This is a genomic window from Sporosarcina sp. Y1011, from assembly GCF_057669885.1.
Genome location: NZ_JBYHFP010000003.1, coordinates 173,014 through 230,684, shown reverse-complemented (window position 1 = coordinate 230,684; position 57,671 = coordinate 173,014). Strand labels below are relative to the sequence as shown.

Genomic DNA, 57,671 nt, shown 5'->3' with positions numbered 1-57,671 from the left:
TCGTTATAGAAGCAATTGGGGATATGAATGTACTGGCATCCGCGCTCCATTTAAAAGGCGGTGTAATTGACAGTTTAATTCGGGATAACATTGTGGTTACAACTGAACAATTAAAAGATATTCAACTATCGGCATTACTGGACGAAGGTTGAATAACGGTCTAGGAGGATCCGAAAGGAGGTTGGACGGATGAAGAAAATACATTGGAGATTTACCTTAATCCTGCTCCTAGTTGGATTCATGTCTGCCGTCCAATTCAATTCGTTGAAAAGTCCTGAAGAAAGGGATACGAGGGATATTTGGGCAATCCGTCAAGACTTGGCAACTGAAAAGCAATTTCATTCTGAACTGCTGTCTGAAATTCGTGAATTGGACCAAACGATTATTACATACAAATCGTTGAACGATGAAAATACTGGGACAGCCTTAACCCAAACAGTGGACAAGCTCTATCGTCAAGCGGGCGTCACGGACATTCAAGGTCCTGGCGTTGTTATCAAGGTGAAGCCTTCACCGGAAAGTGTGGCATTTGGGATTCCGATAACGGGGATATCACCTGATTTGCTAACACGTTTTGTCAATGAGCTAAATAGGTTTAATGGGCTTACTTATGAAATAGATGGTAAGCGGTTTACGATATTGAGTTCAATCAGGGATATTAACGGCATGACAACTGTAAATGGACTAAATGTATCTACCCCCCCGTTTACCATTAAAATCATTTCCCCGACGTTTACGGAAAGTGAAAAGTTGTATAATTATTTATTGGCTTCGACCATTCATGATGACTTTTATATCGACGATTTAATCCTCGAGGTAGGGAAACCCGAAATGGATCTTGAGATACGAGGCTATCCAGACAGATTTGATAATCAATTTTTAGAAGAATTGCCGAAAGGGGAATGACTCATGTGGTTACCTATACTCGGTCTCATAATTGGAATTTCGCTTGGACTCTTGTCAGACATTCAAATTCCACAAATATATGATAATTATTTATCAATTGCAGTACTTGCCGCTTTAGATACGTTATTTGGAGGCATTAGGGCGCATTTACAGCAAGTATACGATGACAAGGTGTTCGTATCGGGATTCTTCTTTAACATCGCTCTAGCGGCAGCACTGGCATTTCTAGGAGTGCACCTTGGAGTCGATCTGTACCTGGCAGCAATCTTTGCCTTCGGGGTCAGGTTATTCCAAAATATCGCCGTCATTAGAAGAATTTTACTTGTAAAGTGGACAGAACGAGGTAAGATTTCAAATACTAATGTATTGTAATGAAAGGGTTTGAACAAAGTATGTCGAAAATATTTAGACAATACGCTCCTGATACAATAGAATGGGAGTTAAGAGTTGATATGGGAGGTGCCAGCAATTGAGCCAATCAGAACTATATGTATCACTTGATATAGGTTCTTCATCGGTTAAAGTATTAATCGGAGAAGTAGATGGTGGATCCCTACATGTTATCGGAGTTGGTAATGTACAATCCGCGGGAATCCGAAAAGGAACAATTATCGATATAGATGCAACCGTTCAGACTATCCGAAAAGCTGTAGAACAGGCTGAAAGAATGATAGGAATGCAAATTCGTGAAGTCATACTTGGTATACCTGCAAATGGCGTACTATTACAGGATGTCAAAGGCGTTGTTGCAGTTAACTCGGAAAATCGTGAAATCACTGACGATGATCTGGATCGAGTCATGAAATCAGCACAAGTTATGTCTGTTCCACCTGAACGAGAAATTGTTAATATTATTCCAAAACAATTCATTGTTGACGATTATGATGAAATAACGGATCCACGTGGAATGATAGGTGTACGTTTGGAAATGGACGGCACGCTAATTACTACATCAAAAACATTGGTTCATAATATATTACGCTGTGTAGAACGTGCAGGACTTGTGATACGCGAAATTTACCTACAACCGCTTGCGGCTGGTACATTCGCATTAACGGATGATGAAAAAAACCATGGTACTGCTTACATTGATATTGGCGGCGGGTCTACGACAGTTTCGATTTTCGGTCAAAACAGATTCATGTCGACAGCTGTTATCCCTGTGGGTGGGGATCATATTACAAAGGATTTATCAATTATTTTAAAAACCCCAACCGAACAAGCAAGAAAAATTAAACACCAGTATGGACATGCATTCTCTGATGATGCATCTGATGATGAGTTGTTTGAAGTACCTGTGATCGGTGCTGATTCAAAAGATCAATACAGTCAACGATACATATCAGAAATCATCGGTGTACGGCTTGAGGAACTTTTCGATCTCATCCTTGAAGAACTGTATCGGATGGGTGTACGGGATCTACCCGGTGGTGTCGTGTTGACCGGTGGAATAACGAAAATGGATGGTTTACTTCAACTTGCCAGACATGTGCTGAAAACGAGAGTTCGAATTCATACACCTGAATATATCGGTGTTAGAGAACCGATGTATACGACAGCGGTTGGTCTTATCCGTTATGCGCATATGCAAGATTCTTATTTTGGCCATGTGCCAGATTCACCGACAGTAGAATCCGAAAGTCATTCGGCGGCTCCTGTTAATAAGAAAAAGTCGGCAGAACGCAGCAAGGAGAAGAAACCAGGATTAATGGATAAGGCTAAAAGAGTTTTCGATAATTTCTTCGAATAAGGGTATTAAATAATTGTATGTAATGGATTAGGAGGAGAAACGATGCTGGAATTTGACACAAATGTTGACGCGTTAGCCGTCATTAAAGTAATTGGTGTAGGTGGCGGTGGGAACAATGCTGTAAATAGAATGATTGAACATGGGGTACAGGGAGTCGAATTTATTGCAGTAAACACAGATGCGCAAGCTTTGAATCTTTCTACTGCAGAAGTGAAGTTGCAAATTGGTGGTAAACTGACACGCGGACTTGGAGCGGGTGCAAATCCAGAAGTTGGTAAAAAAGCCGCTGAAGAAAGTAAAGAGCAGCTGGAAGAGGCATTGCGTGGAGCGGATATGGTCTTTGTCACTGCAGGTATGGGTGGAGGAACCGGAACGGGTGCTGCTCCGGTCATCGCACAAATCGCGAAGGATCTTGGTGCACTGACGGTCGGAGTCGTAACAAGACCATTTACATTTGAAGGTCGCAAACGCCAGACACAGGCAATCGGTGGTATTACGGCAATGAAAGAATCTGTCGATACGCTAATAGTCATTCCAAATGATAAGTTACTAGAAATCGTAGACAAAAATACACCTATGTTGGAAGCTTTCCGCGAGGCTGATAATGTACTTCGTCAAGGGGTACAAGGTATTTCTGATTTGATCGCTGTACCTGGACTTATTAACTTGGACTTTGCGGATGTTAAAACAATTATGTCCAATAAAGGTTCTGCTCTAATGGGAATCGGTATGTCAACGGGAGAAAATCGTGCGTCAGAAGCTGCGAAAAAGGCTATCTCGAGTCCTCTACTTGAAACATCGATTGACGGTGCCAAAGGCGTACTTATGAATATCACAGGTGGCTCTAACCTGAGTTTGTTCGAAGTGCAGGAAGCTGCAGATATCGTAGCTTCAGCATCAGATGAAGATGTGAATATGATTTTCGGATCGGTCATCAATGATAACTTGAAAGACGAGATTATTGTTACAGTCATTGCAACTGGATTTACCGAAGAGCAACTAACGGTATCACGTCCGTCTAGAAGCGCTGGTTTCGGTGCAGGACGTCCACAGGCACGTGAACAACAACAACAACAACCTCCTGTACAACAACCGCCAACGCGGGAACGCAGGGAGGAAGCGCCACAGTTCCAACAACAGGAACCTCCACGCCAACCTCAAAATAATCATCAAGATGACGCGCTCGATATTCCCACTTTCTTACGTAATCGACGCAGATAATAATGAGAAATTAAAAGCTTACCAAAAATGCAATTGCATTTTTTGGTAAGCTTTTTTGTGTGGAAATCTATAAACAATCCACAACTATTGGTTGTACAATATATGACGTTGGTGAAAGAAAATCCCCATCTCCACAAAGCAGGAGAAAGGGATAAAATTTCACTTACGTCATTTTTTTATTAATATAAATTGAACTAAAGAATCCTACTACACGCTGATTTCCGTTCCGAGCGGACGCGTCTATCTGGAACGGAAAGCAACGAGATATTTGGAAACCTATATAATAAAGGACTGCCGTAAAAAATCAGTTTTACTGACTTTCTGGAAAGTCCGGCGACAAATAAAAAAATCAATTATAGGCGGCTGAAATTCCTCACCAACGTTATTTGACAAAGAACCCAGTTATTCAGTAAACAACCATATGTACAGAAAACCGAAATCGAATTCTGTCGATTTCTTTTTTTTCCTTTACCCTCGTTCCGACAAACATTTCATGGCATAGATGATATCGTTGTTTTCAGGGAGGGCGGTTTATGTACGGAGAACTCATTGTCGGAGTGAATATGCTGTTCAATTATGCTATCCTTTCATTCGCTAACAAGGCAGGAAACGTCCAAGCCGCTCGCAGAAGACTAGTGTTAGCCGCTTTTGTAGGTGCTTTGGCTGTCACCATCTTGCCATCTTCAATCGTCACTTTAATTTTTTCCTTTATTTGTATGACTTTCTGTGCATTTGGAAGAAACTTTGGTATTTGGAAAAAGTCCTCGGTTATGGTTTTAATCGGTGCAGTATTTGCAGGTGGTTTACTTACCGCTTTTCACTATCGCATCAACATGTTCAGTTCTTCAATAAACGTTCTAACTTATGCGATTGTGGCATATGTCTCCCTATACTTCATGAAAAAGAAGTGGCTAGATGTCAGAACTGCTCGCCATGTATCGGAGCTTCGTAAGTCTTCCATGTTGAACATATGGAATGCAAATATTGAAATTGATGTGTTCATCGATTCAGGGAACGGTTGTACTGAGCCGTTGTCCGGAGCTCCAGTTCACTTTGTATCATTTAAAGTGCTTGAAAGACATATTCCGAAAGATCTACTAGAACCGCTTCTTGCTTGGGATCCACAAAGTACACCCTCAATGTCTGCATTTCCGAAAGCTTATCAAAAACAAATACGGTTAATTCGTTTGGTCACTCTTCAGGGACAGTCCTGGGCTGTCGGTTTCAGGTTCGATAGATGGGTGCTTGGTGATGGAGATACAATGCAACCAGGTTATATAGTCGTGACTAAAAATGACCGCCGTTATCCTGATGGTGCTGAGGCTATTTTGCACGTATCCGCAATGGATATATTAAATGGGGAAAGGGGAACTGCTTATGCTACATGAACTAAAGAAGTGGATGTCGGTTATTGCCAGTTTTTTTAAAAAGAAAAATGGCACATACTATATTGGAGGACACGAATCTCTTCCAAAGCCATTAACACGGGAAGAAGAAGCTGAAACAATCAAAGCATTCATGGAAGGCGATATGAATGCGCGTGATAGGCTTATAGAAAAAAACCTTCGCCTTGTTGTCTACATCGCACGTCGCTTTGATAACACCAATACACATATCGAGGATCTTATCAGCATCGGTGCTATCGGACTTATAAAAGCGATTGAAACATTTAAAACTGACAAAAATATCAAATTGGCTACTTACGCATCCCGTTGTATTGAAAACGAAATTCTAATGCATCTCCGTAAAACGAATAAGACGCGGTCAGAAATATCTTTTGATGAGCCGCTCAATTCAGATGCGGACGGAAATGAATTGCTATTGTCGGATATACTCGGCACAGATGAGCACATTATCATTGATGACGTAGAAAAGAAAATAGAACGCCAACACATGATTGAGGCGATTACGAGCCTTGACGAACGGGAGCGCTATATTATGGAATGCCGATTTGGCTTGACAGGACAATTGGAAATGACACAAAAAGAAGTTGCAGAACTGCTTGGGATTTCACAATCTTATATTTCCCGACTTGAAAAGAAAATAATCTCGGAATTACGTGAAAGTTTAAATCAACCCATTGCATAATGGTTGAAATTGGCGAAGCGGATTCCCGCATATTCTGGACAACTGCGGACAGACTATCTTGTACAGTCATCTACAGAATGCGGAGGAAAAGCGAATGGTACGTACTAGAGTAGAAATTTGTGGAATTGATACGTCCGAATTGCCATTACTAACAAATGATGTGATGAAAGCAACGTTTGTCAGGCTTCAAAGTGGAGATCATTCAGCAAGAGAAGAACTTGTTATTGGTAATTTGCGTCTTGTCCTTAGCTTAGTTCAGAGGTTCGCGTACAGGGGAGAACAGGCGGATGATTTATTTCAAGTCGGCTGCATTGGCTTACTTAAATCGATTGACAATTTTGATTTGAAACATAACGTCAGATTTTCAACTTACGCAGTCCCAATGATTATCGGAGAAATAAAGAGACATTTGCGTGACCATCATTCAATACGGGTATCTAGATCATTACGAGACATTGCGTATAAGGCCATCAGAGCCAAAGAACAATTCATTAACGACAATCAAAGAGAACCGCGAATTTCAGATTTGTCAGATGCAACAGGGATTCCTGCGGACGATATATTATTTGCACTGGACGCAATTCAAGATCCCATGTCACTTCATGAACCTATGAATGGAGACAGTGGGGATCCGGTGTTCATGATGGATCAGATACAAGACAAAACCGTTTCAGAAGAGCGATGGTTGACATATGTATCTGTAAAAGAAACGGTATCATCAATGGATGAAAGGCAGCAATCCATCCTATCCAAACGATTTTATTTGGGACAGACGCAGACGGAAATTGCAAAAGAATTGGGCATTTCTCAAGCGCAAATATCAAGATTAGAGAAGAGTGCAGTTAAAACGATACGAGAAGGAATGGAACAGAATTGATAATAGTAACGCAATGCAGCGATTGCATTGCGTTATTTTTTTGTTCGTGTGCATATATTCAATCATAGGAGGGGTTTTATGAAGTTTTCAGAAATGCAAAAAAAAGAAGTTATTGATGCAACTAAGGGTTCGTTCCTAGGTTTTGTTCAAGATGCCACAATTGATATTGTTACGGGAAAAGTCGAAACATTGCTTGTCGGAGGTGGAGATCGAAGCAGTTTTTTTGATGGAAAAGACAAAGATACCAAAAGTGTCAATCTAAAAGACATTACAACAATAGGAAAAGATATCGTACTTGTAGGTAAAAAGGTATCAGAAAAATGATTTATAATTGATATGTACGGGCTAGGTTGGTACAATGAAATGAAAGATATATGAAAAGTAGTGATAATTATGGAAAACCTTCAAAGTCGGATAGAAGAAATTGAACAAATTATACAAATTACGTGTGATCGAGCAGGTCGAAAAAGATCGGAAATAACGGTCGTTGCCGTCACAAAGGAAGTTTCGGTAGCAAGAACCTCTGAAATTTTGGAAACAGGTATTCAACATCTGGGTGAAAATCGTCCCGAAGTTCTTCTTGAGAAGCAGGAAACAATTCAAAAAGATGCGATATGGCATTTTATTGGTAATGTTCAAAGTCGAAAAGTAAAAGATATCATAAACAAGATTGATTACTTACATTCAGTAGACAGACTTAGTTTACTAAAAGAGATTCAAAAGCGTGCAAACCATACAATCGAGTGTTTTATTCAAGTGAATGTCTCTGGTGAAACAACTAAATCTGGTGTCATGCCAGATGAGCTTGAAAGCTTCATTGATGAAGCTGCGGCTTTTGATAAAATCCGAATTATAGGCCTTATGACAATGGCTCCATTCACTGAGGATATGAATGCAATCCGTACAGTTTTCCGTTCATTAAGGGAACTTAGAGACAGCATCTCAGTTAAAGAACTGACACATGCACCTTGTACTCAACTATCAATGGGAATGTCGAACGATTTCACAGTCGCTATTGAAGAAGGGGCAACCCATGTTAGAATCGGTACCGCACTAGTCGGAGCAGAAAGCGGGGGAGAAACATGAGCATCAAAAATAGATTTGAGAAGTGGTTTTATCTGGAAGATGAAGAAGGCGACGTTAAAGAACAACCGAGTCGTGAAGAACAGCGACCAGTACAAGAGCAACCTCGCAGAGTACCTGCCCGAAAACAAACAACCGGAGAACCACAGCAATCTGCTACGGTCGTCAGCTTGCAAAGTCTCCAGAAGTCTTCAAAAGTCGTTCTTATCGAACCACGTGTTTATGCAGAAGCCCAAGATATATCCGAACACTTGAAAAATAAACGCGCTGTTGTAGTGAATTTACAGCGAATCGAACGGGACCAGGGAATTCGAATTGTCGATTTCTTGAGCGGTACAGTTTATGCAATAGGCGGAGACATTCAACGGATTGGGACGGATATTTTCCTATGCGTTCCTGAAAATGTAGAAGTTGATGGCGCAATATCCGATTATTTTGAAAGATAGAAATTGAATGAGGTGTACGGAATAGAATGGCAGAGATCATAACATTACTTTATAGAGGTATAGCATGGCTAATTCAAATTTACTCAATACTACTTATTATATATATCCTTATGTCTTGGGTACCAGCTTCACGTGAAACTAAGTTTGGTAAAATGCTTGAAAAGATTGCAGAGCCTTATTTAGGTTTTTTCAGAAAGTTCATTCCATCACTAGGTATGATTGATATTTCACCAATCGTAGGTTTATTCGCTTTGAGCTTAATCTCAAAGGGGATTTTTGAAGTATATAAAATGATTATGTTATCCTCACTTATGTGAGGATTTTTCTATAAGGAGAGAAACAAATGGAAACAATATTACAACACTTTAGAAAAGACGAACAACCTTTCATCGAAACGGCAATAGGCTGGATTCGTGAAGTGGAGGATACGTATTCACCTAAATTAACAGGATTCTTAGATCCAAGGCAGCTACGTATTGTTGAATCGCTCGCGGGAAGTTCTAGTTTAGTTGTCGGATCGAGTGGCGCATTTCCTGATGCGGAACGTAGAAGAGTTCTTATTTACCCTGATTATTTTGTACCGGAAATGGATGATTATCGTATCGCCATGTTCAATGTCAAATACGCTTCAAAGTTTCTGTCCCTAGATCATAAGGATATTCTTGGTTCGATGATGTCATTAGGCATTGATCGTTCGAAGTTTGGAGACATTCGAGTGGATAATGATGAGGTACAGTTTGCGGTTGTGGACGAGTTAAATGATTATATGACTGCGAACTTTATATCGATTGGAAAAGCGAAAGTGACGGTTGAAGAAAGTCATAATTCTGAAGATTGGATAGACACGACAGATACATGGACAGAGGAAATGTATATTGTCAGCTCCTTAAGACTCGATGTTGTAACGGCGGCTCTTTTGAATGTTGCACGCCCGAAAGCTGCTTCACTTATACATAGTGGAAAAGTGAAAGTGAACTGGGCTATACGTGATCAACCCACTTTTGAACTACAAGAATCGGATATGATATCAATTAGAGGTTCAGGTCGTTTTAAAGTGATTGCAATTGAAGGAAGAACCCGCAAAGATAAAATCAGACTCGTCGTTGGGAAGTTAGAATGAATTATTCTTCATCAACGGGCAGTATGCCTCCTACTTTAAGACTTAACCATCACGCGGCGTTCGTAATCTGAGTTCTTTTACAATCTATGGAATGAAGAATCTCCATTAATTGAAGTTTCACTTTATCAGACAATAGTTTTAAAAAAGAACTGTCATCTGATGTTCCAACATGTATAATAGAGAATGAATACGTTAAAAGGGAGATGCTTTAAATGGCTTTATCACCACTTGATATACATAATAAAGAGTTTGCAAGCAAGTTCCGTGGATATAATGAAGATGAGGTAAACGAATTCCTGGAACAAATCATGAAAGACTATGAAAACGTTCTTGCGGAAAACAAAACATTACAAGCCAGTTTACAACAATCAACGGAACAAGTTTCCCACTTTAACACAATTGAACAAACGCTTCATAAGTCAATTCTTATCGCCCAAGAAGCTGCGGAGGATGTACGACGTAACTCAATGAAAGAATCGAAATTGATAATCAAAGAAGCTGAAAAAAATGCGGATCGAATCGTTAATGAAGCACTTTCACGTGCACGCCAGATTTCTGTGGAAGTAGAAGATCTTAAAAAACAATCGAAGGTTTTCCGTGCGCGGTTTAAAATGCTTATTGAAGCGCAACTTGACCTTATCCAGTCAGATGACTGGGATGTTTTGCTTGAATATGAAATCGACGCAGAACGCTTAGAAATGGTTGCTGACCTAGATTCGTAAGTAAACTTGACTTTGGTCTTAATGCACACATATAATTATATGCATATATTTAGAACAGGCGTTGAAAGAGAAAGTACTTTCCAAAATTGTGTACAGCGAGCCGGGGATGGTGGAAGCCCGGTCAACAAATTGGGAATGAAGATCACTCTTGAGCCGGATTACGGAATGATTTACGTAATCCCGGACACACCCCGTTATGGTGTCTGAGTGGTAGCAAATTCGTTTGCTGCAAGTAGGGTGGTAACGCGAGATTAATTCTTCGTCCCTTTTTAGGGGTGGGGATTTTTTTTGTTGCTCGGAAAATCTACGAAAGTCGTTGGCTGAACTTGGATTCTGGGTAATTTGCGTTTTTTAAATGTGCGAACTGATTACGCTTTTCAATTTTAAAGGAGGAAAACAATATGGAATATAAAGATACACTTCTTATGCCAAAAACAGAGTTCCCAATGCGAGGAAACTTACCTAACAAAGAGCCTTTAATGCAAGAGAAATGGGCAGAGTTGGACATCTATAAAAAAGTACAACAACGAACTGAGGGTCGCCCGTTTTTTGTTTTACATGACGGTCCTCCATATGCAAATGGCGATCTCCATATGGGCCACGCTTTGAACAAAGTGTTGAAGGATATGATTGTCCGCCACAAGTCAATGTCAGGATTCCATGCTCCATACGTTCCAGGTTGGGATACACATGGACTACCGATTGAGCAGGCATTAGTTAACAAAGGTGTAAAGAGAAAAGAAATGTCTGTAGCTGAATTCCGCAAGATGTGTGAAGAATATGCACTTAGTCAGATTGACAGCCAACGTAGCCAGTTTAAACGGATTGGTGTAAGGGGCGATTGGGATAACCCATATATCACGCTGAAGCCATCATTTGAAGCGCGTCAAATTCAGGTTTTTGGAGAAATGGCAAAAAAAGGTTATATCTATAAAGGACTAAAACCGGTTTACTGGTCTCCTTCGAGTGAATCTGCACTAGCTGAAGCAGAAATCGAATACCAAGACAAGAAATCTCCATCTATTTATGTTAGTTTCCCTGTTAAAGATGGACTTGGTGTGATTGATGAAGATGTTAATTTCTTAATCTGGACGACGACTCCGTGGACGATTCCTGCAAACTTGGGAATTTCTGTCCATCCTGAATTTATATACGTCATTGTTAAAACAGGAGAAGGGAAATTCCTAATCGCTAAAGACTTACTTACATTTGTAGCTGAAGAGCTCGGATGGGAAGATTATGCGGTTGAACGTGAACTAAAAGGTACTGAGCTAGACCGTGTCATTGCCAAACACCCATTGTATGATCGCGACTCACTTATCATGCTCGGTGAACACGTCACAGCTGAAGCTGGTACGGGGTGTGTCCATACAGCACCGGGTCACGGGGAAGATGACTTCTATGTTTCTAAGTCATACGGAATTGATGCGCTTTCACCAATTGATGACCGTGGCGTTATGACGGATGAGGCACCTGGCTTTGAAGGGCTCTTTTATGAAGATGCAAACAAAGCAGTTACTGAAGCGCTCAAAGAAGTGGGCTCACTTCAAAAGTTATCATTTATCACTCACTCGTATCCACATGACTGGCGTACGAAAAAACCGGTTATTTACCGAGCGACTTCACAATGGTTTGCTTCAATCGAATCGTTCCGTTCAGAACTGCTTGATGCGATAAAAAACACGAAATTCACGCCATCATGGGGTGAAACAAGACTATTTAACATGGTTCGCGACCGCGGCGACTGGTGTATTTCACGTCAGCGTGTATGGGGAGTACCAATTCCAGTATTTTATGCTGAAAATGGAGAACCAATCATTACGGATGAAACAATTGCCAACGTTTCGGAACTGTTCCGTGAAAACGGGTCAAACATTTGGTTCGAACGTGATGCTAAAGATTTACTTCCAGAAGGTTTCACACACGTTGGAAGTCCGAACGGTCTTTTCACAAAAGAGACAGACATTATGGACGTCTGGTTCGATTCAGGCTCGACGCATCAGGGTGTACTCGTAGAACGAGATGATCTTGTCTATCCGGCTGACCTCTATCTTGAAGGATCTGACCAATATCGTGGATGGTTCAATTCATCCCTTACGACGAGTGTTGCGATTAATGGCCATGCGCCTTATAAAGGTGTGCTAAGCCATGGTTTCACACTGGATGGCGAAGGACGTAAAATGAGTAAATCAATCGGTAACGTCATCGTTCCTGCGAAAGTGATGAATCAGCTGGGTGCAGACATTCTTCGTCTATGGGTATCTTCTGTTGACTATACAGCGGACGTCAGAGTGTCGGATTCTAATTTCAAACAAGTTTCTGAAGTATATCGAAAAATCCGTAATACACTACGTTTCCTTCACGGGAATACATCGGACTTTAATCCGGCAACCGACTCAGTCGCATTTGAAAATTTGCGTACAGTAGACAAATTTGTTTATGTGAAGTTGCAGGATATGATTAAAGAAGTACGTGAAGCGTATGACAATTATGAATTTGCAAATGTGTATCATGCAGTAAATAACTTCTGTACGGGTGAATTGAGCTCGTTTTACCTTGATATTGCGAAAGATGTTGTCTATATCGAAGGTGCAGATCATCCTCATCGTCGCGCAATGCAAACAGTGATGTATGAAACATTGATTTCGCTGTTGAAATTATTGACGCCAATTATTCCGCATACAACCGATGAGATGTGGGCATTTGTTGAACATAAGGATGAGGAAAGTATTCAGCTTACAGATATGCCTGATGCGCAAGATCTTGGCGAAACAGCACAAGCTTTGCGTGAACGTTTTGTTACCTTGATGCTTGTCCGTGACAATGTACTTAAGGCGCTTGAAGAAGCGCGGAATGGTAAAGTAATCGGGAAGTCGCTTGAAGCGAAAGTAACGGTTGCTGTTCCTGAAAACCTGAAAGATGTATTCGCGGCGGATGATATCGATTTCGCACAATTCTTCATCGTATCGCAATTTGCTGAAGGTGATATTGCCAACATGCCTGAAGGTACTTTGAAACTGGATGCGGTAAGTGTTCTTGTTGAAAAGGCAGACGGTGAAAAATGTGAACGTTGCTGGACAATTTCCGAAACAATCGGAACTGACGAAACACATCCAACACTATGTACGCGTTGTGCAGAAGTTGTGATAGAGCATTATTCGTAAGACAGGTTAAATTGAAAGCCGCCGCTGCAGTCTTTTTATTAAGCTTGCTGCAGCGGCTTTTTTTAGTGTTGAAACGCGCTCATATAGGTGTCTATGTGGTAAAATAGTACGTAATCTGTCGGACGGGGGTATTTGGATTGTTCATTTATTACGGATTGGCGGCATTTGTCATTATTTTAGATCAGATTACTAAATGGCTTGTCGTTAAAAATATGGAGCTTGGTGAAAAAATCAGTATTGTAGAACCTTATTTGGGGCTTTTATCTCACCGCAACAGGGGAGCGGCATGGGGAATGCTCGAAGGTCAAATGTGGTTATTTTATATTGTCACAGTTGTAGTTGCAGGCGGCATCATTTATTACTTTCATAAAGAAGCGAAAGGTCAACCGCTCTTCGGTATTGGTCTAATGTTTTTGCTTGGCGGGGCAATTGGGAATTTCATTGATCGTCTATGGCGCAAGGAAGTTGTCGATTTCGTCGATGTCATGATTCCGGTTATCAATTATGATTTCCCCATTTTTAACGTGGCGGATGCGGCATTGACAGTCGGCGTGGTTATCATCATCATTCATATAATTATGGATGAAAAAAAGAACAAGAAAAAGGTGTAGGTATGGAAATAATTGAAATCGAAATAACTGAAGAACACAAGGGAAGTCGTATTGACAAAGCGTTGTCGGAAGTCAACCCAGAATGGTCACGTACACAAATTCAAACATGGCTGAAAGATGGCTTTGTTCTTGTAGACGGTACGCAAGTGAAACCAAATTATAAAGTAAAACTAGGTGATACGGTAACAGTGGATGAACCTGAACCGGAAGAACTCGACGTCGTTGCAGAAAACCTCAATCTTGATATTGTCTATGAAGATAAAGATGTCCTCGTTGTCAACAAACCGCGCGGAATGGTTGTCCATCCCGCGCCGGGTCATCCGTCAGGAACAGTTGTTAATGGACTAATGCATCATTGTACGGATCTCTCAGGTATAAATGGTGTGCTCCGTCCAGGTATTGTCCACAGAATTGATAAGGATACTTCAGGCCTGTTGATGGTCGCAAAAAATGATAAAGCGCACGTATCATTGGTCGACCAGCTTGTTAAACGGACAGTAACGCGTGTATACACTGCACTTGTTCATGGTCATATACCTCATGATAATGGAACCATCGATGCTCCGATTGGCCGTGACCCACGTGAGCGTCAAAGCATGGGGATTGTCGATAAAGGAAGACATGCCGTAACACATTTTAAAGTACTTGAACGATTTGGTGATTACACATTAGTCGAATGTAAATTGGAAACGGGACGTACGCATCAAATCCGAGTTCATATGAAATACATCGGTTATCCACTCGTCGGAGATCCGAAATACGGACCTAAAAAAACACTTGAGTTTAATGGACAAGTATTGCATGCAGGTACAGTTGGCTTTAAGCACCCTGTAACTGACGAGTATTTGGAGTTTAACAGTCCTCTGCCAGAAGACTTTAAAGAATTAGTTGATAAAGTCAGAAAAAGTGTTGACAAGACAGAAGAGTGAATTGTATACTGAACGAAGCAATTGAATAGCGATACCTTTAACATCAGTCCAGAGAGGCTGGGAAGGTTGCACGGAAGTACAGTCAAACTGCTGCGCGCAGTTTCTATGTACATTTATTTCTGCACGTATACCCTCCCGCCGTCCTTGGCTGGGAGGGTTTTTTTATAAAAAAAGAAACCACTTAACCCTCTTGGCTTCAGGATGGTATTATAATCGACAATCGACAGTGAAAAATGGGAAATGGAGGATGTTCAAATGGCAGAAAAAGCAAATATTCTTGATGAACAAGCAATCGGCAGGGCAGTTACGAGAATTGCTCATGAAATTATCGAACGCAACAAAGGAATTGATGAATGTATTCTTGTCGGCATCAAGACGCGTGGTGCTTACCTCGCCAAGAGACTTGCAGAGAAAATCGAGCTTATTGAAGGAAAGCCAATTAAAACGGGTGAACTTGATATTACGTTATATCGAGACGATTTAATGCTTAAACATAGTAACAACGAACCTCTCGTGCAGCAAGTCGACATTGAGCATGATGTGACAAATAAGAAAGTGATCCTAGTGGATGACGTCTTATACACGGGCAGAACGGTTCGTGCGGCGATGGACGCAGTTATGGACTTAGGTAGACCAGCGACAATTCAACTTGCAGTACTTGTCGACCGAGGCCATCGTGAATTGCCGATTCGACCCGACTTTGTAGGGAAAAACATTCCTACATCGAACGATGAGCAGGTCGTGGTCAGTGTACAAGAGACCGACGGCAAAGATAGCGTTTCAATTCATTCTAAATAAAAGCGAATGGGAATATCTCCCGAAGACTAGAAAGTAAATAAAGTACATCGTACGGGGGAAAATGACTATGAACGAAAAAGTTTTAGATGTCCATGAAAAACCAGCAACTGCCAGGTGGATTATTCTTAGTTTACAACATATGTTTGCTATGTTTGGAGCGACAATACTAGTTCCTCAACTAGTGGGGTTAAGTCCAGCAATCGCTCTCCTAACAAGCGGGATTGCGACAATCGTTTTCATCATTGTTACACGATTCCAAGTCCCGGCGTACTTAGGCTCATCATTCGCTTTTATCATCCCGATTCAAGTAGCGACCCAAACAGGTGGCATTGGTAGCGCGATGATTGGAAGTATGTTTGTCGCTTTGGTCTACGGTATCATTTCACTGCTAATATGGAAAACAGGCTATGTTTGGATTATGAAAGTTTTACCTCCAATTGTAGTGGCACCAGTCATCATCGTTATAGGACTTGCACTTTCATCGACTGCAGTCAGCATGGCAAGTACAATTCAGGTCGGGGATGAAAAGGTATACAACCTGCTTCATTTTTCCGCAGCAATCGTGACACTTGCAGCTGCAATAATCTGCATCATGTTCTTTAAGGGAATTGTTAGTTTGATGCCAATACTTATTGGTATCATAGCAGGATACATTTACTCGGCATTCATCGGGATATTGGATTTTACAGCAGTTTTGGAAGCGAAATGGTTCGAATTCCCAGAAATGCTTATACCCGGAGTACATTACGAATTCATCATAACACCCACGCTGCTAGCTCTGATGGTGCCAATTGCAATCGTAACCATATCAGAACATATTGGCCATCAGCTCGTTCTCGGTAGAATTGTTGGAAGAGATTATATAAAAAATCCAGGTTTGAATCGCTCATTACTGGGTGATGGACTGGGAACGCTTATAAGCGGCTTTGTCGGAGGTCCACCAAAGACAACTTACGGTGAAAATATCGGTGTTCTAGCGCTGACACGAGTTTACAGTGTATATGTAATTCTAGGAGCAGCAGTTTTCGCTATAGCTTTCTCGTTCCTAGGTAAAGTAATGGCGTTAATCGCTACAATTCCTGCAGCAGTACTCGGCGGGGTTTCAATTCTCCTATTCGGAATTATCGCTTCATCTGGCTTACGCATGCTAGTGGATCATAAAATCGATTTTGGAAATCAGCGAAACTTGGTAATTGCATCTGTTATTCTCATAATTGGTATAGGGGGAGCCTCCGTTAAATTCAATGATACGTTTCAAATTGAAGGAATGGCGCTTGCAGCAATTGTCGGTGTACTTCTCAACCTAGTGCTACCAGGCAGAACGAATGATAGCATGGATGATGAAACTAAATAGAAAACCTTTTAACACTGCCCGAGAGTCAGGGAAAGGTTCGTAGACGCCCATCTGAGTGAAGGATGAGGATTGTCATACTTAACGAGCCTTTCCGTTTATCGGGAAGGCTCGTTTTTTAAAAAATCCTGACATAGAGTTTAGTCGCTTACCAATAAAAGGGGGATAAACTGAATGCAACATCTTGTATCCATGAAAGATCTAAGTGAAGCTGAAATCATGACTATCCTTGATCGTGCAGATACATTTAAAAAACTTGGAGCACGGGAATTGCCCGGGAAATACTTTGTCAGTAACTTGTTTTTTGAACCTAGTACACGGACAAAAATGAGTTTTGAAATGGCCGAACAAAAACTTAACCTTGGAGTACTGCCATTCGAATCAAATTTCTCAAGCACACTAAAAGGTGAAACTCTTTATGACACGGTGAAAACGCTTGAAGCAATCGGTGTAGATGCACTTGTTATCCGTCATCCTGAAGACGGTTACTATAAGCAATTGATTGGTAGAACGAATGTATCCATTATAAATGGCGGAGATGGGGCAGGTCAGCACCCGACGCAGTCATTGTTGGATTTGTTCACGATCAAGGAAGAGTTCGGTTCATTTAAAGGTCTGAATGTACTAATTGCAGGGGATATTACACATAGCCGGGTTGCTCGATCTAATGCAGATGCATTGACAAAACTCGGAGCCAATGTAACTTTCCTTTGTCCAGCTAAATGGGCAGGAGAATTTGAGAGCGTTGATTCGTGGGACGAAGTGATTGGTACGAATGACGTAGTCATGCTTCTCCGCGTCCAACATGAAAGACACGGAGTAGGCTCAATCTTTACTGAAGAAAGTTACCATGAACGATATGGTCTAACAGAAGATCGTGCACAGATGATGAAGAAAAATGCCATCATCATGCATCCAGGACCTTTCAACAGAGGAGTGGAAATCTCAGAATCACTCATCGAATGCACCCAATCTAGAATCTTTAAACAGATGGAAAATGGTGTTTACATACGTATGGCTGTGTTGGATATAGTTTTGAAAGGGAGGAATTAATATGGTTAAACTAATTAAAGGGATTCAGATGTTAAACGAAGAAGGAAAACTTATTACGACAGATGTAAAAATGACTGACGATAAAATCTCGGAAATAGGCCAGGAACTAACTGCCGGGAGTGCACAAGTTATCGATGGACAAGGACTTTTACTAGCACCAGGATTCATTGATGTCCACGTGCATCTACGGGAACCAGGCGGGGAGCATAAAGAGACAATTGAAAGTGGTACGCTAGCAGCAGCAAAAGGCGGTTACACGACAATCTGTCCAATGCCGAATACTAGGCCGGTTCCGGATACGAAAGAAAATCTGACTTTCGTTAATGAGTTGATAGCTCAGAAATCGCTAATCCGTGTACTTCCATATGCTTCGATTACAATTCGCGAAGCCGGCAAAGAACGTACGAATCTTGCAGAATTGAAAGAACATGGCGCTTTTGCATTCACTGACGACGGTGTTGGGGTGCAACAGGCAGGAATGATGTATGAAGCGATGCAAGATGCTGCAGAAATCGGAATGGCAATTGTTGCTCACTGTGAAGACAATACGCTCATCTACGGAGGCGCAATGCATGAGGGGAAACGCAATAAGGAGCTCGGTCTCCCCGGCATCCCTTCAATAGCGGAATCGGTCCATATCGCGCGGGATATTTTACTGGCTGAAGCAGCAGGCGCACATTACCATGTTTGTCATGTCAGTACGAAAGAATCCGTTAGGGTTATACGTGATGCGAAAAAAGCAGGTATACATGTTACTGCAGAAGTAAGTCCGCATCACCTTCTTCTATCGGAAGATGATATTCCAGGAGATAATGCAGATTGGAAAATGAATCCACCGCTACGTGGAAAAGAGGATCTCATCGCATTGCGCGAAGGATTGCTTGATGGAACGCTCGATTTCATCGCAACAGATCATGCACCACATACTGCTGAAGAAAAAGCAGCGGGCTTTGCAAAAGCACCATTCGGCATTACAGGGTTTGAAACAGCTTTCCCGCTTCTTTATACGAACTTTGTTAAAGAAGGAATATGGACATTGCAACAACTCATCGATTGGATGACAAAAAAACCTGCTGATGTCTTCGGATTGCCATATGGGAAAATTGAAGTCGGTGCTACTGCAGATCTAGTGTTCCTCGATTTGAATAAAGAAGAAAAAATAGACCGGACGACATTTGTCTCAAATGGCAAGAACACACCATTTGACGGTTGGACATGTACAGGATGGCCAGTGAAAACAATATTCGGTGGAAAAGTAGTCTGGGAGGATGGACAATGATGAAAAAAAGAATGCTCATTTTAGAAGACGGTACAATTTTTGAAGGAATTGCATTTGGTTCCGATGCAGCCTCAATCGGTGAAACAGTATTCACAACAGGAATGACAGGTTATCAAGAAACCATATCGAACCCATCAGGTGCAGGACAAATTATTGTTATGACTTACCCACTTATCGGTAATTACGGTATTAACCGAGACGATTACGAGTCAATTGAACTGGCGGCAAGCGGCGTAGTTGTCCGTGAACTGGCAGAAGAACCGTCTAACTTCCGCAGTATCATGACACTTTGCGAACTGCTGACGATGAAAGGTATTCCTGGAATCCAAGGTATCGATACTCGTAAATTAACAAGGCTGTTGCGAGACAAAGGGTCACTAAAAGGTATTTTGACAGCTGCTGGGGAAGAAGTGAACGTGCAAGAAATGGTTGAGCAAGCCGTAGCTTATACTTTGCCTACAGATCTAGTTGCTCGCGTTTCAACGAAAAAACCGTATCCAAGCCCTGGCCGTGGAGAGCGTGTTATCCTAATCGATTACGGCATGAAACATGGTATTTTACGTGAATTAAACGATAGAGATTGCGACGTGATTGTAGTACCTTATAACACTTCGACAAAAGAAATCCTTGCTTTATCACCAGATGGTATTGTGTTGTCAAACGGGCCAGGTAATCCGGAAGATGTAGAGGGCACGGTTGAAACAATTAGAGATTTGTTAGGAAAAGCCCCAATCTTCGGAATTGGACTAGGTCATCAGCTGTTTGCCATAGCTTGCGGAGCACAGACAGTGAAATTGAAAAACAGCCATATGGGTGGCAATCACCCAGTAAAAGATTTAACGACGGGTCGCACAGAACTGACATCTCAAAGTCATGGCTATGCAGTAGATGAAAAATCACTCGTGGGTACTAGTCTTGAAGTGACACATAAAGCACTTAATGATTCATCTGTTGAAGGCGTGAAAAGCACAAAGTACGCTGCATTTTCCGTCCAGTTTCATCCAGAAGCATCACCAGGACCGGAAGACTCGAAACATCTTTTTGACAGATTTATGGAATTAATGAATACGAGCAGCCGAAAGGAGAATTTCAATGCCTAAACGTACAGATATTGAAACTATATTAGTAATTGGATCAGGTCCCATTGTTATCGGACAGGCGGCGGAATTTGACTATGCCGGAACACAAGCATGTCTTTCATTGAAAGAAGAAGGTTATCGCGTTATTCTTATCAACTCGAATCCTGCTACGATAATGACGGATACAGAGATTGCAGACAAAGTATATATTGAACCCCTTACACTTGAATTTGTTAGCCGTATTATTCGAAAAGAACGTCCGGATGCACTTCTACCTACACTAGGTGGACAAACGGGTCTTAACATGGCGATTGAGCTACACGATTCAGGTATTTTGGATGAACTCGACATTGAGATTCTCGGGACAAAGCTTCATGCAATTCACCAAGCGGAAGACCGTGACTTGTTCCGTTCACTGATGAACGAATTAGGTGAACCTGTACCTGATAGTGATATTATCCACAACCTTGAAGAGGCGTATGCACTTGTTGAAAGAATCGGTTATCCGGTTATCGTTCGTCCTGCATTTACATTGGGTGGAACTGGCGGAGGAATCTGTTATAACGATTCAGATCTCGATGAAATCGTCACAGGCGGCTTAAAATACAGTCCAGTTACGCAATGTTTGTTAGAGAAGTCTATTGCAGGCTACAAGGAAATTGAATATGAAGTGGTACGAGATTCTGCGGACAATGCAATTATTGTTTGTAATATGGAGAACGTAGATGCTGTTGGGATTCACACAGGTGATTCAATTGTTGCGGCTCCACTTCAAACATTGACAGATCGGGAAAATCAGATGCTACGCAACGTGTCATTGAAAATTGTTCGGGCACTGAAAATCGAAGGCGGATGTAATGTCCAACTTGCACTCGATCCATTTAGCTTCAACTATTACATTATTGAAGTGAATCCTCGCGTTAGCCGTTCTTCTGCGCTAGCGTCTAAAGCGACGGGCTATCCAATCGCAAAAATCGCTGCAAAAATCGCGGTTGGACTCACGCTCGACGAAATGATGAATCCAGTAACAGGGACGACATACGCATGTTTCGAACCAACGCTCGATTACATCGTGACAAAAATTCCACGCTGGCCGTTTGATAAATTCGAATCTGCTAAACGGAACCTAGGCACACAAATGAAAGCGACTGGCGAAGTAATGGCAATTGGTCGTACATTCGAAGAATCAATCTTAAAAGCAGTTCGCTCGCTAGAAACTGGCCAATTCGGCTTATCATTGAAAAATGGAACGACTATGACTGACGAGTGGATTGAAAAACGAATTCGTCGTGCGGGTGATGAGCGTTTGTTCTTCATCGGCGAAGCATTCCGCAGGGGAGTGACTGTTGAAACGATTAACGAGTGGAGTCAAATTGATCCATTCTTCCTTCGCAAGTTCCAAAAAATCGTGCAATTTGAAGTCGAAGTAAAGGGAAATCCTTTCAATTATGAAACTTTACGTACAGCAAAACGTATGGGCTTCTCAGATGTAACGATTGCAGAACTGTGGAACACAGACGAGCGAGCAGTATACGACTGGCGGAAAGAGCATGGCCTTATACCGGTTTATAAAAAAGTCGATACTTGTGCTGGCGAATTTGAATCGGATACACCTTACTTTTACGGTACGTACGAGGATGAAAACGAATCGATCAAATCGGATAAAAAAAGTGTCATAGTGCTCGGATCGGGCCCGATTCGTATCGGACAAGGCGTCGAGTTCGATTATGCAACGGTCCACTCTGTTTGGGCAATTCAAGAAGCTGGCTATGAAGCAATCATTATTAACAATAACCCCGAAACGGTGTCAACAGACTTTTCGATTTCGGACAAATTATACTTTGAACCACTGACAATTGAAGATGTAATGCACATCGTTGATCTTGAGCAGCCCGAAGGCGTTATCGTGCAATTCGGTGGACAAACAGCTATTAACCTAGCAGCTGGCCTTGAAGCACGCGGAGTGAAAATCTTAGGAACTTCGTTGGAAAATACGGACCGTGCGGAAAACCGTAATAAGTTTGAAAGTGCACTGCGTGAAATTGGAATTCCGCAGCCACTTGGAAAAACAGCTGTCTCTGTACCGGAAGCTGTCGCGATTGCAAATGAAATCGGTTATCCCGTACTCGTAAGGCCTTCCTATGTTTTGGGAGGACGTGCGATGGAGATTGTTTACCACGAAGAGGAACTGCTTTATTACATGGAACATGCTGTTGAAGCGAGTCCTGACCATCCCGTACTCGTCGATCGCTACTTGACAGGAACTGAAATCGAAGTCGATGGAATATGTGACGGAGAAAATGTACTAATTCCAGGAATTATGGAACATATTGAACGTGCAGGCGTTCACTCTGGTGACTCGATTGCCGTATTCCCGCCGCAAAACTTATCGGCTTCTCAGTTAGAAACAATTGCTGATTATACGACTCGCCTTGCAAAAGGGCTTGGAATAATTGGTCTTCTCAATATCCAGTTCGTCATATCGGAAGGGCAAGTATATGTAATTGAAGTGAATCCACGGTCGAGCCGAACGGTTCCTTTCCTAAGTAAAATTACAAACATTCCGATGGCCAACATTGCAACAAAAGCAATTCTGGGTCAATCAATTATCGAACAAGGTTATAAAGATGGACTTGCTCCGGCACCGTCAGGCGTCTACGTCAAAGTACCCGTCTTCTCATTTGCGAAATTACGACGTGTTGATATCACACTCGGACCTGAAATGAAGTCAACTGGAGAAGTTATGGGTAAAGACATTACACTTGAAAAAGCCTTGTACAAAGGTCTTGTTGCGGCAGGAATGGAAATAAAAGAATATGGTTCCGTTATAATGACTGTTTCGGACAAAGATAAAGAAGAGATAGTCAGCATTGCGAAGCGCTTTACGGATATAGGTTATCGTATTTTGGCAACGTCAGGTACAGCTTCTGTTTTAGAAAACGCAGGGATCCAAGTGAAAACAATTGGGAAAATCGGTTCAGAAGGACCAACGCTTCTGGATGTTATTCAAAAAGGAAAAGCCCAAATTATTATCAATACACTGACTAAAGGGAAACAGCCCGCACGTGATGGCTTTAGAATTCGCCGCGAATCAGTTGAAAATGGAATTCCTTGTTTCACTTCTCTTGATACAGCAGATGCAATGTTGCGTGTCATTGAATCGATGACATTCCAAACTGAGGAAATGGGGAAAGTGGAGGAGACTATATGATCTTACAAGATCGAATGACGGTAACTTCACAACGACAAATAGCTCATAATATATTTGAAATGACGTTAAAAGGTAAGTTGGTCGGGGAAATTTCTTCCCCAGGCCAGTTTGTTCACATTCGAGTATCCGATTCATTTGAACCACTGTTAAGACGTCCGATCTCAATCGCTTCCATAGACCACATTGCTGGGGAAATGACCATTATCTATCGCGCTGAAGGTCGTGGGACTACAATTCTTTCAGAGAAACGAACTGATGATGAAATTGATGTACTCGGACCTCTAGGCAACGGTTTTCCAGTCGAAGAAACGGCGTCCGGGGAGACAGCTATTTTAATCGGGGGGGGAATAGGTGTACCTCCGTTATATGAACTATCGAAACAATTAACAGCTGAAGGTGTGAAATGCACGCACGTCTTAGGTTTCCAATCAAAGGACGTTGTATTCTACGAAGAGGAATTCAACCAGCTTGGTGAAACACATATCGTGACTGTTGACGGCTCACAGGGAACGGCAGGATTTGTAACAAACGTTATGTCAGAACTTGGTAATGAGTTCTCAACGTATTACAGTTGCGGTCCAATGCCGATGCTTGAAGCAGTGCAAAAGATGTATGTAGGGAAAAAAGGATTTCTATCATTCGAGCAGCGAATGGGTTGCGGCATTGGAGCTTGTTTCGCATGCGTTTGTCAAACAACGGAAGGGTCCGAAAAAGCATATATTAAAGTATGTTCAGATGGTCCTGTTTTCCCGGCAGGGGTGGTGGCAATATGAATAGATTATCTATTGAATTACCAGGTTTGTCGTTAAAGAATCCAATTATGCCTGCTTCCGGTTGTTTCGGGTTTGGTAAAGAGTATGGTCAGCTATATGATTTGTCAGTACTTGGTGCGATTATGATCAAAGCAACTACACTTGAAACAAGGCTCGGTAATCCAACGCCGCGTGTAGCTGAAACAGCATCTGGTATGTTGAATGCAATCGGGTTGCAAAATCCGGGATTGAAGGGTGTTTTAGAAGTTGAATTGCCATGGCTAGAGCAGTTTGACGTTCCGATTATCGCAAACGTTGCAGGCACAGAAACGGCTGATTATGTGGAAGTAGCGAAAGTTGTATCCCAGGCGCCGAACGTCAAAGCACTTGAACTCAATATTTCTTGTCCAAACGTTAAGGCGGGTGGCATCACTTTTGGAACAGATCCAGAAATTGCAAGAGAACTGACAAGAGCGGTTAAAGAAGTATCTGCAGTTCCGGTTTATGTCAAACTATCTCCAAACGTTACTGATATCAAGGAAATTGCACAGGCGGTCGAAGCAGGAGGAGCGGACGGAATTACGATGATCAATACGCTGATTGGTATGCGTCTTGATCAGAAAACTGGCCGGCCCGTTATTGCGAACGGTACAGGCGGTTTGTCCGGCCCTGCAGTTAAACCGGTTGCCATTCGAATGGTTTATGAAGTAAGTAAAGCGGTCAATATTCCGATAATTGGAATGGGCGGTGTCACAGAAACGGCTGACATTATCGACTTTATGTCTGCGGGCGCAAGTGCTGTAGCGGTAGGCACAGCAAACTTCGTCAATCCATTCGTTTGCCCACAAATCATAGAGCAATTGCCTGCTAAGCTAGATGAGCTAGGAATAGGTCATATTTCAGAGCTGATAGGAAGGAGCCACCGTCTATGAAATCATCCCCAATTATTGCACTCGATTTTGATTCGGCTGAAAAAACGTTTGAGTTTCTCCGAGCATTTGACGGAGACATCAATGTGAAAGTGGGTATGCAGCTTTATTATAAAGAAGGTCCTGCAGTTGTGGCTCGCCTAAAAGAACTGGGATATGATGTGTTCTTAGATTTGAAACTGCATGATATTCCAAATACAGTAAAGTCTGCGATGGAAGTGCTTGCTGGATTCGGCGTTGACCTGTTAAACGTTCATGTTGCTGGCGGCAAGGCAATGATGGAAGCGGCACTTGAAGGTCTTGATAAGGGGACCCCTTCAGGGATAGCACGTCCTTCATTAATTGGCGTAACACAGCTTACCTCAACAGATGAGCGGCAAGTTCGTGAAGAGCAGTTGATTCATGTCACACTTGAAGATTCTGTCTCTCACTATGCCAAACTGTCAAAATTGGCAGGACTCGATGGTGTCGTTTGTTCGGTCCATGAGGCAACAGCCATTGCGAATGTTTGCGGAGAAAAGTTCTTCAAAGTCACGCCAGGCATACGTCTTTCAGATGGCGGAGCACATGATCAGAAAAGAATTGCAACGCCCGATGAAGCACGTCTTGCCGGTTCAACCCATATCGTCGTAGGTAGAGCGATTACGGGTGCGACTGATCCAAGGGCGGCTTATGAACAAATAAATGAACTTTGGAAGGGGACAAAATAAAAATGATAAAAAAAGAAGTCGCTGAAATCCTGTTAAATGTAGGAGCGGTAGAATTAAGCCCTAACGAACCCTTTACATGGGCATCAGGTATTGAATCCCCCATCTATTGTGACAACCGCTTGACGATGTCAGATCCAATTGGCCGTAAAAAAATAGCTCAAGGGCTTTCGGAATTGATTCGTGAAAATTATCCTGAAACAACAGTCATCGCAGGAACGGCGACAGCCGGAATTCCACACGCTGCTTGGGTTGCGGACATTCTTGGACTGCCGATGGTCTATATCCGTTCAACAGCAAAAGGACACGGACGCAGTCGTCAAATTGAAGGAAAGATTGCCGATTCAGATAAGGCGGTCATTATAGAAGACTTGATTTCTACAGGGGGTAGTAGCTTAAATGCTGCTGAAGCATTGCGCTCTGAAGGAATTGAAGTGACTGGAATTGTTTCGATATTTACATATGAACTCCAAAGTGCAGATGAAACATTTGCGAAGGCGGGATTGACGTATAAGAGTCTGACTGATTTCGGCGCACTTGCTGAAGTGGCAAAAGACAATGGTGCGATCAATAAAGATTCAATGGCAAGTTTACTTACTTGGCATGGTAATTTAAAAGCAGGTCTATTAAAGTAAAAATGCTATTCCACATGATTGTGGAATAGCATTTTTTTATTTACTAGAAAAGTGAACTTTATTTATTGTGAAAAAAGATTTATAAAGTATTTTTATGGTTGATATTGACTTCTTCTGCGAGCAGCGAAAGTTTTAGTAAGGCTATTCTGCGCTGGTTATACTGTTGTTTATTTATTTTATTTTCTTTATTTAAAATCTCTAATAGTTCATACATAGGGACTAATTGTTTTAAAAGAGCTTCTTCAAGCTTATTTTCGTTAGCTGAAGCTAAAAGTTCTGTAATGCTAGTTTGAAATGGCTTCGATTGTTCATGCATGATACTTGAAATAAGTACCTTAACGTCACCTTGAAAGTTTTTAATGTCCATATTATGGTGCAACCCCTTTAAGAAATAGTCTAAGACAACTTAACGTTTTAATTAAAAGGAAAGGTTCATGATGTAGTTCTTTGACAGACTAATTTTAATGTGGGACAATTCAGTTAATATTTGAAATAGCTATTTATTTGACTTCCGTGGATTACTTAGAGTAATATCTTTACCGAAAAAAATATATTTCGAAGGCATTTGAAATACTTCTTCCAATTTCAATATTTGAGTAAATGAAATGTTAGAAGAATCTTCTTCCCATGCTTCGTATGTAGTTGTACTAACACCAATTTTTTCTGCGAGTTCAGGAGAATTCATCCCATATTTCAGTCGTAAGGAATGAAGTGTTTGAATTAGGTAAAATGGCACTTCATTTTCAGATGTCACATAGTTCACCCTTTCTATATTGATTATATATTACTAAAAGTGATACAAAAAGACAAGTGTCGTGGGAATAGTTATTACAAGCTATATTTCCGGAATTAAATGAAGATCACTTCCAAAATGATGTACAATTAGTATGAGATGTAAATGGAGGTCCTATTCATGAACAATTTTGTACAAGACCTATTTTCCAGACGGTTGAAACGATTAAGAGATAGAAATAGAATAACAATGGTAGAACTTGCAGACGCAATAGGAATGAGTCAAGCCACGATTTCGGAATGGGAAAAGGGCAATAAATTTCCGAGGGCGGGGGCATTACAACAATTGGCGAATTACTTTGAAGTTCCGATGGAATATTTCTTTAAAGGGAACTCTTTCCCCCTAGCTAAAACAGTAGCCTTAGGATGTATGCCTTCAATTAAAGCCAGTGTACTTTCTCATACAGATGGAATAGAATGCGATGATGCAGAACTTATTAAACTACCAACTAGTTTTTTAGGGAAATACGCGCAAGACGAGAACCTGGTAGCGTTCAAAGTAATAGGAGATAGTATGAATTTACTTTTTCCCGATGGTTCTCCACTCGTAGCAAAAATAATTGAGCAAGATGACATAAAAGACGGAGATATTGCTGTTTACTGTGTTGACAATGAATACGCTGTCAGACGTTACAGAAAAATTGAACAGCAAGAAGTGATTGTGTTAAGTCCTGAGTCAACAAATGAAAACTTTTACGATTATGTAGTGCCGTTCAATAATCAGAATAACTTTGAGATAATTGCAAAAGTAGTTTGGTACGGGGTATCCGTTTAGTAACGGATGCTCAATCTGTAAAAAAAATGCTAATCCACATGGAATATCCATATGAATTAGCATTTTTATTTTTTAAGTTTCATCACTATATCTTCATCAGGGTCTACTAGTATCGTTTTTTGTTCAAAGTAGATGACGAATCCAGGTTTCGAACCATTCGGTTTTTTAACATGGCGCACTTCAGTGTAGTCTACTGGTACAGCTGAGGAACCGCGGGCTTTACTGAAGTATGCAGATAGAATTGCTGCTTCACGAATCGTTTCATCATCGGGATTAGCGTCATGGATAACAACGTGTGATCCCGGTATATCTTTTGTATGAAGCCAAGTTTGTTCTCTCGAGGCAATCTTAAATGTTAAATAATCATTTTGTTTATTGTTTTTACCAACAGAAATTTTCAGGCCTGCAGATGAAATGAATGTTTCAGGCACTGGTTTTTTCGGTTTAAGCTTCTTTTTTGACTTACGAGCCTTTAAAAAGCCAAGTTCCGCTAGTTCTTCACGTATTTCTGCGATGTCTATAGGGGATGCTTGCAGTACTTGTTGTTTTATCATTTCGAAGTAAGCGATATCCTCTGCTGCTTTTTCGAGTTGCTCTGCGATCATGATAAGCGCTGTTTTCGCTTTTGAATAACGTGAATAAAAGCGTTGCGCGTTATCAATCGGAGATTTCCTAGGATCAAGCGGAATTGTTACGGTAGTGCCTTCATCGTAATAGTTGGAGACAGTTGCTTCCGTTGCACCTTTTTCAATGGCGTAGCTATTTGCAGTAAGTAACTCTCCATAAAGCTGAAACGTATCTAGCTTCCCGGCAGCTTCTTTTTCTTTTATAAGCTTCTTCACTTTTAGATTCAATTTGGCTACTTCGTTGTCTAGCCAACGTTCTAGGTCTGCTGCTTGAGATTTCACACGTTCTCTTTCAGCCCGTGCGAAATACACTTTATCCAACAAGTCACCGAGCGTATTATATTGTGCAAGCTTATTGTCCGCATATGTCAGTTCAGTTGCTGAGAAAATGGTTTTGGTCCCGACTTCGGAAATGTTTGGTGTGCTTCCTACTCCATTGAATGAAGCGAGGAGAGTTGTGAACACTGAATATTTGTCGGCCTTCGCTTCTTTGAACCTGAACAGTAATTCTTCCGCATTAATCGGAGAAAAACCAGAAAAATTCTGGACGACATCACGAGCGCTTTCTAAATCTGGCAGCAATTCATTAAATTGTTGCTTAGTGACTGTAAATGGATTTAATTTATCTTGTGGTGGTGCGGGTATGAAAGGTTGCCCCGGTAATATCGTTCGGTAACTATTCACCGATGGCGGCAAGTGTTTCATACTTTCGATGATGATATTACGTTCCGGATCGACAAGCAGCAAGTTACTGTGTCTACCCATAATTTCGATGTATAACCTTCTGTTAATTTCATCCCCAATTTCATTTTTTGCCTTGACATCCATTGTGATAATCCTGTCTGTGCCGAATTGACCGATGGATGTGATCGAACCACCTTCCAGATGTTTTCGAAGGACCATGCAAAACAAAGGAGGTTCAGATGGGTTTGTAATTGCTTCTTCTGTCAGTTGGATACGTGAATAAGATGAATGAATTGAAATTAGAAGTTTTTGATTTTTGCCATCTGCACGTATTAGAAATACAACTTCCTGTGCGTTAGGCTGATGAATTTTAGAAATACGTCCATTTTGTAAAACTTGTAGCTCCTGCACCATTGCCGTTGTGAATAAACCATCAAATGCCATAGGGATTCCTCTTTCAAATCGTTTTTCCCCATTTTAGCACTACAACGACCTTATATGGTATAATATGAACAGATTGTTTCAATCAATTGAGTGCAACGTCGGCTTGATTATGCCAATAATCACCGTAAATCAGATTAGATAAGAAGAGGGATCGAATGTATAAACAACGTGGGCTTCTAATCGTCCTGTCCGGACCATCTGGTGTGGGCAAAGGGACGGTTCGAAAAGAGCTTTTTACACAACCGGATACAAACTACGAATACTCTATCTCGATGACGACGAGAAGTCCACGTGAAGGCGAAGTGGATGGCGTTGATTACTTTTTCAAGTCTAGAGATGAATTTGAACAGTTGATCGAGGAGGGTAAACTTCTGGAATACGCAGAGTATGTAGGCAATTATTACGGTACTCCGCTTGAGTATGTCAATGAAACGCTTGATGCAGGGAGAGATGTATTCCTTGAGATTGAAGTCGTTGGAGCGGCACAGGTGCGGTCGAAAGCTCCAGACGGGCTATTTATATTCCTCGCACCCCCAAGTTTATCGGAGTTGGAAGATCGGTTAGTTGGAAGAGGAACCGAAAAGTCCGATGTTATTGCATCGCGTATATTGAAAGCACGTGATGAGTTTGAAATGATGAACTTGTACGATTACGTCGTGGAAAACGACGAAGTAACAAATGCCTGCGAACGTATTAATGCAATTGTCATCGCAGAACATTGCCGCAGAGAACGTGTAGAAAAGTTATATTTAGGTATGCTGAGAGGGGAATAAATCATGTTAACTCCATCAATCGATTCGTTAAAAGAGAAAATTGATTCAAAATACACACTCGTAACACTCGCTTCAAAACGAGCACGTCAAATGCAGGAGGAAGGAACTAAACTCCTTACTTCTTATGACTCTAAAAAGAATGTAGGCAAAGCACTTGAAGAAGTTGCTGCTGGCGTTTTATCGAAAAAGAAATCGGACGATTCTATCGTCTATGAAGATGAAGTGTAATAAAAGTTCCAGGTTTAAAATTAGTGTCTAAATAGATAAATGTGATACTCCCTTAGAAATGTGTTTTTCTTTGGGAGTTTGTCATTTTAGAAGGGAAGAGATGAAGTTGTTAAATAAAAAAATCCTCCTTTGTGTAACTGGCGGAATCGCGGTCTATAAAGCTGTTGCACTTGTTAGTAAGCTATCACAGGCCGGGGCAACAGTGAGGGTCATCATGACGGAGTCTGCAAAAGAATTTGTTACACCTTTGACATTCCAAGCGATGTCACGGAATGATGTTTACTTTGATACATTCGATGAGAAAGAGTCTAGTGTCATAGCACATATCGACTTGGCTGATTGGGCTGATTTAGTAGTTGTTGCTCCGGCAACAGCGAACGTTATAGGGAAACTGGCGAATGGTATTTCCGATGATATGGTAACAACAACTCTTTTGGCTACTCAGGCAGAAGTTTGGATTGCTCCAGCTATGAACATTCACATGTATGAAAATAAAGCAGTTATCCGAAACATTAAAACGTTGCATGAAGATGGCTACAAATTCATTGAGCCATCCGTTGGCTTTTTGGCATGCGGCTATGTAGGGAAAGGGCGTCTGGAAGAGCCAGAAAAGATTGTGGACCTGATAGCAAATCGGTTTGCTACGAAAAAAAACCTACCTCTCGCAGGAAAGAAAGTTGTAATTACAGCTGGTCCTACACGTGAAAGAATCGATCCGGTAAGATATGTGTCGAATTTTTCAAGCGGTAAAATGGGCTATGCGATGGCGGAAGCAGCTGTGGCGCTAGGTGCTGAAACCGTTCTAATTTCAGGACCTGTCGGATTGGACAAGCCAGTTGGAGTAACTGTCATTGATGTAGAAAGTGCTGCAGAGATGTACGAAGCAGTCCTTGGGCAATTCGATGATGCGTCAATTGTTATAAAAGCTGCTGCCGTCGCAGATTACCGTCCGAGAGAGATTCACGCTCAAAAGATAAAAAAGCAAGCGGGAGATTCCGTCATTGAACTTGAAAGAACAACGGATATTTTGAAGACAATAGGAACGATGAAAAAAGATCAGATACTTGTCGGTTTTGCTGCGGAAACTGAAAATGTAATCAATTATGGTTTGAACAAATTGGAAAGTAAAAATCTCGATTACATAATTATTAATGATGTAACAGATCCAGAAGCGGGATTCGGAAGAGATACAAATGTCGTAACACTCTTGTCAAAATACGGAATGCAAAAACCTTTCCTTGCAATGCCTAAAAAAGAATTGGCGCTCCTACTTCTGGAAAATATAATTCAAGAAGAAAGTGAACAACTCAATGATCGCTGAAGTCATTGTAGATGTAGCGGCTTATCCGATTGACAGGCCGTTTGATTACCTCGTTCCAGAATCAATGGAATCCGTAATCGAACCCGGAGTACGAGTAAAAGTACCATTCGGACCTAGGAAAGTGCTTGGTTATGTAACAAAGCTAAAAGGAGAAAGCGACCTTGCTTTGTCAAAAGTGAAACCAATTGATGAGCTTATTGATTTGGATCCTGTCATTTCCCATGAACTGCTCGAATTATCCGGATGGCTTGCAGTAGAAACTTTGTCCTATGAAATAGATGCGCTACAGGTAATGCTGCCTTCCGCAATGCGTGCCAAATATGAAAAGTTCATTGTCGTCGAGGAGCCCTCACGTATCCTCGACGAAGATTTTATTGCTTTTCTAGCGGGTAGGAAGCGAATTAAGCTAAAAGAAGTAGACACATCCGCTCTTATGAAAATATTGAAAAGCTATGCGAGTCAAGGAATTGTTTCAGTAGATACAGCTGTAGGTCAGCAAACGGCTGTGAAAAAAGTGCGAATGATTCGTATGGCAAATGAAAAGAAACTCCTTGAATTGTACGATTCCGTTCATCTAAAAGCGAAAAAACAAGCGGAATTGATTCAGTGGATGATAGAACGCGCTGAGAAGACAATCAGTGCGAAACAGCTAATGGAACAATCAGGGATTCAACCAGCTATTTTAAAAGCGGTTATTGAAAGAGGGGCAGCTTTTGAGGAATCAGCGGAAGTCTACCGCGAACCTGATGCACCACAATTAAAAGATACGGCAATTCCGGAGCAGTTGACGAGTGAACAGCAAATTGCCCTTGATCACATCTCGACTGCTTCAGATGAACAACTTGCTGAGACATTTCTACTTCATGGAGTGACGGGTAGCGGTAAAACAGAAGTGTATCTACAGGCTATTAAACGTGTGTTGGATAAAGGCAAAGAGGCAATCGTCCTTGTACCGGAAATTGCGTTAACACCGCAAATGACATCCCGATTTCTTGCGCGTTTCGGGGCGTTAGTCGCAGTTATGCACAGCGGGTTGTCTGCAGGTGAAAAATACGATGAGTGGCGAAAAATAAAACGAGGGGAAGTAAAAGTAGTCGTCGGTGCAAGGTCGGCGGTATTTGCACCCTTCGAAAATTTAGGCATCATTATTTTAGACGAAGAGCATGAGTCAACCTATAAACAAGATGATACCCCGCGCTACCATGCTAGGGATGTAGCCATCAGACGCGCGAAATATTACAATTGTCCAGTCGTTCTCGGCAGTGCAACGCCTTCATTGGAGTCATATGCACGGGCATCAAAAGGTGTATATACACTGCTGACGCTGACTAAACGACCGAGAGATCAAGCCCTGCCTACAGTAAATGTAGTTGATATGCGAGAAGAATTGAAGTTAGGTAACCGCTCGATGTTTTCATTGCCACTTGCCGAGGCAATCCGCATACGATTGGAGAAAAGAGAACAAATCGTTCTGTTTCTTAACAAGCGCGGCTTTTCATCATTCGTTCTGTGTAGAGATTGCGGTACAGTTGTCGAATGTCCAAACTGTGATATCTCGCTCACCTACCACCGTGCACATGAACAGCTGAAATGTCATTATTGCGGTCATGAAGAACGTGTTCCGCAAGTTTGTCCAGAGTGTAAAAGTGAACATATACGATTTTTTGGAACAGGGACTCAAAAAGCCCAAGAAGAAATTGCAAAACTGTTTCCCGAAGCACGAGTCCTTCGAATGGACGTAGATACAACAAGACAAAAAGGTTCACATGAACGGTTGCTCAGGCAGTTCAGTGAAGGGAATGCCGATATTCTGCTCGGTACGCAAATGATTGCTAAAGGGCTTGATTTCCCTAATATCACACTAGTAGGAGTCCTCGCGGCGGATACAACACTGCATCTAGCCGATTTTCGTGCCGCAGAAAAAACCTTTCAACTGATGACGCAGGTGAGCGGACGTGCCGGACGTCATGAATTGCCTGGAGAGGTGTTCATTCAGACCTATTCTCCTGAACATTATGCAATCGATTTGGCCAAAGCCCAACATTATGAACCATTTTACAATATGGAAATGGCCGCGAGAAGACAATATGGCTATCCGCCTTTCTATTTCGTCACACTCGTTCAGTTTACACATGAGGATTTATTGAAAGTAGCTGACTTTGCGGATAAAGGTGCTCGCTATTTGAAAGCCAATTTGTCTGCAGATACAGTCGTCATTGGACCGACTGCAGCCGCCATTAGTCGAGTTAACAATCGATATCGCTACCAATGTTTGATAAAATATAAAAAAGAGCCCAAGTTAACAGAAACGCTCCAACAGCTCATTAAATACTACCGTACGGATTGGATAAAATCAGGTCTGACAATGACGGTTGACGTAGAACCCGCGTCTATTTACTAAACAAAAGCGTAGCTGGACTGATCAAAAGCGTAACGAGGAATCTCTAAGTTGAATTATCCCCAATATAAAAATTTTTAGATGAGTCAATATCATAATTGTTTATTTTGATTGAAAACTCTAATGTAAACGAAATTTCTTAATCAAATATTCATTTGCATGGATTTTCGTTGATTGTAACGGAAAGCATCCGCTTCTTCTTACAATCAACCTTGTTCGGATTTTAAGACAAAATCCTCTATTATGAAATTGATTCAGACACCATAGATAGAAAAGAGGAATAGTTTTGGCTATACGTAAAATTGTGAAGCATCCGGCTCCGGTTCTTCTACAACAATGTAAAGAAGTAAATAAATTTGATAAGAAGCTTTATAAGCTACTCGATGATATGTACGACACAATGGTGGATGCAGATGGAATTGGTCTTGCAGCACCGCAAATTGGCGAAGCTGTCCGTGTAGCAATTGTCGATATGGGCGAAGGGCAGGAAGTCATTGAAATGATAAATCCTGTTGTGACTGCAATCGGAGGCTCTGAAATAGAGGTAGAGGGCTGTCTTAGTTTCCCTGACTTATTCGGCGAAGTGGAAAGACCATTTTTTGTACGTGTAGAGGCGCAAGAACGAAACGGCGATCTATACGAGCTAGAGGCAGAAGATTATGAGGCACGTGCCATCCTACATGAAATAGATCATTTAAATGGCGTATTATTCAACTCTAAAATTATTCGTATTGTTGACCCATCAGAATTGGTACTTGAAGAAGAAGATGAAGATGAGTCGTTAAATAGTGGAGGTGGAAATCAATGACCAAGATTGTCTTTATGGGAACACCCGAATTTTCGGTAGGAGTTCTGACAATGCTCTATGAAGAAGGACATACAATCGCGGCGGTTGTTACTCAGCCGGATAGAGCTGTTGGACGAAAAAGAATTTTAACACCTCCTCCAGTTAAAGCTGAGGCACTTCGACTCGGACTATCAGTCATTCAGCCTGAAAAACTGAAAGGTTCAGCAGAGCTCGAGGAAATAATCGCACTCAAACCGGATTTGATTGTAACTGCAGCATTTGGGCAGATTTTACCTAAAGAACTGTTGGAAATTCCACGACTCGGCTGCATTAACGTACATGCCTCATTACTGCCAAAATACCGCGGTGGAGCACCGATTCACCAAGCCATCATGGACGGTGAAACAGAAACTGGTGTCACAATTATGTATATGGTTGAAAAACTCGATGCAGGCGATATTATTTCTCAAGTGACTGTCCCCATTTCAGATACGGACAACACGGGGAGTATGTTCAAAGCATTATCGGTGGCAGGAACGGAGCTTCTTAAAGAAACGTTGCCCTCCATATTGAATGGAACAAATAAGCAAACTGTTCAAGATGAATCACTTGTAACATTTGCACGCAATATTTCCCGCGAGCAGGAACGGATTGACTGGTCCCAAAATGGAAAAGCAATCTATGATAAAATTCGTGGACTTCATCCGTGGCCGGTTGCTTATACTACTTTCCAAGGAGAAAGTGTTAAAATTTGGTGGAGTGAGAAAGTACAATCAAACGACAATGCGTTGCCTGGTACAATTATCGACATTGAGAGCAATCGCATTATTGTAAAAGCCGGCGATGATATAGCTGTAGCTTTAACGGATCTTCAGCCAGCCGGAAAAAAACGGATGCCTGCGGATGAATTCATTCGAGGGACCGGATCTAAATGGAGTAAAGGGGATCGTTTCGAGTGAATACTAGACCTAAAAAGAAAATATGGAACGGCAATGTCCGCGATGCGGCTCTTTCAATATTGATGGAAATAAACGACCATCAGGCTTATAGCAATCTGTTGCTTCACAGAACAATTGAAAAGTATGGTATTGAGACAAAAGATCGTGGTTTGTTAACAGAATTGACTTACGGCACACTCCAACATCGGATGACGCTCGATTACTATCTTGAACCTTTTGTTCATGGAAAACTGGACGGCTGGGTACGAGAACTTCTTAGATTATCGTTATACCAAATTGTCTATTTGACAAAAATCCCTCCGCATGCGGTTGTCCATGAGGCAGTGGAAATTGCAAAAAGACGTGGTCACAAACGGATTGCACCAACAGTGAATGGTATTCTTCGTTCAGTGTTACGAAAAGGTGTCCGTTCACTGGATGATATGGAAGACAGTAGTCTGAAGACATCGATAGAAACGAGTCATCCCGAATGGCTTATTAAGAGATGGATTGAGCAATTTGGTGAGGAAGAAGCAGCTGTGATGGCGCATGAAAACAATCATCCGGCGGCGATGACGGTGCGTGTCAACACAGCAAAAGCAACCACGGAAGAAGTAGTTGCTTTACTTGAATCGGAAGGAATCGAAGTTAGAAGAGGTGAAGTAGTTGCGGAGTGCATCATTTCCGAGAGTGGAAATCTCGCCAATACACAAACCTATAAAAAAGGGCTTATCTCTATCCAGGACGAAAGTTCAATGCTTCCAATCCTTGCTCTAGATTTATCGCCTGGCATGAAAGTACTTGATATGTGTGCAGCGCCTGGAGGTAAGACGACCCATATAGCTGAAAAGATGAATGACGAAGGAGAAGTATTCGCACATGATCTTCATGAACATAAACTGAAGCTTATTGAAGCGAATGCAACGAGACTTGGTTTATCATCCATCAAAGCATTAAGCGGTGACAGTCGGAAATTGACGGATCTTTATGACTTGGCTTCGTTCGATCGTATCCTCGTCGATGCTCCCTGCAGTGGTCTCGGTGTTATTCGTAGAAAACCCGAAATCAAATACAACAAAACGAAAGCAGACTTTGATGCGTTAACAGTTATTCAATCGGACCTTCTCGACACGGCTCGCGAATTGATAAAACCGGATGGGGTAATTGTCTACAGTACATGTACTGTGGAATATTCCGAAAATCAGGGGATGGCGGAACATTTCCTTACACGTCATCCAGACATGGAAAAGATTCCGTTGACACAATTGATTGGTAATGGGAAATTAGCGATTGAAGACAATACACTACAAGTGCTACCGCAACATTTTGGTAGCGATGGATTTTTTGTTGCAGCTTTCCGAAAGAAAGTTAAATAAGTAGAGGGACTCGAGTGAAAAAGGGGAGATGGACATTGCAATTTGAAGTCTTGACTGACATTGGTAAGAAAAGAACGGTCAATGAAGATAGTGCAGCGGTATACACACTTCCTGGGGGGATTATTCTTGCTGTAGCCGCAGATGGCATGGGTGGCCATCGTGGAGGTGACTATGCTAGTTCGACTGCGGTCAAAGTTATTGGAGAACAATTCATGAAATTGGATAGTTCAACTTTTAATGCGGAAGAGAACTGGGCGGAGTGGCTTCAGAAGGCCATCATTCATGTGAACGAGATAATCTATAAACAAGCGTCTGAAAATGAAGAGTATAAAGGGATGGGTACTACACTTGAGGCGGCTTTAATTCGCGGTCGTACTTGTCTTGTATCGCATACGGGAGACAGTCGTGTATACACAATCGAAGAAAACGGAATACGGCAAGTGACCCGGGACCATTCCTACGTCAATGCACTCCTTGACAGCGGTGAAATTACCGAAGAGGAGGCAGCGTCCCATCCACGAAAGAACTGGATTATGAAAGCAATCGGTTCTGAAAAAACAATAACACCGGACCTTTATTCGTTTGAGCTGGACGATGGAATGTTCGTACTCATTTGCACGGACGGTCTTAGTAATAAAATCGACAATGATTCCATACGAAAAATGGTCCTATCAAATTCTACGTTACGTAAGAAGGCGGAAGATCTTGTTAACTACGCGAACGACGTGGGCGGAGAAGATAATATAACTGTCATTTTGATTGATCCGACCGGAGTGGAGGCGACTAATCCATGATCGGGAAAAGAATTGGCGGGCGATATGAAATTGTTAGAAACATCGGTGAAGGTGGTATGTCAAAAGTCTACCTTGCACATGATGTCATTTTAGATCGCGATGTCGCAATCAAGGTGCTCAATTATGATTTTGCCAATGAAGAGGCTTTAAAAAGAAGATTTAAACGTGAGGCACTATCCGCAACTAGTCTTACACATCCTCATATTGTCGACATATTTGATGTTGGTGAAGAAGACGAACTTCACTACCTTGTGATGGAGTATATTGAAGGGCAGACTTTGAAACAGTTTATTAAAGATAATGGTCCTTTAACGCCTGAACAGGCTTTACCGATTATGCAGCAGATTGTGTCTGCTTTGGCGAATGCCCATCATAATGGAATCATCCATCGAGATGTTAAACCCCAGAACATTCTAATGGATTCAGATGGGGATGTGAAAATTACTGATTTCGGCATTGCGATGGCACTGAGCGCAACAGCCCATACAAAAACAAACTCTGTCATTGGAACCGTTCACTACCTGTCACCTGAACAAGCACGTGGCAGAATGGCAACAAAGAAATCAGATATTTATTCGTTGGGGATCGTATTTTATGAATTACTTTCAGGCGAATTACCGTTTTCGGCCGATACAGCAGTAGCGATTGCATTGAAACATTTACAGGAAGAAACACCATCTGTAAAGAAGCTGTTCCCAACGATTCCACAAAGTGTGGAAAACGTTATTTTGAAGGCTACTATGAAAGATGCCACATATCGTTATGATTCAGCGGATGAAATGTATGATGATTTAAGCACCGTACTATTACCAGAACGTGCCGATGAGAAGAAATTCGAAATTGTATTTGACGATGATCATACTCGGGCTATTCCGATTGTAAACGAAGCACCAAAATTTGATAATATTGAAATAACGAAGAAAATCGAGCCGGTTGAGTCAGAACAACCTCCATTGCCTAAGAAAAAACGTAAAAAGTGGCCATTCATCGTGGGAGGCGTCTTCGGCGTGATAATTCTGTTATTACTTTTATCCCAGATTCCGGGCGTGCTAGGACCTAAAATGGTCGAAATTCCGGAGGTAGCTGGAATGGAAGAAAAAGCCGCGGAAGACTTGCTCGTTGAAAAGGGTTTTAAGGTCGATGAAAGAACTGCGCAGCCATCCAATGATGTCGATGCAGGAGATGTGATTAGAACAATGCCTGAGGCTGGAATAGAAAGGGAAGAAGGTTCATCAGTTACCCTCTATATTAGTACGGGAAAAGAAGAGATGACCCTTCTCGATTATAGGAAACGAGAGTACTCGTCAGTTACTGAACTTCTGGAAAACTTCGATTTTAAAAGTGTAAAATCGGAAGAAGAATTTTCTGATGAGCCTGAGGGAACCATTTTAGAACAAAGTCATGAACCGGGTACGGATGTAGTTCCGAGTGAAACAGATTTAGTGTTTACTGTTAGCAAAGGGAAAGATATGCGAACGGTTGGTAATATAGTAGGGTTCGATAACGACCAGCTGAAAGATTATGCAAAAACATCAGGATTCAATATTGGGGCTGGGAAACAAGAGTATCACGACACCGTACCTGCAGGGCAAGTCATTTCTCAAAATCCAGTTGCGGGAAGTAGCATTGAAAAAGGTGGAAAAGTGGAAGTAATAGTATCAAAAGGACAGAAGGAAAAATCGACAAAGTTGTATATAGAAAATGTGACAATTGAATATAAACCTGAAGTAATTGAACCCAATCCTGAAGTGAATGAACTTGAATCAGGTGAAGAAGTCGATTCCGACGTAGAGAATGATACTGAAAATGAAATCCAACCTAAACCGGTTGAGCAGATAATCCGTATCTATGTTCAAGACAAAGATAATACGATGACCAGCCCTATCGAAGAATTCCCCATTACGGAAACAATACAAAAAGACATTTCACTTAAATTAGAAGAAGGACAAAGCGGAGCGTATAAAGTTACACGGGATTCGACAATGATCATTGAGAAAGAGGTCCCTTAACGCGACGCTAAATAGAAGGGGTGAAAGAATGCCAGAAGGACAAATCAGAAAAGCAATTAGTGGCTATTACTATGTTGAAAATAACGGAGAAATTATACAATGTAGAGGGCGTGGGGTTTTTAGAAACCGTGGCGTCCATCCGTTAGTCGGAGATTTTGTTACCTATGTGCGGGTTGAAGATAACGATGCGACTGTAACTGAGGTGCATGAACGCTTTAATGAGCTTGTTCGTCCGCCAATTTCGAACGTTCACCAGGCGCTGTTGGTATTCTCAATTGTGGAGCCAGCATTCAGTCTTTATTTACTAGATAGGTTCCTCGTTGTCGTCGAATCATTTGATGTGAAGCCGATTATTTGCTTAACGAAAAAAGATTTAGCGAATGAAGAAGAATTGAGAGTAGTAGCCCAGCATGCTGCTTATTATGAAAAGATTGGCTATGATGTAATCGAGACATTTATCGACGACCCGAAGTTAGTGGACTTGTTGAACCCATACTTGGAGGGGAAAACGACTGTTCTTGCGGGCCAGTCAGGTGTAGGTAAATCAACAATGTTAAACACAATAGTGCCTGAACTCGATTTAAAAACAGGAGTAATCTCCGAAGCACTTGGACGTGGAAAACATACGACACGGCATGTCGAATTGCTTGAGATGTCAGGTGGTCTTGTTGCAGATACACCAGGTTTTAGTTCACTTGAATTCGATCATATTGAAAAAGAGGAACTTTCCCGTTATTTTGTTGACATGGATGAAGTTTCACCAAATTGCAGATTCCGAGGGTGCTTGCATTTGAAAGAGCCTAAGTGTGCAGTAAAAGAAATGGTGGAGACTGAAGAAATTCCACGTCACCGCTACGATCACTACTTGCAGTTCATGCAAGAAATACTTGACCGAAAGCCGAGGTATGAAAAACATGATTAAAATTGCACCTTCAATATTAGCGGCAGATTTTTCAAAGCTTGCTGAGGAAGTAAGAGAAGTGGAAGCAGCAGGAGCTGAACTCATTCATATAGATGTGATGGATGGTCACTTCGTTCCGAATATCACAATGGGAGCAATCGTTGTAGAAGCGCTTAGACCTATAACGAAATTGCCGCTTGACGTTCATTTAATGATTGAAAACCCGAATGCATATATTGAACAATTTGCTAAAGCAGGGGCAGATTACATCACAGTACATGTAGAAGCGTGTCCCCATCTACATCGTACACTCCAACTGATTCGGTCCATGGGTGTGAAATCCGGAGTCGTTTTAAATCCGCACACACCGATTGAAACAATTCTACATGTTCTTGATGAAATCGACATGGTTTTATTCATGACGGTTAATCCGGGATTTGGCGGACAAAAGTTCATTCACTCCGTTATTCCAAAAGTGAAACAGTTGGCGGATATTATTAGTGAAAATAAGCTTCCCATAGAAATAGAAATCGATGGAGGCATTAATGAAGAAACAATTGTTCCTTGCGTGGAAGCTGGGGCTACAATTTTTGTTGCGGGATCAGCCATCTATAATGCGCCAAATCCTACGGAAGCATTACATCGTATCAAAGCAGCAGGTGAAAGAGCACTGAAAAAATGAAATATGCAGTCGTTTGTGCAGGTGGGCCAGATTCTGAGATTGCCGATTTGGAAAGTTTTCGCCATGTAGATACGGTGTTCATCGGTGCGGATAGAGGAGCGCTTCACTTACTAAAAAGTGGAATTACTCCTCTTGAAGCGATCGGTGATTTTGATTCGGTTTCTGAAGTTGAATACGATTTGATAGCTACATCGGTCCAGATAATAGGCCGATTTCGTTCAGAGAAGGATGAGACGGATTTGGAACTCGCAGTGAATCGCGCTCTATCCTATCAACCTGAACATATTGTTTTGACGGGTGTTACAGGTGGAAGGCTGGATCATATGGAATCCGCCCTTCATCTGATGTACCGGCTTCAGATGGCTAATAAGCAAACAACATTTTCAATTCATAATAGGACGAATGAGCTTTCGATACTTATTCCGGGAGAGCATCAAGTGAAGCCAGGTATCCGCTATCCATACATATCCTTTTTTCCATTTGGGGAAACCGTTGAAGGTCTGACGCTTACCGGATTCAAATATGAAACGACTGAAGCTACCCTCGAAACAGGCATGACATTATTCACGAGCAATGAACCAGTTGCAGAAGTCTGTACTATTTCCTTCTACAAAGGCATATGCTTAATGGTAAGGAGTTCAGATTCCTGAAAGGAGTGGGGAATTGCGGGTTTATACTTTTACAATGCCAAAGTTTGTGAGTGGAATAGTGAGGAAGTGCATGGTTGTTTTCCAAAAAGATGAATCACCGAAAGCAACTGCAAGTAGCAACAAGAGTAAGAAAAAGAAAAAAGAAAAAACGCCGGGCTGAAGAAATTCAGCTCGGCGTTTTATTTCTTCTAAACTTTGGTGCTAATTAATATGGCACCGAAGTTAGAATTACAGTCCATTATACACGTTGAACTTTACCTGATTTAAGGGCTCTAGCTGAGACCCATACACGTTTAGGTTTACCGTTAACGAGAATACGGACTTTTTGAAGGTTCGCACCCCATGAACGACGAGTTGAGTTCAATGCGTGGGAGCGTGCATTGCCTGTACGGGCTTTGCGTCCTGTAATAACACATTCTTTAGACATAATAGTACCTCCTTGCGAATGATGATTAGATGACTTACTTCTTTATTCGCATACCATAATAATGTATCATATGAATAGGCACGTTGCAACCCTTTTTTGCGACATCTTTCAAGGTAAATACCTTTACACGTTGAAACTCTTGGATATGCTTTCTTTTATTATAATATCAGGTATAGTACAATGGGATAAGTGAAAAAGGATTCAAGGGGGATTAGACATGTCAATCGAAGTGAAGAACGAATACGGCAAAATTGACATTACAAATGACGTCATTACCCAAGTAGTAGGGGAAGCGGCTATCGAATGTTATGGGATTGTTGGTATGGCTTCAAGGCATCAGATTCGAGATGGCCTTACCGAAATCCTCAGAAAAGAAAACTTTGCGCGTGGGGTCATCGTCCGTAATGTTGGTGAAGATACGCATATTGATATGTATGTAATTGTTGGATACGGTACAAAAATTACAGAAGTTGCATACCAAGTCCAATCAAAAGTAAAGTATACATTGAAAAAGACAGTCGGCTTGACTGTGAAGTCTGTTAATATTTTTGTTCAGGGAGTCCGAGTGACATACCTGTAGGTTGAAGGAGGAAAAAAGTTCTATGAAATCCATAGATGGTTTGAAATTTGCGGAAATGATAAAAATGGGTTCTCATCATCTTTATCAAAATGCCGATTATGTCGATTCACTAAACGTCTTTCCAGTACCTGATGGAGATACCGGTACCAACATGAATTTATCAATGACATCGGGAGCAAAAGAGACGGAAGAAAATGCAGTTGCGCACATTGGTCAAACTTCACAAGCGCTATCAAAAGGATTACTGATGGGAGCCCGTGGTAATTCGGGTGTCATTCTTTCACAGTTATTCAGAGGCTTTGCCAAAGCAATTGAAAATGAAGCCGATGTCGACGGCGCACAATTCGCAGCTGCCTTGAAGTATGGTGTAGAAACAGCTTATAAAGCAGTTATGAAGCCTGTTGAAGGAACAATTTTAACAGTCGCTAAAGATGCTTCAAATGCCGGAGTGGAAAAAGCTACGCATACAAATGACTTCATTGAAGTGATGGAAGCTATAGTAATGGAATCTATTGCTTCACTCGATCGTACACCTGACTTGTTACCTGTTTTGAAAGAAGTTGGCGTTGTAGATAGCGGTGGACAAGGTTTAGTTTATGTATATGAAGGTTTCCTTGCAGTATTGAAAGGTGAAGCGCTCCCTGAAAGAACAATTGTCGAATCGATGGATCAGTTGGTTAGTGCAGAACATCATCAAAGCGTACAAGGTTTCATGAATACGGAAGACATTGAATTTGGATATTGCACGGAATTTATGGTGAAGTTTGAAGACGATAAATTGCAAACAAATCCATATGATGAATCAGACTTCCGAAATGAATTAAGCCAATTTGGTGACTCACTCTTAGTTATCTCCGATGAGGAAGTTGCAAAAGTACATATTCATACTGAAGAACCTGGTGATGCACTGAGTTATGGACAAAAGTTTGGCTCTCTCATCAACATCAAGATTGAAAATATGCGCCAGCAACATCTTGAAATTGTGGGAGTAAATCATACAGCGCAAAATATGATAAAAGAAGTGACTGTAAAACATCCTTATGCGGTCGTTACAGTTGCAATGGGAGCAGGGATTTCTGAATTATTTAAAAGTTTAGGTGCTTCCGTGGTGATTGAGGGTGGGCAGACGATGAATCCATCTACCGAGGATATCGTAAAGGCGATTCGTGAAGTGGGTGCTGAAAAGGTCATTATCTTACCGAATAATAAAAATATCATTATGGCAGCTGAACAAGCAGCCGAACTCGCTGGTATAGAAGCTGCCGTTGTTTCTACAAAAACGGTGCCAGAAGGACTTGCAGCCATTCTAGCATTTAATCCGGAAGCGGAAGTAAGTGTTAATGCTACCCTGATGTTGGAAGCAGCATCATCTGTAAAAACGGGACAAGTGACATATGCGGTGAGAGATACGTCAATCGATGGCATTGAAATTACAAAAGATGACTTTATGGGAATCTCAGGAAGTAAAATCATTACATCGGAACCTTCTCTAGAGAATGTTATAAAAACGCTACTAAAAACGCTTATCGATGAAGACGATGAAATCGTTACAATTATTTATGGTGAAGATGTCAGTAAGGAAGAAGCAACTGCTATAGCAAGTTTTGCAGAGGATAACTTTGGCCATACAGAAGTTGAACTTTTCAATGGGAAACAGGCTTTATATCCATATATCATCTCTGTTGAATAACCAAGTAAAAAGCAGTGCGCCTGCAAGTGCCGCACTGCTTTTTTTGTGGATGTAATGCGAACAACATTTTTTGTCTTTTAAAGATTTATCGTGTAAAATGAATAATAGTATGTTCTTGACTATAAGGAGGTTTCATTTATGAAATTTAGATCAGTTTTTGATATTATAGGACCAGTAATGATTGGACCATCATCTTCACATACTGCAGGTGCTGCAAGAATCGGTCGGGTTGCAAGAACTCTTTTTGGCAGACAACCGCAATGGGCTAAAGTCCACTTATACGGATCGTTTGCAGAAACGTATAAAGGGCACGGGACTGATATAGCGATTATTGGTGGATTATTAGATTATGATACTTTCGATGAACGTATAAAATCAGCATTTGCTGATGCAGAAAAACTGGGATTGACATATGAATTTATTCCAGAAGAGGAAGAGGCAGTACACCCGAACACAGCCCGTTTAATTATTGGGGATAGTGAAGGTACGATGGAACTGACTGGGATATCCATAGGAGGCGGCACCATGGAAGTCGTTGAGCTTAACGGTTTCCCACTTAGATTATCTGGTCATTATCCAGCGCTACTAATCGTTCATAATGACCGATCAGGTGTTATTGCGAGCGTTTCCAATGCAATTGCTAATTTGAATATTAATATTGCACATATGGAAGTGGACAGGAAAGAAAAAGGTGAAATGGCACTTATGGTTATTGAAGTCGACCAAATGATAAATGCTGAACTGATTAATGAATTGGAATTACTACCCAACGTAACGCAAGTATCAACGTTGGCAAACTAATAACAGTAAACGAGGAGGAACACATAGATGGATATTTTATTCAGTAATGTCAAAGAGCTCGTTGCACTTGCCGAGTCACAAAATAAGCCTATTTCAGAAATTATGATTGAGCAGGAAGTACTAATGACAAAGCGCTCTAGAGAAGAAATCATCGCCCAGATGGATAACAACCTGACTGTGATGGAAAAAGCTGTAGAAAGAGGTCTGGAAGGTGTTCATTCGGCTTCTGGGCTGACTGGCGGCGATGCGGTCCTTATTCAAAAATACATGGCGACTGGGAAATCACTAACCGGAGACCTCGTAATGGATGCTGTTAGTAAAGCGGTAGCTACAAATGAAGTGAACGCAGCTATGGGTACAATCTGTGCGACACCTACTGCAGGCGCAGCAGGAATCGTTCCAGGAACATTGTTCGCGGTGAAAAACAAGTTGAACCCTACACGGGAACAAATGATTAATTATCTATTTACGTCGGGTGCTTTCGGATTTGTCGTCGCAAATAATGCATCGATATCGGGTGCTGCAGGTGGTTGTCAAGCTGAAACGGGTTCTGCTGGTTCAATGGCAGCAGCTGCAATCGTCGAAATGGCGGGCGGAACTCCTCAACAAAGTGCAGAGGCATTTTCAATCGTCATGAAAAACATGCTAGGTTTAGTTTGTGATCCAGTTGCTGGACTTGTTGAAGTACCATGTGTGAAACGTAATGCAATGGGTGCAGCTAAAGCACTTGTTGGCGCGGATATGGCACTAGCGGGTGTGGTAAGCCGTATTCCGACTGATGAAGTGATTGAAGCGATGCACAAAATAGGTAAATCGATGCCTTCAGCACTTCGAGAAACAGGAAAAGGTGGACTGGCCGCTACGCCGACTGGAAAAGCACTGGAAGCGAAAATTTTTGGTAATGAACAGGCCGATCGTGACACTGTCAAATCATAATTCTGTCACGACGATAAAAGGGGTGGGGAAAGCAGCCCGTGAACAGCTTGAAGCGCTTGGGATTTCCACGCTCCAAGACCTTTTCATGACATTCCCGTATCGCCATGAAGACTTCCAGTTGAAAGATTTGACCGAAACTCCGCATAATGAGCGGGTTACTATTGAAGGTCGAGTCGAAAGTGAACCTTCTGTACTTTTTTTAGGTAAAAATAGATCCCGTCTACAAGTCCGCCTTCTTGCCGGAAGGCATCTTGTGAAGGCGGTTTTTTTTAATCAGCACTATTTAAAAGATCGTTTGGCACCTGGAATGATTGTTACGGTTACCGGGAAATGGGATCGTGGCAGACAAATGATTAATGTGAGTAATTTCAAAGATGGTCCCAAAACGGAACAAGCTGACTTTGAGCCTGTATATAGCTTAAAAGGTGTTATGCATCAGAAGACGTTTCGACGTATCATGCGTAGTGCAATGGATGCAGCTTCAGGCTTTCATACGGAAACACTACCCGCTGATATTCGTGAACTTTATCGCTTACCAGGAATCGAGAAGGCTCTTGAGATGATTCATTTCCCAAAAAGCACTGCAGAGGTAAAACATGCAAGAAGACGTTTCGTTTACGAGGAATTACTGATGTTCCAGCTGAAAATGCTAGGCATGAAAAAAGCTCGGAAAGAAGCAGAGAAGGGTCAAATCATCAATTACGATTTAAAGAAAGTTAAGACCTTTATTGCGGCGTTACCTTTTGAATTGACAGGAGCCCAAAAGAGAGTTGTCAATGAGTTATGCATAGAACTGAAAAGCCCAACTCGGATGAACCGTCTACTTCAAGGAGATGTCGGTTCCGGAAAGACAGTTGTAGCGGCAATCGCTTTGTATGCTGCCATTACCGCCGGGTTTCAAGGCGCACTAATGGCTCCGACAGAAATCCTGGCAGAGCAACATGCCACGACGCTAGCTGGATGGCTTGAACCACACGGAGTCATTGTGGCATTCCTTGCAGGTTCAACGAAAGCGAAAGCGCGTAAAAATTTGCTTGAAAAACTCGAGTCGGGTGAAGTGAATCTACTAATCGGTACGCATGCACTGATTCAACCTGATGTAGTTTTTAAAAATCCAGGCTTGGTCATTACGGATGAACAGCATCGTTTTGGTGTTGAACAGCGGCGTGTTTTACGGGATAAGGGACTGAATCCAGATGTTTTGTTCATGACGGCAACCCCAATTCCGCGGACACTTGCCATAACTGCATTTGGTGAAATGGATGTCTCAATTTTAGATGAATTACCAGCAGGCAGGAAAGAAATTGAAACACATTGGCTAAAAGAAGACTCCTTGCAACCTGTTTTACGGAAAATGGAAAAAGAGCTGAATGCCGGATATCAGGCCTATGTCATTTGTCCGCTTATCGAAGAATCCGATAAGTTGGATGTTCAGAATGCAGTGGATGTCCATAGTCAATTATCTACATATTTCAGCGGTAAATACACAGTCGGTCTCATGCACGGTCGCCTCCATTCTGATGATAAAGATGCCATTATGAGAGATTTCAGTGATGGCAAAATCAATGTACTTGTCTCTACAACTGTAGTTGAGGTAGGTGTCAACGTGCCGAATGCTACTTTCATGCTCATTTACGACGCGACGCGGTTCGGACTTGCTCAGCTGCATCAGTTGAGGGGAAGAGTAGGGCGCGGGGCTGAACAATCTTATTGTGTTCTGCTAGCTGATCCGAAGTCGGAAGAAGGAAAAGAACGGATGCAGACGATGACGGAAACGAATGATGGATTTGTCTTAGCGGAAAAAGATCTTGAACTAAGAGGTGCGGGCGATTTTTTCGGGAAAAAGCAAAGTGGTATACCCGAGTTCAAGGTGGCTGATCCTGTACATGATTACAGGGCGCTTGAAACGGCAAGAAAAGATGCCGAGAGACTTTTGGAGTCACGTCATTTCTGGGAAAACCCCGAATACAGCTCCCTCCGATTAGACTTGGAACAGTCGGGTGCTCTCAGTGGCGATAGAATTGATTGAGGTCTAACTCCAGCATGGAGGGATTGAACTACATCCCTCTTACTTGTCGCATCTAAACGGTCGTCTCCGCATTTCAATGGTGTCCAGCTTCAGGCGTCAGCCCTTCGAGTCGCTTCAGGCTGCAGGATAAAAGGCAACGAGCGCCATTCTCTTCAAGACCTCCAGCAGGGAGGGATTGAACTACATCCCTCCTACCTGTCGCATCTAAACGGCCACTTTCGCATTTCAATGCTGTCTAGCTACAGCGGCCAGATGCTCGGGTCATAAGTCGGCTCGGCTGCGCGGCAAAGTACGCGCCGCTTCGCCAATCCGTCTTATGCCTGCCGCATCTAAACGGCCACTTTCGCATTTCTATACTTGCTTTCTTTTTTTTATTTTTATATACTGCTATTAGTACCAAGTGCTAATCCGGAAGGTGAAACGATTGAGAGTGCCTAAAAGGGAAAGGCAGCGACTGCTTGGAAGGTTGCTTGATGAAAATCCGTTTCTGACAGATGAAGAACTGTCAGAACATTTTACTGTTAGCGTCCAAACAATCCGGTTGGACAGGCTTGAGAACGGAATTCCAGAGCTACGGGAGCGTTTGAAAACTGTGGCGTCTCGAACGATGAAAGAGGAAGTGAAGTCTCTTCATTCCGATGAAGTATTTGGAGATATCATTGATATGGAGCTCGATAAGAGGGCATTGTCGATATTCGATGTGACTGAAGATCATGTCTTTCAGCGCAACGGTATTGCGCGAGGGCATCACCTCTTCGCTCAAGCAAACTCACTTGCTGTTGCTGTTATGAATGATGATCTTGCTTTGACTGTGAAGTCGACCATTGACTTTCTGAAGCCGGTAAGAGCCGGTGATAGAGTAGTTGCACGTGCAGAAGTGAAAAAAGAAAGTCTTGGAGAGAAGCGGACATTAGTCGTGGTTGCATCGACGGTCAATGACGAAACGGTATTCACTGGCGAATTTCACATGTACCGGACGACTGATAGGAAGCAGGGGGAATTAAAATGATCATAGCTGTAGATGGAATGGGTGGAGATCATGCGCCAGGCGAAATTATTGCCGGGGCACTCGAAAGTCTAACTGAATTTGATGATATAAACATACATATTTATGGTGATGAACAGGCGATGGCGCCTTTCCTGAAGGAACACGCCCGTCTAAAAGTCATTCACTGTACAGAAAAAGTGGAAGCAGACGATGAGCCGGTTCGTGCCATTCGCCGGAAAAAAGATGCATCAATGGTGAGGATGGCTCAAGCTGTCAAAGACGGCGAAGCTTCAGCTTGCGTTTCAGCAGGAAATACAGGTGCCTTAATGGCGGCAGGATTATTCATCGTAGGCAGGATTGATGGTATTGAGCGACCTGCTTTAGCGCCGACACTACCTACTATTGATGGAAAAGGATTCGTCATGCTGGACCTTGGCGCAAATGCGGACGCGAAACCATCTCATCTAGAACAATATGCAGTGATGGGAAGCATATACGCTGAAAAGGTACGTGGTCTCGAAAATCCACGTGTTGGATTATTAAATATCGGAACGGAAGAAGGAAAAGGGAATGAATTGACGAAGGCGGCTTTTGACTTGCTTTCGAAAGCGCCAATCAACTTCATCGGAAACGTCGAGTCTCGCGATTTATTAACGGGCGTGGCAGACGTTGTTATTACAGATGGTTTCACAGGTAATATGGTTCTTAAGACAATAGAAGGGACTGCATCCGCATTCTTCTCCATGTTGAAAGGCGTTTTTAACGCCTCTTTGAAATCAAAACTATCTGCTGGACTAGTAAAAGATGATTTACGCGGATTGAAAAGTAAAATGGATTATACCGAATACGGTGGAGCAGGCCTTTTTGGCTTGAATTCTCCCGTCATAAAAGCACATGGTTCGTCTAATGCGAACGCCATATTAAATGCAATTCGCCAAGCGAGGACGATGGTGCAGTATGACGTTTGCGGAACAATACGTAAAACGATTGGAGAGGTGGAAAAGCAATGACGAAAGTAGCATTCATTTTTCCTGGACAAGGTTCACAATCGGTTGGTATGGGAAAAGAACTCGTGGAAACCGCTGAAGAAAGCAAACTATTTCTAGATAATGCAGACCGTGTGCTTGATTTTCAACTAAGTAAGTTTATTCTAGAAGGACCTCAAGATGAACTAACGTTGACTTACAATGCGCAGCCGGCACTTCTAACGGTTGGCTCTATGATTGCGGCGCGTCTAGTCGAAGAAGGTGTTTTGCCGGACTATACGGCGGGTCACAGCCTTGGGGAGTACACAGCACTTGTGGCTTCAGGCGTAATGTCTTTTGAAGATGGCGTGTCAATTGTGCATAAGCGCGGATTATATATGAATGAAGCCGTTCCGGCAGGTGAAGGTGCTATGGCGGCAATTCTCGGTCTTGATGGTCAGAAATTGAAGGAAGTCACAGATGCCATTACAGCAGATGGATTTGCCGTTCAGCCGGCTAACTTGAATTGCCCAGGCCAAATTGTTATTTCAGGAACGAAAACTGGCGTCGAGAAAGCATGTGTACAATTGAAGGAAGCGGGAGCAAAAAGAGCAATTCCACTGGATGTGAGTGGCCCATTTCATTCATCACTCATGAAACCTGCGGCGGAAAAATTGCGTGCAACGCTTGATGGTGTTGAGATGCAAGATGCGACCATTCCAGTCATTGCGAATGTCAACGCTTCTGTTGTTAACAAACAGGATGAGATAAAAGACCTACTTGTCAAACAACTGTATTCGCCGGTCCTTTGGGAAGATTCTGTACGTACAATGCTAGACCTTGGTGTTACACACTTTATAGAGTGTGGTCCGGGTAAGGTGTTGAGTGGACTCGTGAGAAAAATCGATCGGAGCGCCACGGTATTACCAGTCTATGATGAAGAAACGTTACAATCTGTAATTGAAGCTTCGAAAGGGTGGTCGTAATGGGGAGATTTGAAGGTAAATCGGCAATTGTCACAGGGGCGTCACGTGGTATTGGTCGTGAAATTGCATTGCTTCTAGGCAAAGAAGGTGCTCGTGTTGTTGTAAACTACAGCGGCAGTAAAGACAAGGCAGATGAAGTTGTTAAATTGATCACTGATTTCGGAGGAGAAGCATTTGCTGTCCAAGCGGATGTCTCTGATGCGGACAGTGTTAAAAATATGGTTGATAAAACAGTAGATACTTTTGGTCGAATTGATATCCTGGTTAATAATGCAGGAATAACTAGAGACAATTTGCTCATGCGCATGAAGGAAGACGAGTGGGATGAAGTTATCAACATTAACTTAAAAGGTGTCTTCCTTTGTACGAAAGGTGTCACGCGTCAGATGATGAGGCAACGCGAGGGAAGAATCGTCAATGTTGCATCGATTGTAGGCGTTTCTGGAAATCCCGGACAAGCAAACTATGTCGCTGCAAAAGCTGGTGTCATTGGTTTTACAAAGACTGCTGCTAAGGAACTCGCTTCGCGCAATATCAATGTCAATGCTGTCGCACCGGGTTTCATTACAACCGACATGACAGATGCACTAAGCGAAGAAGTGAAAAACCAAATGATATCGGTTATCCCTCTTGCTAAGCTTGGCAAACCGGAAGATGTAGCACGCACTGTTCTCTTCCTATTATCGGAAGATGCTGCTTATATTACCGGCCAGACGATTCATGTCGATGGCGGTATGGTAATGTAATAAAGGTAAATCGAACATCCAGCCACAAATTTCTTTGTTGGCGAGTTCCAGCGCCTAGAGGCTCGGGATATAAATCGGTCAAGCTAGGAAGGATTGAATTGCATCCTTCCCGAGCAAAGAACGCTGCTCGGGCCTGCAGGATGCAGGTCATGCAGTCGTTGCGACACGACGTCGCGCAGTTAGACTACCTTCCTATATCCGTCTTATGCCTGTCGCCTCTGACCAGGCGCTTCCACTTTTCTTGATTGTCCAGTTCCAGGCGTCAGATGCTCGGTCATAAGCTGGCTCGTCCGTGCGGCAAAGTACGCCGTTCGGACAATCCATCTTACGTCTGCCGCATCTAAACGACGCCTTCCACATTTCTTGAGAGGAGGTGACAAATTTGTCAACAGTACTTGAACGTGTAACAAAAGTGATTGTCGACCGCCTTGGCGTCGATGAAAGTGAAATTAAAATGGAAGCTTCTTTCCGTGATGATCTCGGCGCAGATTCATTGGACGTCGTAGAACTAGTAATGGAATTAGAAGATGAATTCGAAATGGAAATTTCGGATGATGAAGCTGAAAAGATTGCAACTGTCGGTGACGCAGTTTCGCATATCGAAAAGAAAGTTAACTAATGTACATTCCGGTTGAGACACTTCCGTCCTCTCTATAAAAGAGGATGGCAAGCGTCTCTTTTCGGTTTTCCCATATTTTTTTTGCACTGTAGCCTTGAAAAGGGTAAAATTATATGCACTATGCACTGAAAGGTAGAATCGATAATGACTAATACAAACAATTACAGAGGCAAAAATACAAATGCATCCCTACCGGCTGCAGTTCGAATCAAGTTTGATGAATTGCAAAAAGAATTAAACATCTACTTTAAGAATAATCTATTACTTTACAACGCATTTACACATTCATCTTATGTGAATGAGCATCGGAGAAAAAACTTCACGGATAACGAAAGACTTGAGTTTTTGGGAGATGCAGTGCTTGAATTGGGTGTTTCCCGATTCCTTTATTCGACTGAGCCTAATATGAGCGAAGGAGAACTTACGAAACTGAGAGCAGCTATTGTTTGTGAACCTTCACTTGTGAAGTTTTCAAATGAACTTGGGTTTGGACGTTACATCCTCCTTGGAAAAGGCGAGGAGCAGACAGGGGGTAGAATGCGCCCTGCACTACTCGCTGACGTGTTTGAGGCATATATTGGAGCATTGTATATAGATCAAGGAATGGAAGCAGTTATACCTTTCCTTGAAAAAGTCGTTTTCCCAAAAATCAGTATCGGTGCTTTTTCGCATGTGATGGATTATAAGAGCCGTTTGCAGGAAATTGTACAGCAAACGAATAGCGGTCAACTTCAGTATGAAATCATTGAAGAAAAAGGCCCGGCACATGCAAAAAACTTTGTGACTGTCGTCAAATTAGGCGATTTGCAACTTGGGACAGGCCTTGGCAAATCAAAAAAAGAGGCCGAGCAGGAAGCAGCCCGTCAGGCAATTCAAGATTTGAAGAGTCGGCAGGCTGAAGGAGAGATTTAATCGTGTTTCTGAAAAGACTTGAAATTATAGGATTTAAATCGTTTGCGGAACGGATTGCAATCGACTTTGTCCCAGGAGTTACAGCGGTAGTTGGTCCAAATGGAAGTGGAAAAAGTAATATTACGGATGCCATTCGCTGGGTCCTTGGCGAACAATCTGCGAAATCTCTACGGGGATCGAAGATGGAGGATGTCATCTTTGCAGGGAGTGATTCAAGAAAATCACTTAACTTTGCAGAGGTGACACTCATACTAGATAATAGTAAAGGCCTCTTTCCACTTGATTATACGGAAATCAGTGTCAGCAGACGTGTTTTTCGTTCAGGAGACAGCGCATATCTATTAAACGGACAGCAATGCCGGCTAAAGGATATCAATGATGTATTTATGGATTCTGGACTTGGAAAAGAAGCGTTCTCAATTATTTCACAAGGTCGTGTAGATGAAATTCTAAATAGCCGACCTGAAGACAGGCGAAGTATTTTTGATGAAGCCGCTGGCGTTCTGAAATATAGGACGAGGAAAAAGAAGGCAGAACAAAAACTATTTGAAACAGAAGATAATCTGGACAGGGTTCTTGACATTTTGAAAGAACTCGATTCCAGAATGGAGCCTCTACGGATAAATGCAGAAGCGGCAAAAAGACATAAAGTCCTATCAGAAGAGATGCGTGAAGCCGACGTATCTTTATTGACTTTCGATGCGGGAAATCTTTACAGTGCTATTCGTGAAAAAACAGAAGAAGCTGTGCGCATTCAGAAAAAGAAAGAGTTGCTAGAAGCAGACTCTGAAAAAACTGAAAAAGCATCTGAATTAGCGAAAATAGAACTTGGGGTCATGGATGACCAATTAGATACTTTACAAAAAAAACTTGTAGTAACGAGTGCAGAGTCAGAGAAATGGGAAGGTAGACGGCTGTTATCACTTGAAAAACGCCGCAATGCAGACCAGCAGATTGAAAGAACCCGATTTGAATTGGCTGCTACGGAAAAAGAAGTGATAGCCCTTTCAGTAAAACTTAAAACAGCCCGTGAAAAACTGAAACACACAGAAATAGAATACGCAAAAACAAATGTTGAGATGGATGGGATTTCCCAAATTCTCAAACGTTCAGTCAAAGAGACTGAAAAAGAAATCGATGAGTTGAAATCAGCTTATATCGATAGGTTAAACGAGGAAGCCACCATTCGCAACGATTTGAAGCATGCGGAGGAACGTCTCGTAGGTGAAAAAACATCTTCTGAAAAGATTATCCAACAGACATCAGTGCTGAAAGAACGTATTAAAAACCTTACCGAAGAAAGGTCTGTAAAATCGGACAAGTTGTCCATGTTAAAACAGAAAATGGACAAAGTGAATACGGCTCTTCACGCAATGACAAAAGCTTTGCGGAAGACCGAAGGGGAACTAAGTTCACAGCAGGAACTGATGCAAAATGCACTTAACAGACAGCACGAGATGCATGGCAGGGTGCGTGCACTTGAAAGTATGGAAGCGGACTTTTCTGGATTTTATTCGGGCGTAAAAGAAATCCTTGTTGCGAAAAAATCCGGTAAATTGACAGGGATAGACGGTGCAGTCGCAGAAATAATATCTGTAGAAAAAGAGTATATTAAAGCAGTGGAAACCGCGCTTGGTGGCGCAATGCAACATATTGTGACATCGACTGAATCCGAGGCAAGAAAGGCAATTGCTTATTTAAAAGCGAAGAATGCGGGAAGGGCGACTTTTCTTCCAAAAGACGTGATGAAATCCAGGAAGCTCCAATCAGCTGCACTGGCCTCAGTTGAACAGCATCCAGAATACATAGGGACTGCAGATCGACTCGTGCAAAGTGATGCTAAGTACTTAATCATCAAGGAAAACTTGCTTGGTAATACAATTGTTGCGAAAACGCTTGCGGGGGCTTCAGCTATTGCGAAAGCACTAGGCTATCGCTTCCGTGTAGTGACGCTCGACGGAGATATCGTAAATGCAGGAGGTTCGCTTACTGGTGGTGGTGCCAAGGGGCAGGCTTCCGTTTTTACAAGAAAAGCGGAACTTGAAACCTTGCAGAAACAACTAAATCAGATGGCCGAATCAATCGGATCCGCTACAAAGAAAATCGGCGACACGAAAATGGAAGTTGCGAGGAAACTGCACGAAGTGGATGATTATCGTAAGAAAACTGCTAGTCTACAAGCTGAAATTGTGGCTATGGAATCGAGTATTCGAGAGACCGGTATTGCAATCCATTCTGCTGAAGCAGAATTTACTATGACCGACATGGGGAGACAGGGTGCAGAAAGTACGGGTTCGGCACTGTTGGAAAAGAAAGCAGAATTAGAAAAAAAACATACACACGTGAAAAAAGAGTTAACTTCAATTCAAATGCAGGTGCAAACGCTTGAACGACTTGCTTCTGACCGTAGAAATGAAGAAGCGACCTTGACAGTCCGTTATAACTCACTTCGGGAGCAAGTAGCGGTTTTACGTGAACAGAAGACGTATCAGCTAACATCTATACAAGAAACGGTGCTCGCATCCGAACAGGCTGAACAGAAACTGTCTCTCTTGCAAGATGAAATGCAGTATTACACTGGAAGCGACAGTGGTGGTGAATTAACCGCTGAACAAATTGCGTTGGAGATTAATAGAACGACTGCTGAAAAAAACACAATTGAAAAAGCAGTTTTTGCAGGCAGAAAAAAACGTGCAAAACTTGCTGATTTGCTCGAGGAAAAAAGTATATTACTCCGAAAACTTCGAGCCAAAGCCGGAGACGTTATCTCCACATTGAATTCAGTTTCTGTTTCGTTATCCCGCGTGGAAGTGAAATACGACGCGGTCACTCAGCGTTTGTTAGATGAATATGGTTTATATCCTAACATGGATTTAGCAGTCGACTTTGATGAATTACAAACTAGGGCTAACGTTGAATCTTTAAAACAAGAATTGTCCTTACTAGGTACCGTTAATCCAGGAGCCATCTTAGAATTTGAAGAAGTATCGGGACGTCATATCTTCTTAAACGAACAACGCAATGATCTACTTGAAGCGAAAACGACTCTTCACGAAGCGATGTCTGAAATGGATGCAGAAATGACGACGCGGTTCTCAATGAC

The 57,671-nt window shown here is 42.0% G+C and carries 57 protein-coding genes and 1 other annotated feature (2 of these 58 only partly in view); of the genes, 53 read left to right on the top strand and 4 right to left on the bottom strand.

What is annotated here, in order from left to right; translation table 11 throughout:
* The 27 genes from AC25Y5_RS05365 to pyrE all read left to right on the top strand — a co-directional run.
* A protein-coding gene (locus tag AC25Y5_RS05365) for a DUF881 domain-containing protein (protein WP_488139428.1) crosses the window boundary here: on the top strand, positions 1 to 152 show its 3' end. It extends 571 nt beyond the left edge of the window; 152 of the gene's 723 nt are visible here — the last part of the coding sequence; its start codon lies off the left edge, out of view; the stop codon is at positions 150 to 152.
* Positions 153 to 189: 37 nt separating this feature from the next.
* A complete protein-coding gene (locus AC25Y5_RS05360) occupies positions 190 to 906 on the top strand; it encodes a DUF881 domain-containing protein (RefSeq protein WP_488139427.1) in 717 nt (238 codons plus the stop codon).
* A 3-nt stretch (positions 907 to 909) separates the two neighbouring features.
* Complete coding sequence (locus tag AC25Y5_RS05355) at positions 910 to 1,278, top strand: small basic family protein (RefSeq protein WP_482100361.1); 369 nt, start codon at positions 910 to 912, stop codon at positions 1,276 to 1,278.
* Positions 1,279 to 1,375: 97 nt separating this feature from the next.
* Positions 1,376 to 2,656, top strand: a complete 1,281-nt coding sequence (gene ftsA, locus AC25Y5_RS05350; protein ID WP_488139426.1) for a cell division protein FtsA — start codon at positions 1,376 to 1,378, stop codon at positions 2,654 to 2,656.
* A 42-nt stretch (positions 2,657 to 2,698) separates the two neighbouring features.
* The gene (ftsZ, locus tag AC25Y5_RS05345; RefSeq protein WP_482100363.1) at positions 2,699 to 3,877 is read left to right on the top strand and encodes a cell division protein FtsZ; all 1,179 of its coding nucleotides are present in this window, start codon (positions 2,699 to 2,701) and stop codon (positions 3,875 to 3,877) included.
* A 533-nt stretch (positions 3,878 to 4,410) separates the two neighbouring features.
* The gene (locus tag AC25Y5_RS05340) at positions 4,411 to 5,265 is read left to right on the top strand and encodes a sigma-E processing peptidase SpoIIGA (protein WP_488139425.1); all 855 of its coding nucleotides are present in this window, start codon (positions 4,411 to 4,413) and stop codon (positions 5,263 to 5,265) included.
* A complete protein-coding gene (sigE, locus tag AC25Y5_RS05335) occupies positions 5,255 to 5,965 on the top strand; it encodes an RNA polymerase sporulation sigma factor SigE (protein WP_488139424.1) in 711 nt (236 codons plus the stop codon). Before AC25Y5_RS05340 ends, sigE begins: the two co-directional genes overlap by 11 nt.
* Before the next feature lie 94 nt (positions 5,966 to 6,059).
* Positions 6,060 to 6,842, top strand: a complete 783-nt coding sequence (gene sigG / locus AC25Y5_RS05330) for an RNA polymerase sporulation sigma factor SigG (RefSeq protein WP_488139423.1) — start codon at positions 6,060 to 6,062, stop codon at positions 6,840 to 6,842.
* Between the two features lie 78 nt (positions 6,843 to 6,920).
* Positions 6,921 to 7,166 carry a PRC-barrel domain-containing protein gene (locus tag AC25Y5_RS05325; protein WP_488139422.1) on the top strand — a complete coding sequence of 82 codons (246 nt, stop codon included), beginning with the start codon at positions 6,921 to 6,923 and terminating at the stop codon, positions 7,164 to 7,166.
* A gap of 69 nt (positions 7,167 to 7,235) precedes the next feature.
* Positions 7,236 to 7,928 (top strand): YggS family pyridoxal phosphate-dependent enzyme, encoded by a 693-nt coding sequence (locus AC25Y5_RS05320; RefSeq protein WP_488139421.1) that lies wholly within the window; start codon positions 7,236 to 7,238, stop codon positions 7,926 to 7,928.
* On the top strand, positions 7,925 to 8,371 hold the full coding sequence (locus tag AC25Y5_RS05315; RefSeq protein ID WP_488139420.1) for a cell division protein SepF: 447 nt from the start codon (positions 7,925 to 7,927) through the stop codon (positions 8,369 to 8,371). Before AC25Y5_RS05320 ends, AC25Y5_RS05315 begins: the two co-directional genes overlap by 4 nt.
* Positions 8,372 to 8,397: 26 nt before the next feature.
* Positions 8,398 to 8,688: a YggT family protein gene (locus AC25Y5_RS05310; protein WP_488139419.1), complete on the top strand. Its 291-nt coding sequence runs from the start codon at positions 8,398 to 8,400 to the stop codon at positions 8,686 to 8,688.
* A gap of 26 nt (positions 8,689 to 8,714) precedes the next feature.
* Entirely contained in the window at positions 8,715 to 9,491 is a 777-nt protein-coding gene (locus tag AC25Y5_RS05305; protein ID WP_488139418.1) for a YlmH family RNA-binding protein, read from the top strand.
* 212 nt (positions 9,492 to 9,703) lie between these two features.
* Positions 9,704 to 10,213, top strand: coding sequence for a DivIVA domain-containing protein (locus AC25Y5_RS05300; RefSeq protein ID WP_482100372.1), 510 nt, complete (start codon positions 9,704 to 9,706; stop codon positions 10,211 to 10,213).
* A gap of 52 nt (positions 10,214 to 10,265) precedes the next feature.
* Positions 10,266 to 10,483 (top strand) — a binding site (T-box leader).
* A gap of 131 nt (positions 10,484 to 10,614) precedes the next feature.
* Positions 10,615 to 13,377 (top strand): isoleucine--tRNA ligase, encoded by a 2,763-nt coding sequence (ileS, locus tag AC25Y5_RS05295; protein ID WP_488139417.1) that lies wholly within the window; start codon positions 10,615 to 10,617, stop codon positions 13,375 to 13,377.
* 137 nt (positions 13,378 to 13,514) lie between these two features.
* Complete coding sequence (lspA, locus tag AC25Y5_RS05290) at positions 13,515 to 13,988, top strand: signal peptidase II (RefSeq protein WP_488139416.1); 474 nt, start codon at positions 13,515 to 13,517, stop codon at positions 13,986 to 13,988.
* A gap of 2 nt (positions 13,989 to 13,990) precedes the next feature.
* Complete coding sequence (locus AC25Y5_RS05285; protein WP_488139415.1) at positions 13,991 to 14,917, top strand: RluA family pseudouridine synthase; 927 nt, start codon at positions 13,991 to 13,993, stop codon at positions 14,915 to 14,917.
* A 255-nt stretch (positions 14,918 to 15,172) separates the two neighbouring features.
* Positions 15,173 to 15,715: a bifunctional pyr operon transcriptional regulator/uracil phosphoribosyltransferase PyrR gene (pyrR, locus tag AC25Y5_RS05280; RefSeq protein WP_482100376.1), complete on the top strand. Its 543-nt coding sequence runs from the start codon at positions 15,173 to 15,175 to the stop codon at positions 15,713 to 15,715.
* A 67-nt stretch (positions 15,716 to 15,782) separates the two neighbouring features.
* On the top strand, positions 15,783 to 17,069 hold the full coding sequence (locus tag AC25Y5_RS05275) for a solute carrier family 23 protein (protein ID WP_488139414.1): 1,287 nt from the start codon (positions 15,783 to 15,785) through the stop codon (positions 17,067 to 17,069).
* Between the two features lie 171 nt (positions 17,070 to 17,240).
* Positions 17,241 to 18,119 (top strand): aspartate carbamoyltransferase catalytic subunit, encoded by an 879-nt coding sequence (locus AC25Y5_RS05270; protein WP_488139413.1) that lies wholly within the window; start codon positions 17,241 to 17,243, stop codon positions 18,117 to 18,119.
* Between the two features lies 1 nt (position 18,120).
* The gene (locus tag AC25Y5_RS05265; protein WP_488139412.1) at positions 18,121 to 19,398 is read left to right on the top strand and encodes a dihydroorotase; all 1,278 of its coding nucleotides are present in this window, start codon (positions 18,121 to 18,123) and stop codon (positions 19,396 to 19,398) included.
* A complete protein-coding gene (locus AC25Y5_RS05260) occupies positions 19,398 to 20,498 on the top strand; it encodes a carbamoyl phosphate synthase small subunit (protein ID WP_488139559.1) in 1,101 nt (366 codons plus the stop codon). Before AC25Y5_RS05265 ends, AC25Y5_RS05260 begins: the two co-directional genes overlap by 1 nt.
* Positions 20,491 to 23,688: a carbamoyl-phosphate synthase large subunit gene (gene carB / locus AC25Y5_RS05255; protein ID WP_488139411.1), complete on the top strand. Its 3,198-nt coding sequence runs from the start codon at positions 20,491 to 20,493 to the stop codon at positions 23,686 to 23,688. Before AC25Y5_RS05260 ends, carB begins: the two co-directional genes overlap by 8 nt.
* The gene (locus AC25Y5_RS05250) at positions 23,685 to 24,461 is read left to right on the top strand and encodes a dihydroorotate dehydrogenase electron transfer subunit (protein ID WP_488139410.1); all 777 of its coding nucleotides are present in this window, start codon (positions 23,685 to 23,687) and stop codon (positions 24,459 to 24,461) included. The genes carB and AC25Y5_RS05250 overlap by 4 nt, the downstream gene beginning before the upstream one ends.
* Positions 24,458 to 25,372 (top strand): dihydroorotate dehydrogenase, encoded by a 915-nt coding sequence (locus AC25Y5_RS05245; RefSeq protein ID WP_488139409.1) that lies wholly within the window; start codon positions 24,458 to 24,460, stop codon positions 25,370 to 25,372. Before AC25Y5_RS05250 ends, AC25Y5_RS05245 begins: the two co-directional genes overlap by 4 nt.
* On the top strand, positions 25,369 to 26,079 hold the full coding sequence (pyrF, locus tag AC25Y5_RS05240; protein WP_488139408.1) for an orotidine-5'-phosphate decarboxylase: 711 nt from the start codon (positions 25,369 to 25,371) through the stop codon (positions 26,077 to 26,079). The genes AC25Y5_RS05245 and pyrF overlap by 4 nt, the downstream gene beginning before the upstream one ends.
* 2 nt (positions 26,080 to 26,081) lie before the next feature.
* Positions 26,082 to 26,711 (top strand): orotate phosphoribosyltransferase, encoded by a 630-nt coding sequence (gene pyrE, locus AC25Y5_RS05235; RefSeq protein WP_488139407.1) that lies wholly within the window; start codon positions 26,082 to 26,084, stop codon positions 26,709 to 26,711.
* Positions 26,712 to 26,790: 79 nt separating this feature from the next.
* Here pyrE and AC25Y5_RS05230 read toward each other — a convergent pair whose 3' ends face one another.
* Together AC25Y5_RS05230 and AC25Y5_RS05225 are read right to left on the bottom strand one after the other, a co-directional pair.
* Positions 26,791 to 27,078 (bottom strand): hypothetical protein, encoded by a 288-nt coding sequence (locus AC25Y5_RS05230; protein WP_488139406.1) that lies wholly within the window; start codon positions 27,076 to 27,078, stop codon positions 26,791 to 26,793.
* 129 nt (positions 27,079 to 27,207) lie between these two features.
* Positions 27,208 to 27,465 carry a helix-turn-helix transcriptional regulator gene (locus AC25Y5_RS05225; protein ID WP_482103917.1) on the bottom strand — a complete coding sequence of 86 codons (258 nt, stop codon included), beginning with the start codon at positions 27,463 to 27,465 and terminating at the stop codon, positions 27,208 to 27,210.
* Between the two features lie 159 nt (positions 27,466 to 27,624).
* Here AC25Y5_RS05225 and AC25Y5_RS05220 point away from each other — a divergent pair, with 159 nt between their 5' ends.
* Positions 27,625 to 28,278: an XRE family transcriptional regulator gene (locus AC25Y5_RS05220; protein ID WP_482103918.1), complete on the top strand. Its 654-nt coding sequence runs from the start codon at positions 27,625 to 27,627 to the stop codon at positions 28,276 to 28,278.
* Positions 28,279 to 28,343: 65 nt separating this feature from the next.
* On the opposite strand, the gene AC25Y5_RS05215 is transcribed toward AC25Y5_RS05220, so the two are convergent.
* Complete coding sequence (locus AC25Y5_RS05215) at positions 28,344 to 30,032, bottom strand: Rqc2 family fibronectin-binding protein (RefSeq protein WP_488139405.1); 1,689 nt, start codon at positions 30,030 to 30,032, stop codon at positions 28,344 to 28,346.
* A 155-nt stretch (positions 30,033 to 30,187) separates the two neighbouring features.
* Here AC25Y5_RS05215 and gmk point away from each other — a divergent pair, with 155 nt between their 5' ends.
* The 13 genes from gmk (at position 30,188) to spoVM (ending at position 43,049) form a co-directional block, all read left to right on the top strand.
* Entirely contained in the window at positions 30,188 to 30,805 is a 618-nt protein-coding gene (gene gmk, locus AC25Y5_RS05210; protein ID WP_488139404.1) for a guanylate kinase, read from the top strand.
* A 3-nt stretch (positions 30,806 to 30,808) separates the two neighbouring features.
* Positions 30,809 to 31,033, top strand: coding sequence for a DNA-directed RNA polymerase subunit omega (gene rpoZ, locus AC25Y5_RS05205; protein WP_488139403.1), 225 nt, complete (start codon positions 30,809 to 30,811; stop codon positions 31,031 to 31,033).
* 100 nt (positions 31,034 to 31,133) lie between these two features.
* Positions 31,134 to 32,354: a bifunctional phosphopantothenoylcysteine decarboxylase/phosphopantothenate--cysteine ligase CoaBC gene (gene coaBC / locus AC25Y5_RS05200; RefSeq protein ID WP_488139402.1), complete on the top strand. Its 1,221-nt coding sequence runs from the start codon at positions 31,134 to 31,136 to the stop codon at positions 32,352 to 32,354.
* Entirely contained in the window at positions 32,344 to 34,755 is a 2,412-nt protein-coding gene (priA, locus tag AC25Y5_RS05195) for a primosomal protein N' (protein ID WP_488139401.1), read from the top strand. Before coaBC ends, priA begins: the two co-directional genes overlap by 11 nt.
* Before the next feature lie 283 nt (positions 34,756 to 35,038).
* Positions 35,039 to 35,560 carry a peptide deformylase gene (gene def, locus AC25Y5_RS05190; protein ID WP_488139400.1) on the top strand — a complete coding sequence of 174 codons (522 nt, stop codon included), beginning with the start codon at positions 35,039 to 35,041 and terminating at the stop codon, positions 35,558 to 35,560.
* Complete coding sequence (gene fmt / locus AC25Y5_RS05185; protein WP_488139399.1) at positions 35,557 to 36,498, top strand: methionyl-tRNA formyltransferase; 942 nt, start codon at positions 35,557 to 35,559, stop codon at positions 36,496 to 36,498. Before def ends, fmt begins: the two co-directional genes overlap by 4 nt.
* Positions 36,495 to 37,853 (top strand): 16S rRNA (cytosine(967)-C(5))-methyltransferase RsmB, encoded by a 1,359-nt coding sequence (gene rsmB, locus AC25Y5_RS05180; RefSeq protein WP_488139398.1) that lies wholly within the window; start codon positions 36,495 to 36,497, stop codon positions 37,851 to 37,853. Before fmt ends, rsmB begins: the two co-directional genes overlap by 4 nt.
* 35 nt (positions 37,854 to 37,888) lie before the next feature.
* Positions 37,889 to 38,647: a Stp1/IreP family PP2C-type Ser/Thr phosphatase gene (locus AC25Y5_RS05175; RefSeq protein ID WP_488139397.1), complete on the top strand. Its 759-nt coding sequence runs from the start codon at positions 37,889 to 37,891 to the stop codon at positions 38,645 to 38,647.
* Positions 38,644 to 40,656 (top strand): Stk1 family PASTA domain-containing Ser/Thr kinase, encoded by a 2,013-nt coding sequence (pknB, locus tag AC25Y5_RS05170; protein WP_488139396.1) that lies wholly within the window; start codon positions 38,644 to 38,646, stop codon positions 40,654 to 40,656. The genes AC25Y5_RS05175 and pknB overlap by 4 nt, the downstream gene beginning before the upstream one ends.
* A 28-nt stretch (positions 40,657 to 40,684) precedes the next feature.
* A complete protein-coding gene (gene rsgA / locus AC25Y5_RS05165) occupies positions 40,685 to 41,578 on the top strand; it encodes a ribosome small subunit-dependent GTPase A (RefSeq protein ID WP_488139395.1) in 894 nt (297 codons plus the stop codon).
* Positions 41,571 to 42,239 carry a ribulose-phosphate 3-epimerase gene (rpe, locus tag AC25Y5_RS05160; RefSeq protein WP_488139394.1) on the top strand — a complete coding sequence of 223 codons (669 nt, stop codon included), beginning with the start codon at positions 41,571 to 41,573 and terminating at the stop codon, positions 42,237 to 42,239. Before rsgA ends, rpe begins: the two co-directional genes overlap by 8 nt.
* A complete protein-coding gene (locus AC25Y5_RS05155; protein ID WP_488139393.1) occupies positions 42,236 to 42,889 on the top strand; it encodes a thiamine diphosphokinase in 654 nt (217 codons plus the stop codon). The genes rpe and AC25Y5_RS05155 overlap by 4 nt, the downstream gene beginning before the upstream one ends.
* Positions 42,890 to 42,902: 13 nt before the next feature.
* Entirely contained in the window at positions 42,903 to 43,049 is a 147-nt protein-coding gene (gene spoVM, locus AC25Y5_RS05150) for a stage V sporulation protein SpoVM (protein ID WP_488139392.1), read from the top strand.
* Between the two features lie 78 nt (positions 43,050 to 43,127).
* On the opposite strand, the gene rpmB is transcribed toward spoVM, so the two are convergent.
* The gene (gene rpmB, locus AC25Y5_RS05145; RefSeq protein ID WP_482100402.1) at positions 43,128 to 43,316 is read right to left on the bottom strand and encodes a 50S ribosomal protein L28; all 189 of its coding nucleotides are present in this window, start codon (positions 43,314 to 43,316) and stop codon (positions 43,128 to 43,130) included.
* Between the two features lie 217 nt (positions 43,317 to 43,533).
* On the opposite strand from rpmB, the gene AC25Y5_RS05140 reads away from it, so the two are divergent.
* The 12 genes from AC25Y5_RS05140 to smc all read left to right on the top strand — a co-directional run.
* Positions 43,534 to 43,896: an Asp23/Gls24 family envelope stress response protein gene (locus AC25Y5_RS05140; protein ID WP_488139391.1), complete on the top strand. Its 363-nt coding sequence runs from the start codon at positions 43,534 to 43,536 to the stop codon at positions 43,894 to 43,896.
* Positions 43,897 to 43,918: 22 nt separating this feature from the next.
* Complete coding sequence (locus AC25Y5_RS05135; RefSeq protein ID WP_488139390.1) at positions 43,919 to 45,586, top strand: DAK2 domain-containing protein; 1,668 nt, start codon at positions 43,919 to 43,921, stop codon at positions 45,584 to 45,586.
* 138 nt (positions 45,587 to 45,724) lie between these two features.
* Positions 45,725 to 46,387 carry an L-serine ammonia-lyase, iron-sulfur-dependent subunit beta gene (gene sdaAB, locus AC25Y5_RS05130; protein WP_482100405.1) on the top strand — a complete coding sequence of 221 codons (663 nt, stop codon included), beginning with the start codon at positions 45,725 to 45,727 and terminating at the stop codon, positions 46,385 to 46,387.
* 27 nt (positions 46,388 to 46,414) lie between these two features.
* The gene (gene sdaAA / locus AC25Y5_RS05125; protein ID WP_482103930.1) at positions 46,415 to 47,323 is read left to right on the top strand and encodes an L-serine ammonia-lyase, iron-sulfur-dependent, subunit alpha; all 909 of its coding nucleotides are present in this window, start codon (positions 46,415 to 46,417) and stop codon (positions 47,321 to 47,323) included.
* On the top strand, positions 47,310 to 49,352 hold the full coding sequence (recG, locus tag AC25Y5_RS05120) for an ATP-dependent DNA helicase RecG (protein ID WP_488139558.1): 2,043 nt from the start codon (positions 47,310 to 47,312) through the stop codon (positions 49,350 to 49,352). Before sdaAA ends, recG begins: the two co-directional genes overlap by 14 nt.
* 424 nt (positions 49,353 to 49,776) lie before the next feature.
* Positions 49,777 to 50,361 (top strand): transcription factor FapR, encoded by a 585-nt coding sequence (fapR, locus tag AC25Y5_RS05115; RefSeq protein WP_482100407.1) that lies wholly within the window; start codon positions 49,777 to 49,779, stop codon positions 50,359 to 50,361.
* Entirely contained in the window at positions 50,358 to 51,350 is a 993-nt protein-coding gene (gene plsX, locus AC25Y5_RS05110; RefSeq protein WP_488139389.1) for a phosphate acyltransferase PlsX, read from the top strand. The genes fapR and plsX overlap by 4 nt, the downstream gene beginning before the upstream one ends.
* Positions 51,347 to 52,291 carry an ACP S-malonyltransferase gene (gene fabD / locus AC25Y5_RS05105; protein WP_488139388.1) on the top strand — a complete coding sequence of 315 codons (945 nt, stop codon included), beginning with the start codon at positions 51,347 to 51,349 and terminating at the stop codon, positions 52,289 to 52,291. The genes plsX and fabD overlap by 4 nt, the downstream gene beginning before the upstream one ends.
* Positions 52,291 to 53,037, top strand: coding sequence for a 3-oxoacyl-[acyl-carrier-protein] reductase (fabG, locus tag AC25Y5_RS05100; protein WP_488139387.1), 747 nt, complete (start codon positions 52,291 to 52,293; stop codon positions 53,035 to 53,037). The genes fabD and fabG overlap by 1 nt, the downstream gene beginning before the upstream one ends.
* Before the next feature lie 382 nt (positions 53,038 to 53,419).
* Entirely contained in the window at positions 53,420 to 53,656 is a 237-nt protein-coding gene (locus tag AC25Y5_RS05095) for an acyl carrier protein (RefSeq protein WP_482100411.1), read from the top strand.
* 144 nt (positions 53,657 to 53,800) lie between these two features.
* Positions 53,801 to 54,568 (top strand): ribonuclease III, encoded by a 768-nt coding sequence (gene rnc / locus AC25Y5_RS05090; RefSeq protein WP_488139386.1) that lies wholly within the window; start codon positions 53,801 to 53,803, stop codon positions 54,566 to 54,568.
* A gap of 2 nt (positions 54,569 to 54,570) precedes the next feature.
* Positions 54,571 to 57,671, top strand: partial view of a chromosome segregation protein SMC gene (gene smc, locus AC25Y5_RS05085; protein WP_488139385.1) — the 5' portion only. Its footprint extends 457 nt past the window's final position; 3,101 of the gene's 3,558 nt are visible here — the first part of the coding sequence; it begins with the start codon at positions 54,571 to 54,573; its stop codon lies off the right edge, out of view.

Coding starts and splice junctions, on each gene's coding strand:
- AC25Y5_RS05360 (WP_488139427.1), top strand. CDS start 190: ATGAAGAAAATACATTGGAGATTTACCTTAATCCTGCTCCTAGTTGGA.
- AC25Y5_RS05355 (WP_482100361.1), top strand. CDS start 910: ATGTGGTTACCTATACTCGGTCTCATAATTGGAATTTCGCTTGGACTC.
- ftsZ (WP_482100363.1), top strand. CDS start 2,699: ATGCTGGAATTTGACACAAATGTTGACGCGTTAGCCGTCATTAAAGTA.
- AC25Y5_RS05340 (WP_488139425.1), top strand. CDS start 4,411: ATGTACGGAGAACTCATTGTCGGAGTGAATATGCTGTTCAATTATGCT.
- sigE (WP_488139424.1), top strand. CDS start 5,255: ATGCTACATGAACTAAAGAAGTGGATGTCGGTTATTGCCAGTTTTTTT.
- sigG (WP_488139423.1), top strand. CDS start 6,060: ATGGTACGTACTAGAGTAGAAATTTGTGGAATTGATACGTCCGAATTG.
- AC25Y5_RS05325 (WP_488139422.1), top strand. CDS start 6,921: ATGAAGTTTTCAGAAATGCAAAAAAAAGAAGTTATTGATGCAACTAAG.
- AC25Y5_RS05320 (WP_488139421.1), top strand. CDS start 7,236: ATGGAAAACCTTCAAAGTCGGATAGAAGAAATTGAACAAATTATACAA.
- AC25Y5_RS05315 (WP_488139420.1), top strand. CDS start 7,925: ATGAGCATCAAAAATAGATTTGAGAAGTGGTTTTATCTGGAAGATGAA.
- AC25Y5_RS05310 (WP_488139419.1), top strand. CDS start 8,398: ATGGCAGAGATCATAACATTACTTTATAGAGGTATAGCATGGCTAATT.
- AC25Y5_RS05305 (WP_488139418.1), top strand. CDS start 8,715: ATGGAAACAATATTACAACACTTTAGAAAAGACGAACAACCTTTCATC.
- AC25Y5_RS05300 (WP_482100372.1), top strand. CDS start 9,704: ATGGCTTTATCACCACTTGATATACATAATAAAGAGTTTGCAAGCAAG.
- ileS (WP_488139417.1), top strand. CDS start 10,615: ATGGAATATAAAGATACACTTCTTATGCCAAAAACAGAGTTCCCAATG.
- AC25Y5_RS05285 (WP_488139415.1), top strand. CDS start 13,991: ATGGAAATAATTGAAATCGAAATAACTGAAGAACACAAGGGAAGTCGT.
- pyrR (WP_482100376.1), top strand. CDS start 15,173: ATGGCAGAAAAAGCAAATATTCTTGATGAACAAGCAATCGGCAGGGCA.
- AC25Y5_RS05275 (WP_488139414.1), top strand. CDS start 15,783: ATGAACGAAAAAGTTTTAGATGTCCATGAAAAACCAGCAACTGCCAGG.
- AC25Y5_RS05270 (WP_488139413.1), top strand. CDS start 17,241: ATGCAACATCTTGTATCCATGAAAGATCTAAGTGAAGCTGAAATCATG.
- AC25Y5_RS05265 (WP_488139412.1), top strand. CDS start 18,121: ATGGTTAAACTAATTAAAGGGATTCAGATGTTAAACGAAGAAGGAAAA.
- AC25Y5_RS05260 (WP_488139559.1), top strand. CDS start 19,398: ATGAAAAAAAGAATGCTCATTTTAGAAGACGGTACAATTTTTGAAGGA.
- carB (WP_488139411.1), top strand. CDS start 20,491: ATGCCTAAACGTACAGATATTGAAACTATATTAGTAATTGGATCAGGT.
- AC25Y5_RS05250 (WP_488139410.1), top strand. CDS start 23,685: ATGATCTTACAAGATCGAATGACGGTAACTTCACAACGACAAATAGCT.
- AC25Y5_RS05245 (WP_488139409.1), top strand. CDS start 24,458: ATGAATAGATTATCTATTGAATTACCAGGTTTGTCGTTAAAGAATCCA.
- pyrF (WP_488139408.1), top strand. CDS start 25,369: ATGAAATCATCCCCAATTATTGCACTCGATTTTGATTCGGCTGAAAAA.
- pyrE (WP_488139407.1), top strand. CDS start 26,082: ATGATAAAAAAAGAAGTCGCTGAAATCCTGTTAAATGTAGGAGCGGTA.
- AC25Y5_RS05230 (WP_488139406.1), bottom strand. CDS start 27,078: ATGGACATTAAAAACTTTCAAGGTGACGTTAAGGTACTTATTTCAAGT.
- AC25Y5_RS05220 (WP_482103918.1), top strand. CDS start 27,625: ATGAACAATTTTGTACAAGACCTATTTTCCAGACGGTTGAAACGATTA.
- AC25Y5_RS05215 (WP_488139405.1), bottom strand. CDS start 30,032: ATGGCATTTGATGGTTTATTCACAACGGCAATGGTGCAGGAGCTACAA.
- gmk (WP_488139404.1), top strand. CDS start 30,188: ATGTATAAACAACGTGGGCTTCTAATCGTCCTGTCCGGACCATCTGGT.
- rpoZ (WP_488139403.1), top strand. CDS start 30,809: ATGTTAACTCCATCAATCGATTCGTTAAAAGAGAAAATTGATTCAAAA.
- coaBC (WP_488139402.1), top strand. CDS start 31,134: ATGAAGTTGTTAAATAAAAAAATCCTCCTTTGTGTAACTGGCGGAATC.
- priA (WP_488139401.1), top strand. CDS start 32,344: ATGATCGCTGAAGTCATTGTAGATGTAGCGGCTTATCCGATTGACAGG.
- fmt (WP_488139399.1), top strand. CDS start 35,557: ATGACCAAGATTGTCTTTATGGGAACACCCGAATTTTCGGTAGGAGTT.
- pknB (WP_488139396.1), top strand. CDS start 38,644: ATGATCGGGAAAAGAATTGGCGGGCGATATGAAATTGTTAGAAACATC.
- rsgA (WP_488139395.1), top strand. CDS start 40,685: ATGCCAGAAGGACAAATCAGAAAAGCAATTAGTGGCTATTACTATGTT.
- rpe (WP_488139394.1), top strand. CDS start 41,571: ATGATTAAAATTGCACCTTCAATATTAGCGGCAGATTTTTCAAAGCTT.
- AC25Y5_RS05155 (WP_488139393.1), top strand. CDS start 42,236: ATGAAATATGCAGTCGTTTGTGCAGGTGGGCCAGATTCTGAGATTGCC.
- rpmB (WP_482100402.1), bottom strand. CDS start 43,316: ATGTCTAAAGAATGTGTTATTACAGGACGCAAAGCCCGTACAGGCAAT.
- AC25Y5_RS05140 (WP_488139391.1), top strand. CDS start 43,534: ATGTCAATCGAAGTGAAGAACGAATACGGCAAAATTGACATTACAAAT.
- AC25Y5_RS05135 (WP_488139390.1), top strand. CDS start 43,919: ATGAAATCCATAGATGGTTTGAAATTTGCGGAAATGATAAAAATGGGT.
- sdaAB (WP_482100405.1), top strand. CDS start 45,725: ATGAAATTTAGATCAGTTTTTGATATTATAGGACCAGTAATGATTGGA.
- sdaAA (WP_482103930.1), top strand. CDS start 46,415: ATGGATATTTTATTCAGTAATGTCAAAGAGCTCGTTGCACTTGCCGAG.
- plsX (WP_488139389.1), top strand. CDS start 50,358: ATGATCATAGCTGTAGATGGAATGGGTGGAGATCATGCGCCAGGCGAA.
- fabD (WP_488139388.1), top strand. CDS start 51,347: ATGACGAAAGTAGCATTCATTTTTCCTGGACAAGGTTCACAATCGGTT.
- fabG (WP_488139387.1), top strand. CDS start 52,291: ATGGGGAGATTTGAAGGTAAATCGGCAATTGTCACAGGGGCGTCACGT.
- rnc (WP_488139386.1), top strand. CDS start 53,801: ATGACTAATACAAACAATTACAGAGGCAAAAATACAAATGCATCCCTA.